The 56,461-nt window shown below is 42.9% G+C and carries 59 protein-coding genes (2 of these 59 only partly in view); 16 read left to right on the top strand and 43 right to left on the bottom strand.

Annotated elements, in window-relative coordinates:
- From essB to hisS, 6 genes are all read right to left on the bottom strand, one after another.
- A protein-coding gene (gene essB / locus K1I94_RS10765) for a type VII secretion protein EssB (protein WP_009659186.1) crosses the window boundary here: on the bottom strand, positions 1–572 show its 5' portion. 688 nt of this gene lie to the left of the window's left edge; 572 of the gene's 1,260 nt are visible here — the first part of the coding sequence; it begins with the start codon at positions 570–572; the stop codon falls past the left edge of the window.
- Between the two features lies 1 nt (position 573).
- A complete protein-coding gene (locus tag K1I94_RS10760) occupies positions 574–813 on the bottom strand; it encodes an EsaB/YukD family protein (protein ID WP_002894139.1) in 240 nt (79 codons plus the stop codon).
- Between the two features lies 1 nt (position 814).
- Entirely contained in the window at positions 815–1,273 is a 459-nt protein-coding gene (essA, locus tag K1I94_RS10755) for a type VII secretion protein EssA (RefSeq protein ID WP_009659201.1), read from the bottom strand.
- 6 nt (positions 1,274–1,279) lie between these two features.
- Positions 1,280–4,216: a type VII secretion protein EsaA gene (gene esaA, locus K1I94_RS10750; RefSeq protein ID WP_223315303.1), complete on the bottom strand. Its 2,937-nt coding sequence runs from the start codon at positions 4,214–4,216 to the stop codon at positions 1,280–1,282.
- A 235-nt stretch (positions 4,217–4,451) separates the two neighbouring features.
- Positions 4,452–4,739, bottom strand: coding sequence for a WXG100 family type VII secretion target (locus K1I94_RS10745; RefSeq protein WP_009659211.1), 288 nt, complete (start codon positions 4,737–4,739; stop codon positions 4,452–4,454).
- A gap of 167 nt (positions 4,740–4,906) precedes the next feature.
- Positions 4,907–6,187: a histidine--tRNA ligase gene (gene hisS / locus K1I94_RS10740; RefSeq protein ID WP_223315302.1), complete on the bottom strand. Its 1,281-nt coding sequence runs from the start codon at positions 6,185–6,187 to the stop codon at positions 4,907–4,909.
- A gap of 180 nt (positions 6,188–6,367) precedes the next feature.
- Here hisS and K1I94_RS10735 point away from each other — a divergent pair, with 180 nt between their 5' ends.
- Positions 6,368–6,709 carry a metal-sulfur cluster assembly factor gene (locus K1I94_RS10735; RefSeq protein WP_002899327.1) on the top strand — a complete coding sequence of 114 codons (342 nt, stop codon included), beginning with the start codon at positions 6,368–6,370 and terminating at the stop codon, positions 6,707–6,709.
- A gap of 82 nt (positions 6,710–6,791) precedes the next feature.
- On the opposite strand, the gene ilvD is transcribed toward K1I94_RS10735, so the two are convergent.
- Entirely contained in the window at positions 6,792–8,495 is a 1,704-nt protein-coding gene (ilvD, locus tag K1I94_RS10730) for a dihydroxy-acid dehydratase (RefSeq protein WP_023917059.1), read from the bottom strand.
- A gap of 255 nt (positions 8,496–8,750) precedes the next feature.
- Here ilvD and rpmF point away from each other — a divergent pair, with 255 nt between their 5' ends.
- Together rpmF and rpmG are read left to right on the top strand one after the other, a co-directional pair.
- A complete protein-coding gene (gene rpmF / locus K1I94_RS10725) occupies positions 8,751–8,933 on the top strand; it encodes a 50S ribosomal protein L32 (protein ID WP_002907528.1) in 183 nt (60 codons plus the stop codon).
- A gap of 15 nt (positions 8,934–8,948) precedes the next feature.
- Positions 8,949–9,098: a 50S ribosomal protein L33 gene (rpmG, locus tag K1I94_RS10720; RefSeq protein ID WP_001265622.1), complete on the top strand. Its 150-nt coding sequence runs from the start codon at positions 8,949–8,951 to the stop codon at positions 9,096–9,098.
- A gap of 90 nt (positions 9,099–9,188) precedes the next feature.
- On the opposite strand, the gene K1I94_RS10715 is transcribed toward rpmG, so the two are convergent.
- Positions 9,189–9,362, bottom strand: a complete 174-nt coding sequence (locus K1I94_RS10715) for a hypothetical protein (RefSeq protein ID WP_002907529.1) — start codon at positions 9,360–9,362, stop codon at positions 9,189–9,191.
- Positions 9,363–9,390: 28 nt separating this feature from the next.
- Here K1I94_RS10715 and K1I94_RS10710 point away from each other — a divergent pair, with 28 nt between their 5' ends.
- Positions 9,391–9,999 (top strand): CadD family cadmium resistance transporter, encoded by a 609-nt coding sequence (locus K1I94_RS10710; RefSeq protein WP_002907530.1) that lies wholly within the window; start codon positions 9,391–9,393, stop codon positions 9,997–9,999.
- A gap of 17 nt (positions 10,000–10,016) precedes the next feature.
- Positions 10,017–10,355 (top strand): Cd(II)/Zn(II)-sensing metalloregulatory transcriptional regulator CadX, encoded by a 339-nt coding sequence (gene cadX / locus K1I94_RS10705; protein WP_032916123.1) that lies wholly within the window; start codon positions 10,017–10,019, stop codon positions 10,353–10,355.
- Positions 10,356–10,666: 311 nt separating this feature from the next.
- Here the strand turns inward: cadX and K1I94_RS10700 are convergent, their stop codons facing one another.
- The 24 genes from K1I94_RS10700 to K1I94_RS10585 form a co-directional block, all read right to left on the bottom strand.
- Positions 10,667–11,218 (bottom strand): ATP-binding protein, encoded by a 552-nt coding sequence (locus K1I94_RS10700; RefSeq protein ID WP_002894152.1) that lies wholly within the window; start codon positions 11,216–11,218, stop codon positions 10,667–10,669.
- A gap of 116 nt (positions 11,219–11,334) precedes the next feature.
- Complete coding sequence (locus tag K1I94_RS10695; protein ID WP_002894155.1) at positions 11,335–11,559, bottom strand: helix-turn-helix transcriptional regulator; 225 nt, start codon at positions 11,557–11,559, stop codon at positions 11,335–11,337.
- A 2-nt stretch (positions 11,560–11,561) separates the two neighbouring features.
- Positions 11,562–12,158, bottom strand: coding sequence for a hypothetical protein (locus K1I94_RS10690; protein WP_002907532.1), 597 nt, complete (start codon positions 12,156–12,158; stop codon positions 11,562–11,564).
- A gap of 197 nt (positions 12,159–12,355) precedes the next feature.
- A complete protein-coding gene (locus tag K1I94_RS10685) occupies positions 12,356–13,390 on the bottom strand; it encodes a SepM family pheromone-processing serine protease (protein ID WP_002907534.1) in 1,035 nt (344 codons plus the stop codon).
- Between the two features lie 52 nt (positions 13,391–13,442).
- Complete coding sequence (locus K1I94_RS10680) at positions 13,443–14,333, bottom strand: hypothetical protein (protein WP_223315301.1); 891 nt, start codon at positions 14,331–14,333, stop codon at positions 13,443–13,445.
- A gap of 49 nt (positions 14,334–14,382) precedes the next feature.
- On the bottom strand, positions 14,383–15,297 hold the full coding sequence (locus K1I94_RS10675) for a hypothetical protein (protein ID WP_223315300.1): 915 nt from the start codon (positions 15,295–15,297) through the stop codon (positions 14,383–14,385).
- Positions 15,298–15,457: 160 nt separating this feature from the next.
- Positions 15,458–16,057: a glucosaminidase domain-containing protein gene (locus K1I94_RS10670; protein WP_002899346.1), complete on the bottom strand. Its 600-nt coding sequence runs from the start codon at positions 16,055–16,057 to the stop codon at positions 15,458–15,460.
- Between the two features lie 35 nt (positions 16,058–16,092).
- Positions 16,093–16,905: a prepilin peptidase gene (locus tag K1I94_RS10665; protein WP_223315299.1), complete on the bottom strand. Its 813-nt coding sequence runs from the start codon at positions 16,903–16,905 to the stop codon at positions 16,093–16,095.
- On the bottom strand, positions 16,902–17,966 hold the full coding sequence (locus K1I94_RS10660; protein ID WP_223315298.1) for a VanW family protein: 1,065 nt from the start codon (positions 17,964–17,966) through the stop codon (positions 16,902–16,904). The genes K1I94_RS10665 and K1I94_RS10660 overlap by 4 nt, the downstream gene beginning before the upstream one ends.
- Before the next feature lie 7 nt (positions 17,967–17,973).
- Positions 17,974–19,062, bottom strand: a complete 1,089-nt coding sequence (locus tag K1I94_RS10655) for a PRC-barrel domain-containing protein (RefSeq protein WP_004190350.1) — start codon at positions 19,060–19,062, stop codon at positions 17,974–17,976.
- Positions 19,063–19,117: 55 nt separating this feature from the next.
- Complete coding sequence (locus K1I94_RS10650) at positions 19,118–20,827, bottom strand: SSA_2305 family type IV pilus system protein (RefSeq protein ID WP_263281180.1); 1,710 nt, start codon at positions 20,825–20,827, stop codon at positions 19,118–19,120.
- A 287-nt stretch (positions 20,828–21,114) separates the two neighbouring features.
- Positions 21,115–22,701, bottom strand: a complete 1,587-nt coding sequence (locus K1I94_RS10645; RefSeq protein ID WP_223315296.1) for a hypothetical protein — start codon at positions 22,699–22,701, stop codon at positions 21,115–21,117.
- Complete coding sequence (locus tag K1I94_RS10640) at positions 22,685–23,266, bottom strand: PilN domain-containing protein (protein ID WP_002899352.1); 582 nt, start codon at positions 23,264–23,266, stop codon at positions 22,685–22,687. Before K1I94_RS10640 ends, K1I94_RS10645 begins: the two co-directional genes overlap by 17 nt.
- Positions 23,266–24,678 (bottom strand): pilus assembly protein PilM, encoded by a 1,413-nt coding sequence (pilM, locus tag K1I94_RS10635; protein ID WP_002899353.1) that lies wholly within the window; start codon positions 24,676–24,678, stop codon positions 23,266–23,268. Before pilM ends, K1I94_RS10640 begins: the two co-directional genes overlap by 1 nt.
- Before the next feature lie 44 nt (positions 24,679–24,722).
- Positions 24,723–26,210, bottom strand: coding sequence for a type II secretion system protein (locus tag K1I94_RS10630; RefSeq protein WP_223315295.1), 1,488 nt, complete (start codon positions 26,208–26,210; stop codon positions 24,723–24,725).
- Between the two features lie 12 nt (positions 26,211–26,222).
- Entirely contained in the window at positions 26,223–27,527 is a 1,305-nt protein-coding gene (locus K1I94_RS10625; RefSeq protein WP_223315294.1) for a VWA domain-containing protein, read from the bottom strand.
- A gap of 28 nt (positions 27,528–27,555) precedes the next feature.
- A complete protein-coding gene (locus tag K1I94_RS10620) occupies positions 27,556–28,044 on the bottom strand; it encodes a hypothetical protein (protein ID WP_223315293.1) in 489 nt (162 codons plus the stop codon).
- A gap of 123 nt (positions 28,045–28,167) precedes the next feature.
- Entirely contained in the window at positions 28,168–28,611 is a 444-nt protein-coding gene (locus K1I94_RS10615) for a prepilin-type N-terminal cleavage/methylation domain-containing protein (protein ID WP_223315292.1), read from the bottom strand.
- Between the two features lie 41 nt (positions 28,612–28,652).
- Positions 28,653–29,096 carry a prepilin-type N-terminal cleavage/methylation domain-containing protein gene (locus K1I94_RS10610; RefSeq protein ID WP_223315291.1) on the bottom strand — a complete coding sequence of 148 codons (444 nt, stop codon included), beginning with the start codon at positions 29,094–29,096 and terminating at the stop codon, positions 28,653–28,655.
- Between the two features lie 109 nt (positions 29,097–29,205).
- The gene (locus K1I94_RS10605; RefSeq protein ID WP_223315290.1) at positions 29,206–29,649 is read right to left on the bottom strand and encodes a prepilin-type N-terminal cleavage/methylation domain-containing protein; all 444 of its coding nucleotides are present in this window, start codon (positions 29,647–29,649) and stop codon (positions 29,206–29,208) included.
- Positions 29,650–29,822: 173 nt separating this feature from the next.
- The gene (locus K1I94_RS10600) at positions 29,823–31,049 is read right to left on the bottom strand and encodes a type II secretion system F family protein (protein WP_049547760.1); all 1,227 of its coding nucleotides are present in this window, start codon (positions 31,047–31,049) and stop codon (positions 29,823–29,825) included.
- A gap of 3 nt (positions 31,050–31,052) precedes the next feature.
- Entirely contained in the window at positions 31,053–32,117 is a 1,065-nt protein-coding gene (locus K1I94_RS10595) for a type IV pilus twitching motility protein PilT (RefSeq protein ID WP_002899359.1), read from the bottom strand.
- Position 32,118: 1 nt separating this feature from the next.
- Positions 32,119–33,801, bottom strand: coding sequence for a GspE/PulE family protein (locus K1I94_RS10590; RefSeq protein ID WP_002901897.1), 1,683 nt, complete (start codon positions 33,799–33,801; stop codon positions 32,119–32,121).
- A gap of 1,123 nt (positions 33,802–34,924) precedes the next feature.
- Positions 34,925–35,812: a cation diffusion facilitator family transporter gene (locus K1I94_RS10585; RefSeq protein ID WP_223315289.1), complete on the bottom strand. Its 888-nt coding sequence runs from the start codon at positions 35,810–35,812 to the stop codon at positions 34,925–34,927.
- A gap of 169 nt (positions 35,813–35,981) precedes the next feature.
- Here K1I94_RS10585 and K1I94_RS10580 point away from each other — a divergent pair, with 169 nt between their 5' ends.
- Positions 35,982–36,503 carry a TetR/AcrR family transcriptional regulator gene (locus tag K1I94_RS10580; RefSeq protein ID WP_002894195.1) on the top strand — a complete coding sequence of 174 codons (522 nt, stop codon included), beginning with the start codon at positions 35,982–35,984 and terminating at the stop codon, positions 36,501–36,503.
- Between the two features lie 38 nt (positions 36,504–36,541).
- Positions 36,542–37,708, top strand: coding sequence for a CynX/NimT family MFS transporter (locus tag K1I94_RS10575; RefSeq protein ID WP_223315288.1), 1,167 nt, complete (start codon positions 36,542–36,544; stop codon positions 37,706–37,708).
- Positions 37,709–37,734: 26 nt separating this feature from the next.
- Here the strand turns inward: K1I94_RS10575 and K1I94_RS10570 are convergent, their stop codons facing one another.
- Together K1I94_RS10570 and K1I94_RS10565 are read right to left on the bottom strand one after the other, a co-directional pair.
- Positions 37,735–38,997 (bottom strand): S41 family peptidase, encoded by a 1,263-nt coding sequence (locus K1I94_RS10570; RefSeq protein ID WP_223315287.1) that lies wholly within the window; start codon positions 38,995–38,997, stop codon positions 37,735–37,737.
- A gap of 3 nt (positions 38,998–39,000) precedes the next feature.
- Positions 39,001–39,582 carry a DNA-3-methyladenine glycosylase gene (locus K1I94_RS10565; protein WP_223315286.1) on the bottom strand — a complete coding sequence of 194 codons (582 nt, stop codon included), beginning with the start codon at positions 39,580–39,582 and terminating at the stop codon, positions 39,001–39,003.
- A 280-nt stretch (positions 39,583–39,862) separates the two neighbouring features.
- Between K1I94_RS10565 and K1I94_RS10560 the strand changes: the two genes are divergently transcribed.
- The 3 genes from K1I94_RS10560 (at position 39,863) to K1I94_RS10550 (ending at position 42,027) form a co-directional block, all read left to right on the top strand.
- Positions 39,863–40,258 (top strand): hypothetical protein, encoded by a 396-nt coding sequence (locus K1I94_RS10560; RefSeq protein WP_002917987.1) that lies wholly within the window; start codon positions 39,863–39,865, stop codon positions 40,256–40,258.
- Positions 40,259–40,420: 162 nt separating this feature from the next.
- Complete coding sequence (locus K1I94_RS10555; RefSeq protein WP_223315285.1) at positions 40,421–41,167, top strand: DeoR/GlpR family DNA-binding transcription regulator; 747 nt, start codon at positions 40,421–40,423, stop codon at positions 41,165–41,167.
- A 32-nt stretch (positions 41,168–41,199) separates the two neighbouring features.
- The gene (locus K1I94_RS10550; protein WP_223315284.1) at positions 41,200–42,027 is read left to right on the top strand and encodes a Cof-type HAD-IIB family hydrolase; all 828 of its coding nucleotides are present in this window, start codon (positions 41,200–41,202) and stop codon (positions 42,025–42,027) included.
- Positions 42,028–42,057: 30 nt separating this feature from the next.
- On the opposite strand, the gene K1I94_RS10545 is transcribed toward K1I94_RS10550, so the two are convergent.
- Genes K1I94_RS10545 through K1I94_RS10520 form a run of 6 tightly spaced genes read right to left on the bottom strand, consistent with a single transcriptional unit; the run spans position 42,058 to position 47,045 of the window.
- On the bottom strand, positions 42,058–42,543 hold the full coding sequence (locus tag K1I94_RS10545) for an N-acetyltransferase (RefSeq protein ID WP_223315283.1): 486 nt from the start codon (positions 42,541–42,543) through the stop codon (positions 42,058–42,060).
- Positions 42,544–42,582: 39 nt separating this feature from the next.
- Complete coding sequence (dltD, locus tag K1I94_RS10540; protein ID WP_223315282.1) at positions 42,583–43,851, bottom strand: D-alanyl-lipoteichoic acid biosynthesis protein DltD; 1,269 nt, start codon at positions 43,849–43,851, stop codon at positions 42,583–42,585.
- Entirely contained in the window at positions 43,844–44,083 is a 240-nt protein-coding gene (dltC, locus tag K1I94_RS10535; RefSeq protein WP_002894204.1) for a D-alanine--poly(phosphoribitol) ligase subunit DltC, read from the bottom strand. Before dltC ends, dltD begins: the two co-directional genes overlap by 8 nt.
- Before the next feature lie 19 nt (positions 44,084–44,102).
- On the bottom strand, positions 44,103–45,347 hold the full coding sequence (dltB, locus tag K1I94_RS10530; RefSeq protein WP_223315281.1) for a D-alanyl-lipoteichoic acid biosynthesis protein DltB: 1,245 nt from the start codon (positions 45,345–45,347) through the stop codon (positions 44,103–44,105).
- On the bottom strand, positions 45,344–46,894 hold the full coding sequence (dltA, locus tag K1I94_RS10525; protein WP_223315280.1) for a D-alanine--poly(phosphoribitol) ligase subunit DltA: 1,551 nt from the start codon (positions 46,892–46,894) through the stop codon (positions 45,344–45,346). Before dltA ends, dltB begins: the two co-directional genes overlap by 4 nt.
- Positions 46,895–46,913: 19 nt before the next feature.
- Positions 46,914–47,045 carry a teichoic acid D-Ala incorporation-associated protein DltX gene (locus tag K1I94_RS10520; RefSeq protein ID WP_002894209.1) on the bottom strand — a complete coding sequence of 44 codons (132 nt, stop codon included), beginning with the start codon at positions 47,043–47,045 and terminating at the stop codon, positions 46,914–46,916.
- Positions 47,046–47,303: 258 nt separating this feature from the next.
- On the opposite strand from K1I94_RS10520, the gene K1I94_RS10515 reads away from it, so the two are divergent.
- From K1I94_RS10515 to K1I94_RS10495, 5 genes are all read left to right on the top strand, one after another.
- Positions 47,304–47,642, top strand: a complete 339-nt coding sequence (locus K1I94_RS10515; RefSeq protein ID WP_002913906.1) for a PadR family transcriptional regulator — start codon at positions 47,304–47,306, stop codon at positions 47,640–47,642.
- A complete protein-coding gene (locus K1I94_RS10510) occupies positions 47,617–48,216 on the top strand; it encodes a DUF1700 domain-containing protein (protein ID WP_125348562.1) in 600 nt (199 codons plus the stop codon). Before K1I94_RS10515 ends, K1I94_RS10510 begins: the two co-directional genes overlap by 26 nt.
- Positions 48,209–49,276 (top strand): DUF4097 family beta strand repeat-containing protein, encoded by a 1,068-nt coding sequence (locus K1I94_RS10505; RefSeq protein WP_223315279.1) that lies wholly within the window; start codon positions 48,209–48,211, stop codon positions 49,274–49,276. The genes K1I94_RS10510 and K1I94_RS10505 overlap by 8 nt, the downstream gene beginning before the upstream one ends.
- A 145-nt stretch (positions 49,277–49,421) precedes the next feature.
- On the top strand, positions 49,422–50,375 hold the full coding sequence (locus K1I94_RS10500; protein ID WP_223315278.1) for a S66 family peptidase: 954 nt from the start codon (positions 49,422–49,424) through the stop codon (positions 50,373–50,375).
- Positions 50,368–51,021: an HAD family hydrolase gene (locus K1I94_RS10495; protein ID WP_223315277.1), complete on the top strand. Its 654-nt coding sequence runs from the start codon at positions 50,368–50,370 to the stop codon at positions 51,019–51,021. The genes K1I94_RS10500 and K1I94_RS10495 overlap by 8 nt, the downstream gene beginning before the upstream one ends.
- Before the next feature lie 83 nt (positions 51,022–51,104).
- Here the strand turns inward: K1I94_RS10495 and K1I94_RS10490 are convergent, their stop codons facing one another.
- The 3 genes from K1I94_RS10490 to K1I94_RS10480 all read right to left on the bottom strand — a co-directional run bounded on the left by K1I94_RS10490 (position 51,105) and on the right by K1I94_RS10480 (position 55,710).
- On the bottom strand, positions 51,105–52,364 hold the full coding sequence (locus K1I94_RS10490) for a carbohydrate-binding domain-containing protein (protein WP_223315276.1): 1,260 nt from the start codon (positions 52,362–52,364) through the stop codon (positions 51,105–51,107).
- A gap of 19 nt (positions 52,365–52,383) precedes the next feature.
- Positions 52,384–53,097, bottom strand: a complete 714-nt coding sequence (locus tag K1I94_RS10485) for a polyphosphate polymerase domain-containing protein (protein WP_223315275.1) — start codon at positions 53,095–53,097, stop codon at positions 52,384–52,386.
- 189 nt (positions 53,098–53,286) lie between these two features.
- Positions 53,287–55,710, bottom strand: coding sequence for a YhgE/Pip domain-containing protein (locus K1I94_RS10480; RefSeq protein WP_223315274.1), 2,424 nt, complete (start codon positions 55,708–55,710; stop codon positions 53,287–53,289).
- Between the two features lie 723 nt (positions 55,711–56,433).
- On the opposite strand from K1I94_RS10480, the gene K1I94_RS10475 reads away from it, so the two are divergent.
- Positions 56,434–56,461, top strand: partial view of a TetR/AcrR family transcriptional regulator gene (locus K1I94_RS10475; protein ID WP_002899570.1) — the 5' end (the start) only. 503 nt of this gene lie beyond the right edge of the window; only the first 28 of its 531 coding nucleotides appear in the window; it begins with the start codon at positions 56,434–56,436; the stop codon falls past the right edge of the window.

Genomic DNA, 56,461 nt, shown 5'->3' with positions numbered 1-56,461 from the left:
AAAACAGCAACCGCATCTTCCAGAGTCTCAGCCTCACGCAGTTCCACTAAGAAATCTGGCAGAGTTTCTAGCTCTAGCGAGCCCTTGTAAAGCTCCATAAAGTCCAGATCTGCAAAGAGCGTCACCGCAAAGCACTTAGCCTGACGCAAAAAGTCCTCCCGAGAAATAGCCTGAGGTGTCATGATGCCCGGAACTCCGCGGTAGGCAATCTTCGCCTGAGCATCCTTGGTAATAAATAGATTGCTAGGATGCAGCAAAAAAGTAACCGGCAATTCCAATGCCGCTTCCAAAGCAAACACATTGAGAGCCAGACGAATCCGCTCAGAAATCGTGCGCTTTTCAATATCTTCTTTAGAAAGCCCTAAAGGCTCAATCTGATAGATGAAGTAGACACTATCGTGATCAGCCTTAGTCTCCTGCTCCAAGAAAAGCGGATGATGCAGGTCCAAAAGCAAGAGCTCCCGCAAATCCTGCGTTGCCACATCCGAGCGCTTCAGCGTTAGGCTCCAATTCTTATCATTTTTTTCATAGATAAACTCTTGTTCAGCAAATACAAATTTTTCCTCAGTCACCTTAAATCTCCTCAATCTCTACTAAATCTCCTGTTGTGACTGGATAATCAGCCAAAACCTTGCCCTCATCCAGTATCAACCCCTTGTTAATAATCCGCAGCTGATACTTATGACGCTTTCCTTCGATATTGAAAATCTGATCAATCTCCCGAATGAAACGACGAACCTCAATCCGCTTAGGAATACGAATATCCACGTCCTTATCCCGCAAACGGAGGGTGATATTGATATGTCCTTCCATGTTATACTTCTCCCTTACTGATACGATAGCTGACAAAGACAGTCATACTGACCAAGAGTACGGCTGCTACAAAGTAGACTACTCCTGGCAGAAAATCATCCCAGCTGCTTTCATCATCACTTTTCAAACTCGTCTGCAACTTGGACAATTTTTCCGTTCCCGGCTGAAAAAGCTCCTTGGAATGGTAAATATCCGTCGGCCCCTGTATAGCAGAAAACAGTTGTCCCGCTTCTGTGGCCAACTGTTTGTTTTGATACTTCTTCATCTCCTGAATTTTTTCCTGATTTTCAGCAACGAAAAGAGACTTGGTGCCTTCCGATTGTGCACCAAAGTTCAGTTCTTGCTCTTTTTCAATCCGCGAATTATCTATCTGCAGACGATTATCCTTAAGCTCATCTGCGGCAACAGCCGTCACCGCAAACGAACTTAGGAGTAGGAATAAAAACAGAATTCTTTTCATACTCTTTTAAACTTCCTCAGTTTTTAATGTTCTAGTCTTGATAAAGATATTAGCTGCAACCAGCAGAGCCAGCAAGACAATCAGACCAAAGATGGCAAAGAAACCAGCTGTCTTGCCGTCAAAGTAACCTGACAGCATACCTTCTAGCACAGACAAGGCATTCAAGCTCTTGATAAAGGCTGGGAAGCCAGTCAAGCTAGCTGTCGTACCAATGGCACTAGACAGGTAGACAAAGCTGATAATCATGAAGAAAGCTAAGCCCATACCTATCACGCGCAAATGCTTGAGGAACAAATACTGCCCCTGAATCAAGACAAAGCTAGCAACCACAATCAACAAGACCCAAGATGGTACATATTCCTTTCCAATATGAAGCTGCATGCTGGAGACAATCCCAATGACCAGACCAATCGTCAGAGACAGAAAGCCTAGAATGCCCACAGTCGTAATATCTGTATCTTGTAGTTTATTAAGCTTAAAGCGGTCTTTAACCTTGCGCACAATATTTTGCGTTGCAAAGAGATAGGCCGTAAAGAGACTGACAATCTCCAACAAGAGAATCCAAGTAAACGGACGGTAAACATTGACAGTCGCTTTGACAGATGAAGAAGACTGAGCAACTGGATTAGATAGGAAGTCCAACAATACTTCATTAGGAACACCGTTCTCATAGGCATTGTTAAGAACCTTGACAAAGGACTCCACAAAGTTGCCATTATCTTCCAATTCCTTATTGAATTGTCCCATCAAGCTTTCAGCATTCGCAGACAATTTCTCTGTCGTTCCTTGTGCATTTTCCAGCTCACGATTGAAGCTGCTGAAGATCTGGTTGACACTATCAGCTGCTTGCACATTGGTCTGTGAAGAAGACTTAACGCCAGAAGTTGAAGACAGCAAGGATGAGAATTCTGAATTCAGAGATGACAAATCGGTGTCTGTCTTTTTCAGTGCATCAGTAGAAGTTTCCCGAGAAGTTGAGATGCCTTTCAATTTCTCTCGTACATCTTTGTAAAGATTGAGCTGTTTATCAATCTCAGTTGCGAGTTCTGAATTGATCCCTTTGACGTCTTCTATCTTGTTTTTCAAGTTATTAATCGTTTCATCCAAGGTTTCTTTAACCCCTTGACTCTTACCATCGTTACTTTTAGACAAGCTATTTTGATAGCTATCTAGATTCGAATTAATAGCATTTATCAAAAGGGTAGATAAAGATTCAGACATATCTTTATTTTTTAACTCATCAAAAGAATTATAAGCTTGGATTAAAGACATAACGTGTTGATAGGCAGAAGAAATCTCTTGTACTTTAGCTCCATATGCCGCTGCCGCTTTTTGTGCATCCTCTACATTCACCGGCGCACTTGCAACCTTAATACCATTCAGAGAAATATCAATTGAGCTGTCAACTGAAGTGGCTGCAGCATCATTAGCTACACTGAACTGCACATTAAAATTAGCCCCCTCAGCTAAATTAATTTCTTGCCCATTTGCTACTGTTTCGCCATTGTATGTAATAGTTTTAATTGTTACACCTGTTGGTGGAGTGACTGACAAAGTAGCCTTTCCAACCTGGCTATTAACTGGGCTGGCTGTAGAGCTAGCCGCTTTCTCTGCAGCTGCTGCCAGATTGTCTAACTCAGCACTTCCATTTCCTTGTGGTGTTCCAAATTGCGAAATGGTTGAATAGTCAAGAGCAGGAACAGACAATCCGAATTTCACCTCTGTTGGTTGAGAAGCTGGCAAAGCTTTTACTGCTTCAGCTATTTGTGCCTTCAAAGAAGCATCGTAGCTTGTTATAGCATCTCCTAACACTGCGCTAAGAGCAATAGGCTTACCTTCTTCAACACCATAGTAGACCCTTAGTTTATTATCAACAAAGCCCTGAATCTGCTTTTTATGAACATCTAGTTGCCCACGCTCTGTCTCCAAGGCAGTTTCCAACTGTTTTAGTTGCGTGCTGACATTATCAGATTGATTTTGATCTGGCTGATTACTATCATCGTCTGAAGTATCATCTGATTGTTTTTTCGTTTGTCCAAGCAGCGCGGTCAATTTTTTTTGCGATTCATTCAAACTCGTATAAAGATTTTCCGTTTCTTCTTTTAAAAGCTGGCTATCCATAGCAATCAACTCGTCCATGAAAGCTTCATAACTAGTTTGGTCGCTGACCCGCTGTTTGAGAAGACTATCAAAATTCTTCCCATAAGTCGCCTGAGAGTTATCCAAGTCATCGAAAGCCTTAGCATAAGTTTCCAGAGTCGTCTTCAGAGAGTTATTGGCTTCGACAGATGAGGCAGACATACTAACCAATGTTGGGAAGATATTCTTAGAGCCAATAGCTGAGTCCAGCAAGTTAGTTCTGTAATTGCCAATATTAGTGATTTGGACCTCTGAACTAGCCTGCACATTCTGCTGAGCTGTATATAGATTGCTCAAGATGCTTGCCATATACATATCAACCAATTGGCTATTCAGATCCGCGATAATATCCTTAGCTAGATTATTAGCTTCATTTTCAATCTGCTGATTTCCCGCAGCATTGACCTTATAAGTAACGATTGTCCGATCTGCGCTGATAGCATTAACATCTAGCACCTTCTCTGAAAAGTCACTTGGAATCGTCACGACCAGTTGATATTTACCATTTTCCAGACCAGTATCCGCAGCTCCACGCGTCACGATATACCAGTTTTGAGAGTCATCTCGTTCCAGATTCTTGACATAGCTAGCACCAAGATTGTACTCTTTCTTGTCAACCTTGACAGCCCGATCCTCATTGACAACCGCAACATTTAGTTTAGTCTTTTGGTCAGTGCGAATCTTGCTGTCCCTAGCAGTGCTTGTATTCTTTTGCACTGCGACATTCAGCGTCACTACAGCAGCCAGCAAGGCAATAACCAAAACAACGTTTCCTATATACTTAAGTAATTTTTTATTTCCCATGGATGTAAATTTCTTTTTCTTTTTAAATTTTTTTAGTTTATTGTTACATAAAAAAGCACACAGAAAGACACAAACAGCTCTAACAGTCTAATTCAGATATTGATTCAGATTGTCAGAGCTTGCCTTTACATTGCAGCGATTTTCTTATCAAACATGAAAGAAACTGCCATTTTTTCATTTTTAATCTTTACAAAAATAGGAAGGCTCTTGCCTTCCTAAAGCCGTTATAACAAAATTAGTGAATTTGTGCAGCGATATCTTGGTCAGTTTGCTCAACGATGTCAGCAACTTTAATCAACTGAGCATTGATATCTTGGAGCAATTGTGCAAATTCTTTGATTTTTGGAGACAATTCGTTGAATTGTGCTTCAAAGCTATCAAATGCAGAACCATCCCAGTTATCAGCAATAATTGCTTGTTCATTAGTCAATGTAGTCAAAACTTGAGTTACATTTTCAGAACCTTCAGTGTATCTGTTTGCAGATTGACGAAGTTCTTCTGGAGTCAATTTAATTTGTGCCATAGTTGTTTCTCCTTTAGCAAATTTATATAACGAGTACATTGTATCAATAATCACTTTATGTTTCAAGTTTTTAAAGATATTTTTTTAGAAAATATATTGACATTGTGTCAACTAAACCCGTTCAAATATCTGATACTATAGCGTTTCTGACTGTTAGGTTAAAACCTTTAAAACCCCAATTTTTCAAAAATAAGCTGATAGTTTTCTTGGATTTGGTCTAGGCTAACAGTAATCTCTTCACGATTATGGTTGTTCTTAACAGTTACCTGACCATTTTCCACTTCGCTTTCGCCCAAGGTGATAAGAGTTTTGGATTTAAAGATATCAGCCGACTTAAACTGAGCCTTGAGCTTGCGGTCGAGATAATCCCTCTCTGCCGCAAATCCTTGTGCGCGGAGAGCCTGCACTAACTCCAAAGCTCTGCTATTGGCACCAGCTCCTAAAACAGCTACATAAACATCCAGAGCGGTTTCAATCGGCAGATCTACTCCTTGCTTGTCAAGAACGAGAAGTAGGCGTTCTAAGCCCATACCAAAGCCAACACCTGGGGTTTCAGGGCCACCAAAGTAAGCAACCAGACCATCATAACGGCCGCCAGCACAAATGGTCAGTTGACTGCCAGCCACCTCTGTTGTAAATTCGAAAATCGTATGATTATAATAATCCAAGCCACGGACCATGTTGGTATTGATGACATAAGGAATCTGTAAGGTCTCTAGCATGGAGCGAACAGCCGCAAAGTAGATACTGCTCTCCTCATCCAGATAGTCCAGAACAGACGGAGCGCCTTCTACAGCCGCCTTGTCCTCGGGCTCTTTAGAATCCAGCACGCGCAGCGGATTCTCCTCCAAGCGACGTTGGCTATCTGCTGAAAGGCTAGCCTTCAGTGGAGTCAGATAATCAATCAAGGCCTGACGGTAAGCAGCTCTGCTCTCAGGATTACCCAGCGAGTTGAGCTCCAAGCTGACATTGGTAATCCCAATATCCTTGAAAAATTGAGCTGCCATAGTAATCATTTCTACATCTGTAGCAGGATTACTAGAGCCAAAACACTCTGCTCCAATCTGGTGAAACTCCCGCAAACGGCCGGCCTGAGGCCGCTCATAGCGGAACATAGAGCCCATATAGTAGACTTTGACAGGCTTTTGAACTTCAGGAGCAAAAAGCTTATTCTCTACATAAGAACGTACCACGGGCGCTGTCCCCTCTGGACGTAGCGTGATATGGCGGTCGCCCTTGTCATAGAAGTCATACATTTCCTTAGTTACGATGTCTGTCGTATCCCCGACCGAGCGGCTAATGACTTCATAGTGCTCAAAAATCGGTGTGCGGATTTCGCCGTAATTGTATTTTCTAAATGTCTTGCGGGCAAAGTCTTCTACATACTGCCACTTGGCTGATTCTTGAGGAAGAATGTCCTGAGTTCCTTTAGGTTTTTGTAATTTCATCTTCTGACCTCCGCCTTCTTTAGTACTTATATTCTATCATAAGTCCGCCATTTTGAGGAGTCTGAAAGGGATTTTTCATTTGGAAGAACTAAATACGTTTTCATGTTCCAAAATAACTTGAAAATAAGTCTGAATTGTGAGAAAATAAAAACAATTCAACTCAGATAGAAGGGGATAGCCATGAGAGACGATATCAAAATCAATGACCGAGCAGCTGCAATTCAGGATAAATTGGTGGAGAAGCTCGAGCGCATTTACGATCCGGACGTAGAGCTAGACGTCTATAACTTAGGGTTGATTTATGAAATTAACTTAGACGAGAATGGCCACTGCAAGGTTGTCATGACCTTTACCGATACAGCCTGTGATTGTGCTGAGAGTCTGCCCATCGCCATCATGGACTCTCTTAAAAAAATCGATGAGATTGAAAGTGCCTCTGTTGAGGTTACTTGGTCTCCTGCTTGGAAAATCACCCGTATCAGCCGTTTCGGCCGCATTGCTCTGGGAATCAGTCCTAGATAAGAAGATGACTAGTTCATCTACATTTAAAGTAAAAATATCAAACCCGCTAGAAAAACTAGCGGGTTCTTTTATCATATATAAGCTATTTTTTACCAGTTTCTTCTGGTTTCCAGAAGTCTGTAACAGCACCTTTAGCGGCAGAGGATACCATGTGAGCATATTTACCAAGTACCCCGCGACTATAAAGCGGTGGGATGGTCGTTTCTGCCTTGCGTTTCGCCAACTCTTCGTCAGATACTGCCATGGAAATTTCCTTGGTATCTTGGTCAACCGTGACCATATCGCCTGTACGAAGATAGGCAATCGGGCCACCATCCTGAGCTTCCGGAGCAATGTGTCCGACAACCAGGCCGTAAGTACCACCTGAGAAGCGACCATCTGTTAGAAGAGCCACCTTGTCTCCTTGCCCCTTCCCTACGATAATAGACGAAAGTGACAGCATCTCTGGCATACCAGGGCCACCCTTTGGTCCAACGTAGCGAACTACAACCACATCGCCATCGACCACTTCATCGGCCAGTACCGCATCAATAGCGGCTTCTTCTGAGTCAAAGACCTTGGCCGGTCCGACGTGACGGCGTACTTTAACACCAGAAACCTTAGCAACAGCGCCGTCTGGAGCTAGATTACCATGCAAGATGATAAGCGGACCGTCTGCACGTTTTGGATTTTCAAGCGGCATAATGACCTTTTGACCTGGTGTCAGATCAGCAAATTCTGCTAGATTCTCTGCCACCGTCTTACCTGTACAAGTGATGCGATCACCATGCAGGAAGCCGTTCGCCAAGAGATATTTCATCACAGCCGGTACTCCACCAACCTCGTAAAGGTCTTGGAAGACATACTGACCGGATGGTTTCAAGTCAGCCAAATGTGGCACCTTCTCTTGAATGACATTAAAGTCATCTAGCGTCAGCTCAACATTGGCCGCATGAGCCATGGCTAGCAAGTGCAGAGTAGCATTTGTAGAACCACCCAGAGCCATAGTCACTGTGATTGCATCTTCAAAGGCTTCACGTGTCAAAATATCAGACGGCTTCAGCCCCATCTTCAGCATTTTCACGACGGCACGGCCAGCTGCTTCGATATCCTCTTGCTTATCTTTGGACTCAGCAGGGTGAGAAGAGGAACCTGGCAAACTCATGCCTAGAACTTCAATTGCCGTCGCCATAGTATTGGCTGTATACATACCACCACAGCCACCAGGGCCAGGGCAGGCATTACACTCAATGCGTCGTACTTCCTCAGCCGTCAAGTCACCATGGTTCCATTTCCCGATTCCTTCAAAGACAGAAACCAAGTCAATGTCCTTGCCGTCCAGATTCCCCGGTGCAATCGTTCCGCCGTAGGCAAAGACAGCAGGAATATCCATGTTAGCAATGGCAATCATGGAGCCTGGCATATTTTTATCACAGCCCCCGATAGCTACAAAAGCATCCACATTATGCCCGCCCATGGCAGCCTCGATGGAGTCTGCGATAATGTCGCGTGAGGTCAGAGAGAAGCGCATGCCCGGCGTCCCCATGGCAATCCCGTCCGCAACCGTAATAGTCCCGTACTGAACAGGCCAAGCGCCCTCTGCTTTGATGCCTTCCTTGGCCAGCTTGCCCAAGTCATGCAAATGGATGTTACAAGGTGTATTTTCCGCCCAAGTGGAAATCACCCCAACAATAGGCGTTTCAAAATCTTTATCAGTCATCCCCGTCGCGCGAAGCATGGCACGGTTAGGAGATTTAACCATACTGTCATAAATCTTACTTCTGTGACGAATGTCCTTATCTGTCATATCTTTCCCTTTCATTACAGTAATCTTTGTGCTTTATTATACCACACTTAGGCTGTATTTTACAGAAGAAAATTTTTAAATTTTCAGAAGATTGGGAAAATATAGAGGCGGATTTGAAACTTTTTCCTATCAAGCAAAAAGAAGAAAAAAATCTGTCAAGTAACTTTACTTTACAAAAAAGTTTTGTTATACTGTTAAAGTTGATGAAAATCATCAAATTGAATCGAATTCACAATCTAAAAGGAGAAACAAACAATGGCAGTACCTGCACGTCGCACTTCCAAAGCGAAGAAAAACAAACGCCGCACTCACTACAAAGTGACAGCTCCAACTGTAACTTTTGACGAAACTACTGGTGATTACTCACGCTCTCACCGTGTATCCCTTAAAGGATACTACAAGGGCCGTAAGATTGCCAAAGCTGCTGCAGAAGAATAATAGAAGGGAGCTACCATGCGCGTAAATATCACACTTGAACACAAAGAATCTGGTGAACGCTTGTACCTTACTTCTAAAAACAAACGCAACACACCAGACCGTCTTCAATTGAAGAAATACTCACCAAAACTTCGCAAGCACGTTGTGTTTACAGAAGTGAAGTAAGCATTCAATACGAATCAATACAGAAGAAAAACGCTGATTTCAAGCGTTTTTTCTTTTTGCCAAATGCGATATATTGCACTGTATTTCAATTCAAACTCTACCTTTTTCTCTACCTTTTTTAGATAAATATATCATCTGGATATTGAAGTTAAGCCCTGCTATAATTTCGATGGCAGGGCTTTTTAATATTTGGTACACTACCTTCTTATCTATATTTTGATGGAGCTGAAGTTGACATCTACAAAGGTTAATGTTAAAATACATTCAAAAATATATTTGAATGAGGTGCTTTATGGTTCAAAATGTTGTTACTTCAATAATCCTGTATTCTGGGACAGCCGTAGACTTACTTATTATCCTAATGTTATTTTTTGCCAAAAGAAAAAGCAGAAAAGACATCATTAACATCTATTTAGGACAATTTCTAGGCTCTGTTAGTCTAATATTGCTAAGTTTACTTTTTGCATTTGTCTTAAATTATATTCCTAGTAAAGAGATTTTAGGTTTGCTCGGTTTGATTCCAATTTTCCTAGGACTCAAAGTTTTGCTTTTAGGAGATTCTGATGGAGAAGCTATTGCAAAAGATGGTTTGCGCAAAGATAATAAAAACTTGATTTTTCTAGTCGCTATGATTACTTTTGCAAGTTGTGGCGCTGACAATATTGGTGTTTTTGTCCCATATTTTATTACCTTAAATTTAGCGAATTTGATAGTGGCTTTACTTACCTTTCTAGTCATGATTTATCTCTTGGTTTTTTCTGCCCAAAAATTGGCACAAGTCCCTTCTGTTGGAGAAACTTTGGAAAAATATAGCAGATGGTTTATTGCCGTTGTCTATTTAGGATTGGGGATGTATATCCTGATTGAAAACAACAGCTTTGACATGCTATGGGCTGTGTAAGGCTAGGAGAAAAAATTATGAAAAAAGATAGTATCTGTCAAGTGGATGTTATAAATCAACAAAATGTTACAACCGCATCGAACTACCTTGAAAAGGAAAAAGTCCAAAAATCACTTCGCATTTTATCAAAATTTACCGATAATAAACAGATAAATATCATCTTTTATCTCCTTGCCGTCGAAGAACTCTGTGTCTGCGATATAGCCTGTTTATTAAATCTCAGTATGGCATCTGCCTCCCACCATCTTCGTAAACTAGCCAATCAAAACATCTTGGATACTAGAAGAGAGGGGAAAATTATATATTATTTTATAAAAGATGAGGAAATCAGAGATTTTTTTAATCAACTAGGATAACAACTATTTTTACTACTTTTCCATGATTATATATAGGACTTATCTATGAAATTTTTTGATGAAAATTACTCACAAGAAAGACCTACTCGTAGCAAATGTTTAAGAAAAAAGTATAATTTAAAGCAAACCGACTTGGACTATAAAGAAATTATTTTCTAAGATATTACCAAGTTTGTTGATGATTTGTTTTACCACTGCTTCAGCTCTATTATATTTAGAGATTTAGAAACTGTAGATAGAAGTGAAATAATTGAGATAAAGAAAAGCCTTTGAAATCAGTATTTCAAAGGCTTTTTTTCTTTTATTCGTTCTTAAACAAAAAATCGATCTTCTGTTTTTATGAGATTCACAGTTTCTCTGATATCTAACTGATCCGTATAAAGGAAATGCTCCTGAGTAATATTTTTAGCTAGAAACTCTTTTCTAGATTTGATTGATAAGTCACCCGTTCTTTCTATTTCATTTCTGGATAGGTCCCTTTCTTTAAGCTTTTCTTCTTCTGCCAGCAATACACAGTATTTTAATCTTGTTTGTCTGGCCTTTAAAAAATCTGTAATTTTTTTGATTTGTTCCTCGAATATGACATAGTCTATGATGATAGTCATGCTTCTATTAAGTAAATTGCTGGTAAGACTAATGATATTGTCCCAGAATAAATCCATGTAGTAGCCATCGTCTTCCCAAGGTGCTACTAAGCCGCTTTTAACCATTAAATAAATCATGTCGCCTTCTATCACAGCACTCTTGTCAAAAGAATAGGCTAATTCTTTACTGACACTGCTTTTTCCAACACCTGGAGGACCCGAAATGATATAAACACAATTTTCCAACCTAATACCTCTATACTCTACATACTTGCTCATATTATAGCATTTTTTGGAAAAAGATAAAAACGATGATTCATATACAAATTGAATACTCTAAGCAGCAAACTGCCTAGAGTATTCTGGTTTATGTCACTAGCAGGTCTCGAAAAGAATTATGCCTCCTCTTTCTGTCTGAGTTCAAAGAGATCTTCCACTTTAAGGTTAAAAACTTGAGCAATTTTGAGAGCCATTTCCAGCGAAGGGTTGTAGCGGTTATTTTCCAAGTGCAGAATTGTCTCGCGCCGCATGCCGATGCGGTCGGCTAGCTCCTGCTGGGTCATGCCCATGGATTCGCGAACGGATTTGAGATTAGTGATAATCTTGCTTTCCTTGGCCATGGTTATCCTCTCCGCTCCAAGATAAGATAGACAACTGCAAAGATGCAAATCAAGGCAGCTATGCTAATAAAGATCTGGCCCATGTAGAGAGTGAGAGAACCCATGTACCCAATGATAACTGCTAGGATCATCAGTGCGCCTAGTATAAAGACAAACATCAAGCTAGCTGCCTTAGCTAAATTAGCATAAAAGCGTTCGTCTGGAGTTTCCTTGACATTTTTCAAAGAGAAAAAACCAAATACAATCGCTTCAATAACGAGGCCAACTCCCAAAATCCATTCCTTAATACTGGATCCTTCGCTTGGGGTTGCAACCCAAATTCCTACTGTATAAAAAATGGTTGCTGCAAACAAAAGCATCGTGTATAGCTTAGCAGACAAGTCAAAAATAGTCTTTCCCTTACCTTTCTGACTCTTATGAGGCCATGGTTTCATATGTAGCCAGCCCCAAATAGCTACAATCTGACCTAACACTGAAATACCGAGAATAATCAACTTGGGTCCCCAACTAAGATTGGAACCAAATAAAACAGTAAAATCAATAAAGAGAGCTGCGGCAATCATCGCAATGAGACCACCCGTTTTTTGACTTTTTTTCATGACAGACTCCTTTCCTTGTGTTAGAAATATTTAACATTCTTTATGTTATAAATATATCACACTTCAATTTGGAAAGCAAGAATTTATGTGCCAAGGTGGCAATTATTTGAAAAAATTATAAAATAAAAGCCCTCGCCAGATAAATAATTAGCAAGAGCTTGTGTTTCTATTGACTATTCATAGAGTAGTAAAGTCTCTTATTCCATCTCTCTGAGGTAGTTCAAAGCTTCGTTGAAGGTTTTGACAGGGACGATTTTCATTTTACTCTTGATTTTGATAGAAGCACGAAGTGCCTCATGGTAGTTAGAGCGCAGCTTGGGATTGTACTGGGCAATATCGGCGTCAATTGTATCATCAGGAACAAAGAAAATCTCGGCGCCTGCCTTATCTGCAGCCATGACCTTCATCTCTATCCCGCCAATCCGGCCAACATTTCCCTTGTGGTCAATCGTTCCAGTACCAGCAATAGTTTTTCCTTTGGTAATGTCTTCAGACACGAGCTGATTGTAAAGCTCCAGACTGAACATGAGTCCACCAGAAGGACCTGCTACACCGTTGCTCTTAAACTCGGTCAGAGGATTCATGGCAACACTGGCTTTAGATCCCAATTCGATTCCCAAACCAGGCTTACCAGTCGTCTCATCCACAATCACAGGACCGCTAGCCAAACCGATTACACCATTACGACTGTACTCAATTGATACCACATCGCCGACTGGCCGCTGTTCCATCTGATCAACGATGTCGTATGGGCTAGTGTAAGTCTGATTGTCAATCTTTAAAATCACATCGCCTCGCTGTAACTCCTTTGATAGAGGCGTCTCGCTGCTGATACCACCTACGTAAATCTCTTTATGCCTAATCTCAACTGTACGACCAGCAGCCTGATAAGCCACCTGCAAAGCATTGAGATGGGAAGAGCCCATAGTGCTGTTCTCTCGCTCTTCCCGTCCCTTCTCCTTATCGAAATAGTTTTCAGGAACAGAGACATACTCTGTTTCCAGCCTGTAATTAGGCAGCAGAGTTAAAAAGAGACTGAACACTCGGGCCTTGGAAACACCAACAGCCATGACATAGATTTTACCTTTTCCTTTATCAGTTCCTCCTTGAACTTGGACAAAGTCTTTGGCATTCAAAGCCGGCCTCACGGTCTCTAATTCATAAGGGAGAGGAATAAAGCCTATCCCAGTTAGCACCAAAGCTGTTATTAAGATTCTTGTTACTGATTTCATACCCTTCCTCTTGTTTCTATCAAGTTACTGTCTGGTCTTGCAACTTCCTAAATTAATCACCAAAATCCACCACTTCTGTATCATTTTCCATCAGAGTATCGGCAAAAACTGTCCGAACAACCAGAACAAATACACCGTAAAAGCTACTGAAAACCAGAACAGGAATCATCTGGATCAAGCCAAGTAAATCAGCCAGTTCACCCAGCAAGGGACCAATATACTGCCTTATCAGATCCATCAGGAGATGAGTGCCCAAGCCAATCAGCCCGCCAAAAGAAGCTAGAAAAAAGCTGAGCAGAACATAACGACCCCTGCGCTCCTTCATCAGCAGGACTGACTTTCTCAAACAGCCATAAAAAGAAAGCGGCTTGGCCAGATTGTCTCTTGAGCTAGTATCCTGAATGATATAAGACAGCAAAAAGAAGTGCGAATCAACCAGATAAGTGAAGAGCAGGTAAAAAACCATGAACAAGAAAGGAAAAAGAAACTGGAAAATTACAATGGCCTCTGGACTTACTGCTCTCCGATAAAAGGCAAAGAGACTAGCCACCCCAAGATTGATGCCGATTGCCGACCAACCCATGTACAAAATCAGAACCTGGACTGCACTGACAATGAAGGAATAAAAGAGGCGAGTAAGCAAGCCATCTGAGATACTGTACCAAACTGCATAGCCAAAATAGAGCTTAACCATCTGCGGATTTCGTATCACTGTCAAGGCAAATTTATTGACGTAAGCAAAACCGAAGGCAATTATAAAAGCCAAACAGGTCAAGACTAAAATGGACCGGTAAGACCAACTCGAAACCAGCGGAAAAAGAAACCAGCCCAGCACTGCAAGCGGAATTCCGACCAGCAAAAGGCCTTTCATCCAGACAAAAGAATATTCTGTAACAAAAATCCAAGCTTCTCTGAAAACCCTTGTTACTTTTACATCATTCATCGTTCATTATCCTAAATCCTAAAACCCTTTCTAATTTTTTTCATAAATATTAATCCCCAAAATTAACTATTTCCCGATCATAAGACATCAGGATGTCAGCCATAACCGAACGGGCTGCCAAGGCATAAATCAGCAAAAAGCCATTTATCATACTAACAATCATTCCCACAATATTAGACACACCAGCACCAAAAAGCAAACTCAAAACTTCTATTAGACCCAATACTACAGGAATAAGCTTTAAGACAAGCTCTACCAGTAAGTAACGCCCCCTCTGACCATTCATACGAGAAAAGGACTTGCCCAAGCTGCCAAAGGCTGACAGAGGACGCAAGAGGTTATCAGAGGAGTTGGTATCCTGAATAATATAGGGCAACAAGAAGAAGTGAGAAACGATAAAATAACTGTAAAACAAATGGAATACCAAGTTAAACATTGGTGCTATCAAAAAAAGCAGGAAGAGCATACTAGCCATCTTCTCTTGATTATTTGCAACCCAAATCATCCAAGTTCCCATATTCTCTTGAAAATTTGCATCTGTCATCAAGAGATTATAGAAGTATACAATAAGAAGTAATATAGCCAAGAAAGATATAAAGACGTAAATAGACATAGAAAGCAAACGTCCAAAAAAGCCATCAGAAATACTGTAGCCAACTGCCCTCCAGAAGTTTCTTCGCACCATCTGCGGATTACGAACCATGGTCAAGGAAAACTTATGGATATAAGCAATTACAAAAGAACTTAGAAATCCCAGCAGAATTATTCTTGGAAGAAATGTAGAAGTCAATGGAGAAAAAAATAGAATTAACAGCCCCAGAATAAAAAATGGCAGTTGAATGATAGCAAGCCCTGCTATCCATACAAAAAAGTAATCAACAGTCAGTCCCCAGGCTTCCTTTAAAACATCGCTTACATCAAACTTTCTTTTCATAAATCCCCTAATTAAGTCATTTTTCGCCATAAAAGACGATGTCGCAGAAGCAAGTTTTTATTTTTTAGTCCTGAGAGGATGATTAGGAATTTTTAGAGCCCCATAGAACAAGAAAAACCCCGTCAATCACCTCACCAAAAGAAATTCTTTCTATAATAAAGCAAGCTGAGACACGATTGTCCCAGCCTCCTTAACCTTTTTTCAAAAAATTTCGAATACGAATCATAATCTTGCTTGACCAAGTTTTGTCAGATGCGTATCTTACATTGATAGCAGCCATGCTCTTACCATTGTAGAACTGACCGCCAGGCTTGAGATAGTGCTCGCTGAGATAGCGGGCAACGGTATCTATACCATCGTCAAATGTTGCGAAATTTCCTGCACTGGAAAAAGGACTGGAGTCATAAGCCATGAAACCAAACAGGTTGTGCTTGGCCTGAGCAATCTGACTGCGGCCGTAATCCGATTCGTGAATAGCCAGCCCTACGAGAAAAATTGCATTAACTCCATGATCTTTCTCTGCTTTTTTGAAAGCTTTTCCCAATCCAGCCATCGGCGTGCCAGCCAGACGACTATCAATGAAATCGGCTGACACTGTGCTTGGCACTGTTACATCTTCTGAAAAGACGACTGCTCCTGTTTTCTTGGCCTGAAACTGATCTGATACCTGCACTAAAGAAGGATCCAGACTGGCCTTTTCATTTGCCGCTGGGCGGCTGACAGGCAACACACTGCCTGAAAGGACAGTAGCTGTCGCTAATGCTATGATAACTTTTTTCTTCCTAAACATTTTTTCTATCCATTTCTATTGTCGCTTTTGGTTTCCTAAATTCCTCCCCAGAAATATAGGATGACCGCCATGATACTCATAGCAGGACCAAAAGGGACTTCTTCTTTCAACTTAAATTTGAATTTCTTAAAGATGGTTGCGATTAAGAGAATCGCTCCAGCCACAAAGAAAGAACCATATCCCAAAATCAGCGTATTCAAGGGGCTAAACCAACTGCTCAGGGCAGCCAAGTAAAGAATGTCTCCCATTCCGAAAGCTTCTTTCTTGTAATAAGCCTTGGCTCCAAAATAAATGAGAGAGTAGAGACCAGCGCCGACTAGCAGCGAAAGGAGTAGTTCCCAATTGAATTCATTGATAAAAAACGTAACAGCCATGCGGCCCAGCCAGAAAACCAGCAGAACCGAGTCCGAGATGTACTGAGTATCAAAATCGATATAACCGATAATGAGACAAAGCGATACCAAAAGACAGGCTGAAACAACCATCCATGGCCCCTGATCTTGAAAGATCAGATAAGAGGCCAACCAGAGCAGACCCGTCAGGAGCTCCACAATGAGATAGCGCGGTGAAATCGGCTCCTTGCAGTGCTTGCATTTAAAGCCCTGCATGATAATCGACACAACCGGAATCAGTTCCACCGAAGTCAAGACATGACCGCAGGACGGGCACATGGACCGACCTTTGGCAATGCTCTTTTCCAGTGGCACACGGTAGATGACGACATTGAAAAAGCTCCCAAATACGACACCTAATATAAATACTAAACTTGCAATCATAATTTTTCCCTTTTTATACTCTTTGAAAGCCTCAGGTGACGGTGTCAAACTTAGACTTCCCTTGAGTATCACTTAGATGCCAGAATGATGGATACTTGCCCCTCCTCCAAACTTAATGAAAACACCATATCTGTTTCTGTATTGTTTTGAATGGTCAATTCGGTCAAACCTTCAGCCGGCGTTCCGACGTTGAAATACTGTCCTCGATAGGAAATAACATTGGTCCGTGAAAAGGCGAGCTGCTGAATGGCATCTACAATCTGCTCAGCACCCTGACCGTAAACTTCTTTATTATCCTTGCCCTTGACTGGCAGATAGCCAGACTCTGCATTCAAAGCGCCTAGCAACTCTGAGATAGACTTGGTCTCACCAGGAGCCAAGTAAACATTCTGCAGCTTGTAAAAGGCTGTCTTCATGTTTTGAGCTTGGGCAGCGTTAGTCGGCATTGGTACTTCCTTACGCTCTATAAAGTGCGTATATTGGCTCAGAAGCTCACTTTGATCTTCTGCTTCAACAGGCGTACTCTCAACCTTGACATCATCAAATTTACCAGTCTTGGCAATCTCCTCAGATGCTTGGATAAAAGCAGCAGGATCAATCTTATAGCCATTAGACTTGTCTCCCACCTTTACATTAGACTCACCATCCATGACCAGATGATTGGTCGTTGGAAGCTGACTGAGAACATCAGGATGGGCAGCCAAGACATCGTTTAAAGGTCTAAGCCAAAAAAGACGGTTAGGATAGATGGAAATCTGTAGATTTTCCTTGGTATCAAAAAACGGTGTAAACTTATCCCAAACTGTCTTGGCTGAGATATTATCCAGCCGCTTGAGCTCTTCTTCTGTGAAATAGCTCAGTCCTAAAAAGCGCATATCTACAGAGAAGTGTTGCCCTGTAGACAGCTGAAATGTAGCCTTATAGGGCAGTTCTCTGTAAACTTCAATCTCAGCTTCGCTCCGAGAGCGAACCTTCATAGAGGGGCGGCCATTGATACTCAGGTCAATCGTTGGATTAAAGACAAAAATGACATAAAATAAACTACCCAGCAGAAAGGCAGCAAGTGTCGCTGCTGGAAGTAGTTTTTGATATTTTGATGAAACCTTTCTTTTTCTTCTTGACATGAATCTCATCCCAACCTTATACTACGCATTCAGCTAAGCGGATAAGGAATTTACGGTCGATACGGCGAAGAAAATCAATGATGTCATCTGAAACAGTATCTCCGGCATTCAGGATAACTCCTCCATCTGCATTAACAAGATCTTTTTGCAGTGTTTTGCCTACTAGAAGACGTTTTTGCCGATCGATAAAGTCGTTAACAGCTTTCTTTGCTGCTGACTCTTCTTCAGCAACTGGAGCTGTGCTGATAGTTGTTTCTACTTCCTCAGCAGGGGCCGCCAATACTTCTTCCAAAGCAGCATCCAGACTCAGCGCTGCATCTGTTTCTTCAACTTCTTCTTCAGCTGGAGCTGTTGTTTCTTGTACCAAGTCTTGAACTTCTGGTTCTTCTGCTGTCTCTACGACTGCTTCAGAAAACTCCAACTCAGGAGCAGCAGCTCCCAGACCTACAGCAGCCAAGGCCTCTGTCAAATCTGTTGCAGCTTCTTCTTTTACATCTACTTTTTCATCTACAACTGGCTCAAATACAGGCGCTTCAGCAACTACTTCCTCAATTTTTTCGGCAGGTTTTGCAGCTTCAGTCTCATGGAGCAAATCTGCTGCAGCCAGACGGCCCATCTCTACATCTGCTTCAAGATGAGGAGCTGTCTTTTTTTCATCATTGAGGATGATATACTCTTTACCAATCATCAAGATGCGTGATTTAGGAATCTGAATTTCCTCGCTGGCATCTTCAGAATTAACCACCAAGTAACCAATTTCATTCTTTTCGTCAATATGATAGTCAACAACAGTTCCCACCTTGTTTCCATCAATTGTGATGACAATTTCGTCAAAGACGCTACCCTGCTTGTCGTTCAAGACCTTCAGATCTGCCTCTTCCAGCTCTTGAAAGACTGAGCTGTTTTCTACCATGACCGCAAAGTCACCAATTCCTTGGATGTTCTTGCTAGACAGCAAGGCAAAAGGCTGTTCAGACTGCTTTGACTTAATGACAAAAGTCAGATTGACCCCCTCGTCAACAAAGACTTCATGGACTTCACCCAGTCCCATCCCTTTTTCAATCTCAATGACAACGGTCCCTGTGATTGTTTTACAACTTTTCATAATTTCCCCTAAAACCCTTCTAATTGATTACAATCAATTGTATGTTTATATAGTATTAATTTTTCACGATTTTGTCCAGCATGTTGAACGCTTCTTGACGAAGATTTTGATCTGAGCTGCCTTGGACAATTTCTTTCAGATAGCTCTCAGCTTCTTGAACTGCATTAGAAGCCAATAATTCCTGACTTTCCAGTAGGAGGAATTGGAAATAGACTTCTTTATCTCCCGCAGTTGCTGCAGCTGGTCTTGCTTCTGCCGCTTCCTCAGCCTTGAGGATGTCAGTGATTTTCTGAAGCAAATCTTCTTCTGTTTCATCTACAGCCGGAACGACCGGAGCAGCTTTGACTTGTGCTTCCTCAACTTTGAGGATGTTAGCAATTCCCTTGATCAAGTCTTCTTCTGTTTCATCTGCAACTGCTTCTTGGATAGGCTCAGCCTGTGTCCAAAGAGCGTCTTCAGAAACTGATTGAACAACTGTTGGTTCAGCAGCTGCTTCAAACTCAAACGTTTCTGCTGCAGGTGCGAAGCTGCTTTCTTCCTCCCAAGTCTCTGCCACTTCAGCAGTCAAATCTTCCTCTTCAGCCCCAAGCAAATCATGCTGAATCTGACTGAGAATATCTTGATAGCCCTGAATATCAGCACGATCACGGCTAACCATAGACTCTTCAGTAGCAGAAAATTCTGGCTCTGCAGCTGCTTGACTGAAGGCGGAATCCATCTTAGCTTGTGGCTCGACATCTGAGTCAGCAAAGAAGAGAGATTCTAAGCTATTTGCTGCTCTCGACTCTTCTGCTCTAACTGGCTTGATATCTCCCGTAGCAGCAAAAACATCTTCTAGGCTGTTGCCTCCTACCTCTTCTGCCACTGGCTGCTGAGCATGTTCTTGCTCAGTGAAGAATTCTTCCTCATCTTGAGAAATAACACCTGTCACCTCAACCGCCTGCGGTCTGAAGTTGCCATAGCTAGACTCCGTATAGGACATCGGTCTGATCTTAGACAGAACAGCAGTCTCAAAGGCTGGATCATCTATATCTGTATAGCCTTGATTGCCGGCTGCATTTGCTTCCGTAGGCTGAATCAGAGAGTTGGCCACCTTAATCTTAGTAGAACCCTTGCGATGATGAAGCAGGGACTGCAAAAATTCATCATTGGCCTTTTGTGCGCTGTGGTCCATACCCACCATACCGACCTCAGCTGCCGCTAGCTGACTGTTTGGCTCGTATTCTCCAAAGGCAGGAGCTGTAGCCAAGTTATCAACAGGGTAGAGAGGTTTTGCTTTCTCAAATCTTGTCATATCCTTTTTGATAGAACGGTCTGCCAGGGTGCGACCAGAAGCAGATACTCTCTGCCTTGCCGGACTTTCCTCAGCCTGAACCCTTTCTTTACTTTCCTTTCTCATTCTACCGGCTGAAGCATTGGAAAAGTTCAAATCTCTAGCAGATGACAAGCTTGCGTCCTTAGCTTCCTTCCGCGAGCTCTTAGCATGCTTCTGGCTTCTGCTTCGCGCTGAAGCAGTTGCTCTCTTCTTGACTGGAGCTAGCTCCTGTGAAAAGAGCAGCACCATATAGACAGCCAAGGCCAAGGCACAGAGCCCAACAAAGGCTATGCCGGGAACTTGTTGAAAGAGGAATGGAGCACCAATCGCAAATAGCATGACCCATACTACGAGAAAAAGGCGCTTTATTAATGAAATCCTAGAAACAAATAAAATGCTAATCGTATGCAGCGCTATAAGCCCTGCTCCAAAAGGTAAAAAATATGCCATTTGAATATTTTCGACACCCCCCACTTTCTAAATGATATTAAACTTTTTCAATGCAAAACCAGTCTTGATTTTGTTTTTCCATAAACTCCATTAAAACCCAAAATAGACTCGGGCGTCTATTCTGAGTTTGCTTGTATTATACTTCAAATATCTCTATGTTTTAGTTTACTATAAATGCACCGTGAATACTAGTCTAATAACTTGGTTTTTAGCATTTTTTTAGAAAAATTTACACATGCTCTTGAAATTTTAAACCATAGACTTATTTGGTATTTTTTCAAAGTATTTTAGCTAACTACCAAGTTATTCACAGATAGGTTATCCAGCTTCATAGTCGTTTCAGGGCTTTCTCCGCTCGGAGTTTCGAAGTAGTAACCCACAATAGTCATTGGATAGCTGAATCCTGGAATATTTTCAGGATCGAAGCTAACTTCGCGCCAGCCAGTCCAGCTGTTAGGACGAATAACGTGAAGGTAAATCTTCTGCCCACTGGCATTCTTGACAATCAAGCCAATCTTGCCCTGCCATTGATTAGACAGAGATAGAGAGAAGCTGATAGCATCCGGCTTATTGTTCAAGGATACATACGGTGCTGCAAATTCCATTTCATACATAGTAGATGATTTTGTTGCTGGAATCTTAACCACGTTTGAACCTGAACCCTCTAGGAAGTCCGTATTGTCAACTGTCACATCATACTGATTGCTGCCGCCTGACTGAGTCAGCTTCAGTGGTGATTCGAAGCGGTAGATAGTTGATGAATTGTAATAAGCTGACAGACCATCATTTCGACTAGACTGAGTGCTAAGCTGCTCCAAATAAGACGGAGCCAGATTAGTACTGCTGTTAGCATTCGCGCTGCTAGTTGTATTGGTTGTTGCGGCCCCCAAACTGCCCTTATTGCCAGTTGCATCAGTGCCGCCACCAGCTGTCGTTACAGATATAGAGCCTGCCTGCCAAGTCGGAATGGCAAATGGAGACTCCCAGTTTGCAAACTGAATCGGTGTCTTATCGACATTGCTTTCCAGAGTCACATAGCGCTCAACGTCTTTAACCTGATAGAAGCGCAGCTTGATTTTACCGCTGGTTAGATCAGGGTTTTTGTTTTCCTCCGTGCTAGACAGGCTTTTCTTTCCGCCCAATTCCAGCTCGCTGGAAACGATTTTTTGTTGATTGCCATCAATCAATTCCAACAATTTCAGAACCTGTGTATAAGTTCCTTCGAACTCAATGTCCGCTGTCATCTGAGTGATGTTAGTATTATTGGTCGTTCCGTTCCCTGGTGTCGCTGTGTTAGCTGCAGTTGTTGTTGCGGTATTGGCATCTGATGAAGAGCTGCTGCTAGATGAAGATGAGGACGATGTACCAGACGAGCTAGAGGTCGTACTGGATGAAGAAGACGTCTCACTCGAGCTTGAACTGCCAGTCGTACCAGAAGAGTTGGAGTTTTGCCCCTTGGACGAAGTCGCAGCCAATCCCTCCTGCTGGAGTTCCAACTCTGTGCTCTCAGTGTAGTTGACAGACTTGAATTTAATACCGCTTTCGTTGACCAACTTATCAATCAAGAAAATGAACTCCCCTTGATTGGTCGTACCATAGTATTTCTTAGCCTGATCCAGAGTCTTAGCATTCAAAGTTTGGAGCTGCTTGGTAAGAGACTTCCTCTGACTAATCTTGGCATTCTTGCCTTCCAGCTCTGTCGATATAGTTGCATGCTCTTCAGCTAACTGCGCCATCCGTGTATAAGAATTTGTTACCAGATACCCTCCACCAGCAAGGACCGCTACTCCTCCGACACAGGCCAACAACTTCTTGTCACGCTCATTTAAATTACTCAGGATTTTTTTCTTTTCTTTCTCATTTTTGCTCTTCATTGAAATCTACATCCTTCGTCAAAATTTTAATGTTAAACTTGTACACTGTATTGTTATCCTTTTCCTCGCGAGTAATGTTATCCACAAAAATATGGTTAAACTTCTCAGACTTACGAAGCTCTTCCTCAAACTTAGCGATGGAAAGATGCTCTTGAGACGAACCATTGATTTCTACATTGTCGTTATTAATCTTGATATCGTCAAAGACCAGGTTCCGTGTCACGTTTTTATTAAGGAAGTCCATAAAGGCTTTGTTTACTCGGTGCAAGCGGCGGAAGTCGCCTTCCAGGCTGGTAAAGAGAAGTTCGTCATTCTTGACCGTAACAATCTTATCTTCAGTCTCAGAGACTGCCTTCAGCTCTTGAGCCATCTCTGGACTCTTAAGTGTCTGCTCCGCTCGGTCAATCTCGCCTTGGAGGTGCATAGCGCTAAACTGGAAGAAGCCAATCAGCACAATCATAATCGCTGCAATCCCAGCAAAAGCGGAAATAGCAGCAAGTTTCAGTGGACTGGTCTTAGCCGGTGCCACATGATATTTTGAAAAGTAGTTTAAATCTCTCCGCATTAGTTTGCTCTCCTAATCAACATGGCTGTAGCTGGAATGAACTCCGCATTAAACTCAGCAGAACCTTCCCACAGTACATTCTCATAATCTACATTATCAATTGAGATGAATTCCCGATTCATGCTCTGCTTCAGAATAGCTGCCAACTGCCAGCAGATGTCCTGGTCACCAAAGACGTAGAAACTGTCAATGTTGAGACCAGTTGATCCGCTGAAGAAGTTTTCAGTATTGAGAATGTGGTTCTTCGCATCAGCCACCCACTCATCCAAGGCCCTCTTCAAGAGACCTGTATCCAGATCATCTGAAGCCACTGCTGGAAGCTTCTGCAGCAGGCTAGCGTCGTCTGCATAGCTCAGGATATCCTTGTAGCCACGGTTGAGATAGTTGCTGGTCACAAACTTGCCTTCTGAGTAGAGATAGACACCAATGAAGCTCTTGCTCAGATGTACCATGCCGACATTTTCCTTGGTCAGCTTCTTGGCACGATTGTTAACCGCCTGAACGCGTTCCAGCCATTTTTCAAAGGTATTAGACTGAAGGTCAAAGACATAAGGTGTCAGCTTCAAATTCTCAGCCAAGCCCAAGTATTGCTCTACCACACCTTTTGGCACAGCATAGACCATGAGTGAGCGAGTATCTTCATCAAGCGGAAAAGCTGAATTGGACTCTTGCTCTTGGAACTGGATAACATAAGAAGTCGGATCAATATCCAGATATTGCTGGAGCTCGTAAGATACCAAGCCCTCAATATCCTCATCATTCTGCACACTAGCTGCCACATCAACTGAACGGGCGATAATATTGGTATTGCCCAGAGCAAAGAAAGCGTACTTAGCAGTGATAGCATGCTGCTCCATCAGGTCGCTGATAATATTTTTGAGAGTAATCGGGTCGATAATCTCACTGTTCAGCACAACACCTTCTGGCAGATTGGCAGATGCCATCTTGATAATCTCCAGTTCATTGCGCTTCTGTCTAGCAACAACCAGATAGACTGATTCGTCAGTGAAGTCAATGGCCATCAGATTGCCCTTGATTGGCTTGCCAAACATAGTGTAAGGTGCATGCATTCTAGTAACCGGTTGGCTCGCTGCACCACTGCCTTTCTTAGCAAAGAGTGAACGATTTCCAGACTTAGCAGGCATGTCATCACTGCCACTATTCTTAGAAAAGAGCGGCTTGTTGAGCTTGGTTAAGAAGCTCCCTTTTGCTGTTGACTTTTCCTCATCGTCAAAGTCTTCTTGACGATCTGACTTGATCTGAACTCCTTGAATAGATAAGTGTTCTTTATGTTTCCCTTTTGATGAGAAGAGCGGTTTATTTAATTTTCCTAAAAATGAGCCTTTTTTCTCATTATCTTCTTCGTCCAGAGCTCTTCTGCGCCCCTTGGACGAAAACATATTTTTTGCCATAATCTCCTAATCTCCCTTATTTTTCCTAAAAACTATTTCCCTAATTATTTCGCTCTGTATTTGTCGCTGAAATACTCAGCAAGAATATTAATCTCGCTGTCTGTCAACTTCTTGTTATAGACAGCAAACTCATTTATAAAAGTTTCTCCGCCAAATATAATCTGACTTCTCCTAATATCATGAGTCACACCATTACGCTCCATGAAGAGTTCGTGTGTGTGAGCTAAAGCACCATTGACGAAGACTTCAAGTTTTAAAATCTTGTTTGTCACAGAGGCGCGAACCTGAATCGAATTGTCCTTTGTATAATCTAGTACAACATTTGCATATTGTCGACCACCATTATTAGCATTAGTGTTATCAACTGTCTCGATAGCAATTTTACCATTAGCTTCCAAGCTAACTGTCCAGTTCAAGGAATTATCTAACTTATAAGTTAACAGCGAGCCTGTCTGCTGACGATTGCCAATTAAAATCGAGGTCGTATAACCCTTATTGAAATCGTGATTACTAAACTGAATTTTGGAGTCGTTAAGAGCGATTAGCTGTCTGGTCTGATTGATAGCTGGTTCTTTATAGTTGATAACAGGAATAACAGCTCCATAAACTCCATTCTTTTTAGTCTCCGCATAGTTTGCCACAACAGTATTACTATGCGCTACCCCATCAGCTGGTATCGCTGAAATTGTGTTATCAGAGTTCCGCATCAAGGCTAAATCAGCATCTGTATGAAGTACTAGATTTGGTCTCATTCCTTGATTGGGAAGCCCCATAACCCAAATTCTCTGTGGACCTTCTTGGTATTTTCCTACACGTCCAAATGAGTTAATTCCTCTCGCTGCAAAGGTTAGATAACGTCCGCGCATTTCATCTGTGATAGCAATCGGTTTCTCGTTACTGCTTATTTGTCGAAAATCATCTGGTAGCTTAGGTAATACTATACCAAAAGCAGTATTTTCTATATTAGTCCCCAACGTTCCTACTGGAACAATCTTACTATTATTAAAATTAATACTGGACTCGCTGAGAAACCAAGCAGAACTGGTATGAATCTTGGCCTTTGTAGACTGTTTATTGTCTTTGAATCCTGCTTGACCTGCCGGACCAGTCTCACCAGCATAATAATAATAACGACTTGTATCCTTTAACGAAACGACCAAATCCTCAGGAATATCCAAGGGGATTTCCTTTTTATTTGCGGCAAAGAGATGGATATTCTTGACTTTATTATCCTTATAAGACAGGGTCGTACCCTTGACGCTAACGCTGTTGCTCCGGCCGTTTTTACCTATACGATAGGTGAAAGTTTCAACATCGTTGCCACTTCCACCATCTTTTTTAATTTTTGCTAACCGGGTTTCAAAATCTTCCTGAATGTCAAAGTTCAAAGCATTTTGATTACGCTGGCCCAGAATATTCTGGTAACCAGTAGAAAAGAAAGTCAATAATCCTGCTGCAATGACACCTATCAAAATGAGGGCTATCAAAACCTCAACTAGAGTAAAACCTCTGGTTCTTCGCATTTTTTCCATCGCTCTTCCTTTCTACGGACCAGACACAAACCAAAGATCCTGTTGAATTTGCTTTTTAATGTCAGCAAACGTCTGTTCCAAAGCAGCTTCATTAGTCGCAATGACAAAGGTAGACTCTACCTTTCCGACTGTTTTGATTTGATCAGCTATTTTTTGTCCGTCTTTTATTTCTTTTACATTCCCTGAAAAGCCGATGACACTAATACGCTTAACACCAGAGCCGAAGGTCTTTGCCACTTGTCCCACATATTCCGTAGTCAATGAAACAGGTTGATCAGCTTTAATTTGCTTACCATTTGTTGGGAAATTTGCTGTCAGATCATACTTCCCAATCCCGTCAGGAGAGGCTGTATAGGCATTTGGAATACCGTCAGTCAGCAAGACAACATATTTTAGCTGGGCTGGATTTCTCTGAAGACTTACCAAGCCATAGCGAAGCCCATCTCCAGGGTTAGTAATCCAACTTGTAGGGAGGGCTTTAATCTTAGTTTTAATTGTATCTGTGTCCTTATCTAGCTCTACAAAATCTTCTTGAATATAACTTGCATCACCAGAAAACCGAACCAAATTAACACTAACGTTCCCTATTTCCTTGAGGTCATCAACCAAAAGATTTGCTTTGGTCTTCAAAATATTCATCCGGGTTCTACTATCTGTTGGTTCCAATTTCTGATTCCACAGGCCATAAGCCATAGAGCCTGATGTATCAAAAACGAAGGAAACAGCAGTATTTACCTGACCTTCAATAGGATCGTTCCGATAAGCAAGGGCAATTCCTTTCTTGCCCTTGGCTACTTTCGATATAACCTGCTTGGTATTAAGAGCTGAAATTGCTGTATCGATGGAGAGTTTATTCTTAGAGTTTTTATATTGGCCTGTCAGATTGTAGTTAATCAACCGATTATCCTGATAAGATTCATCTGCCTTAAACTCTAGATCAAGTTGCATATCATAGAGGGAATTAGTCCCTAACACTGACTCGTCCCATCTTTTAGTTGACTTATTCCAAATATAATTTATAACTTTCTTCCCATCAGGGGATAAGCCGATATAATTCCAACCCTCTGTTTTTCTGACATCCTTGCCATATTTGCTCTCGTCAAGAACGAAAACAGAGGTCGCCTTACCAATGGTACGATCCACATATTGCATAGAAGTTCGCATTTCTGATTGGATACTAGCTTCCCGCTCGATTATATTGCGGCCTGAAAACATTGTATTAAATACAAGACCTATCAGAAGTCCCACCATACTTGTAAGGATGATGGCAATAATGATTTCAGTCAGTGTAAAACCTTTTTGTATTTTTTTCATCATTCTTTCCTATTTAAATTTTTTTATCCATCTATTTAGCCGAGACTAAGTGGCCCTCTTCGGAACGGATACCTTGCGTTTCCCAGTTAAAGATTACAACATGCTCATAATAATCTTTACTATTAGCCAAGGTTGACTTTGATTTAATAGTTATAACATAATTTCTAGGGCTACGGTCATCACCTTCAAAGTCTCCATTCATCTCAATCTCAGCTTTACCTCCATCTTTGAAGGTATGGGTAGAGATAATAGGATCTTTAGGGATTCTTCCTTCCTTATCTTGCGCCCGCCTGCCAAACTCTGCATAGAGAGGAGAAGACGCTCCCTCACCTAAAGCCCCCCAAGCAAGCTGAGAGCCAGATGTCGCTATATATTTGGCTTTAAGGTAGCTATACATACGCTGGGTTTGCATCTGTCCCGTATCTACTATAGAAGCCATAATACCCAGCATGGCCACCAGCAGCACAATAGCCACAATGACCATAGGCAACGTTGACCCCTGTCTTTTTTTTCCTTTCATGGATAATATCTCCTAGTTTTCTCTTTTGATATTGCCAAAATAGTTGTCATCACCTGACAACTACTTTGGTAATATCCGACTGCCGTTGCAGTCGGAATAGAGATTTTCTCTAATTTTCTATTACTAGCTAGCGCTATTCAATCTCCAGTCAAATTCCCAAGTAACTGGCTTCCCGCCACTAGCCGGTGTATAAGTCGAAATCAGCTTATGACTCGTCTTATTAACCTCATGGGCAATCTTGCCATTATCTGCTGCAAGGGTCTTAGAAAGCTCTCCTGAACCTTGAGATTCTTTGGCTATATAAGGTTTTAGCGCATCAAGATCTGGTACATCAGCTGTTTCTGGATCTACTTGAGAACCTAGATAAGACTGTATAGCCTGGATCAGCTGACGATGTTCCGACTGGATACGTGCCTTGCGGGCAGTGTCCTGGAAAGAAACAAGAGAAGGAATAGCGACTGCTGCGAGAACTGCGATGATGATAATCACCACAATCAACTCAACCAAGGTAAATCCTTTACCTTTTTTCTTCAAGTCCTGACGGAACTCTTTAAGCCTATTCAGCATTCGTTGATGTTCTCCCTATTTTTAAATCTGAGCTTTTATAATTAATTAGTACTGTTCTCGCGCCAGTTGTAAACCCATGTTTTTGCTTCTCCACCACTCTTTGGAGTATATTTAGAAGTCAGAGTATGAGCTGTTTTATCAATTACGTGTGCGGCAGTACCGTTATCTTGTGCAAGAATCTTATCAAGAGCGCCTTCTTTTTGAGAGGTTTTAGAGATATATGGCTTCAAAGCATCAAGATCTGGTACATCAGCTGTTTCTGGATCTACTTGAGAACCTAGATAAGACTGTACAGCTGAAACCAACTGACGGTGTTCTGTTTCGATACGGCTCTTACGCGCGCTGTCTTGGAACCCTGTGATAGCTGGGATAGCTACCGCTGCAAGAACAGCGATGATGATGATTACGACAATCAACTCAACCAAGGTAAAACCTTTACCTTTTTTCTTCAAGTTCTGACGGAACTTTTGCAATTTGTTTAACATTTGAATAGTTCTCCTTAAGTAATTAAATTTTTGTTTTAATAATGAATAATCAATTTTGCCAAACACCTCAAAGGCAGGGTTTTACTAGACTTTGAGATATAATACGCAATTAATTAGTACTGTTCTCGCGCCAGTTATAAACCCATGTTTTTGCATCTCCGCCACTCTTTGGAGTATATTTAGAAGTCAGAGTATGAGTTTTTGGATCAATTACGTGTGCGGCAGTACCGTTATCTTGTGCAAGAATCTTATCAAGACCACCTTCTTTTTGAGAGGTTTTAGAGATATATGGCTTCAAAGCATCAAGATTTGGTACATCAGCTGTTTCTGGATCTACTTGAGAACCTAGATAAGACTGAACAGCTGAAACCAACTGACGGTGCTCTGTTTCGATACGGCTCTTACGCGCACTGTCTTGGAACCCTGTGATAGCTGGGATAGCGACCGCTGCCAAAACAGCAATGATAATGATTACGACAATCAACTCAACCAAGGTAAAACCTTTACCTTTTTTCTTCAAGTCCTGACGGAACTTTTGCAATTTGTTTAACATTTGAATAGTTCTCCTATTTCTTTTCCATATATTTTATTATATTCGCCCACAGAGGCATTTGTTTTGTTCCTAGCTGGGAGACCCCACAAACTCCCAGCATCAGAACGGTTTTCCTAACTTTTTGTGCAGAGCAAGTACTCTGCGAATCCTAACTTTTTTCTGTAAATAATCTTTTATTGATTTGCTTCACCACCCTGTTGAACAGCATTGGCAATTTCAAACATTGGTAACATAACAGAAGCAACAATACCTCCGATGATAACCCCCATGAAGATGATCATGGCTGGTTCCAAGAGTGAGAGCAATTGCTTGATAGCTGCCTCCAGCTCTTCTTCATAAAAATCTGATGTTTTATTGAGCATGGACTCCAGAGACCCAGACTCCTCACCGATCTTGACCATCGAGAGCATCATTGGAGGGAAGAGACCTGTCGAGGTCAGCATACCCGTTAGACGTTCCCCTTTTTGCAGACCTTCATTGGCGATTCTCAGCTTGTCAATAACAACAGCGTTATTGGTCGTTGCAGCAGCTGAATCAATAGCCTCTACCAGAGGGATACCCGCACTGGTAAGAGTAGCCAGGGTGCTGGCAAAACGAGCAGTAACAATCTTCTGCATTGGTCCTTTGACGACTGGCATCTTGAGCTTTAGCTGGTCCAGCTGGTAGCGTCCTGCCTCAGTACTGCGATAACGCAGGAATAGGAAGACTAGAAGCCCAACCCCTCCAAAGAGGATATACCAGTAAGACTGGACAAAATTACTAGCTGCCAAGACGATACGTGTCGGCAAAGGTAAAGCAACGCCACTCTGCTCAAAGATTCCCGAGAAGTTAGGGATAACGACATAGAGCAAGACCAAGGTGGCAGCTACTGCCAGAAAGGCAAGGACCGCTGGATAGATCATAGCTCCGCGAATCTGGCGACTGGTCTTGAGCTCCTTATTATAGTGCTCAGACATTCTTTCCAGTACCTCGTCTAGCTTACCAGTCTTTTCGCCGGCCTGTACCATACGGATTAAGAGGTCAGGAAAGAGACCATTTTGCTCGATTAGAGCCTTGGACAGCTGATTCCCTTCCTTCAGACCTTTGCTGATAACCTTCAGACTTGCCTTCAAGTTTTTGGCATCTGTCTGCTGCTCTAAGATATCCACTGCATTGTTGAGCGGGATACCCGAGTTTAGCATAACCGACATCTGCTTACAGAAAAGCGATATGTCCTTGAGCTTAATCTTCTTGCTTTGGAAAAGAACAATCTCCTTAGAACCCATGACCTTTTCTTCGACACTAATTGGTTTACCTTTGAGACGGATCCGATTGACGGCGTCTGTCCGGTTTGGAGCGTCCACCTCTAGTGTAACGACCCCTTGCCGAGTGTCTAAGTATTTACAAACATATACTGTCATGCTCTAGTACCCCACTATTCCTAGGGATTTTTCAACTTGAGCGCGGTCTACTGAGTAAGACAGCAGCGTTCTTTGGTCGATGACATTGCGACGGTAGAGTCCCATGAGCGAAGTGTCCATGGTAATCATGCCTAGCTGAGCCCCTGTTTGGATTGGGGTTAGCAGTTGGTGAGTCTTCCCTTCGCGAATGAGATTGCGAATAGCGGGTGTTCCCAGCATGATTTCAAAGGCAGCTACACGACCCTTACCGGTCGCTGTACGCATAAGCTGCTGCGATACAACTCCTTCCATAACGGCTGAAAGCTGTACGCGGATCTGCTCCTGCTGCTCGGCTGGAAATACGTCGATAATCCGGTCCATGGTGTTTACGGCACCGACCGTGTGGAGAGTTGACAGGACTAAGTGACCTGTTTCCGCCGCACGCAGGGCGATTTCAATCGTTTCCTTATCCCGCATCTCACCGACTAGGATGACATCCGGGTCCTGACGAAGGGCACCGCGGAGGGCATTGCCGAAGCTCTGCGTATCCGCTCCCAGCTCACGCTGGTTGACCAAGCACTTATTATGCGTGTGCATGTACTCGATCGGATCTTCAATCGTGATGATGTGCTCGTCCCGCAAGCTGTTCATGTAGTTGATCATGGTTGCCAGGGTCGTTGACTTTCCGCTTCCTGTTGGTCCGGTAACCAATATCAGACCCCGGCGTTTCTCAGCTAGCTTTTTGATAACTGGTGGCAATCCCAGAGATTCCATAGATGGAATATCCTTGGGAATAACCCGCAAGGCAATCCCGCAGTTGTTTTTCTGCTTAAAGATATTGACCCGCAAGCGATAGCCATTATCGACCTCGTAGGCACAGTCCACTTCACCGACTTCTAAAAGATGAGCAATCTGCTTCTCATTTAAAATATGCTTGGTGAAGCGAACCGTGTCTTCGTTGGTCAAAATTGTATTGTTGAGTTGTGTTAACCTCCCGTGCAGACGCATGGTTGGCTCAGCGCCAACCGTGAAGTGGATATCTGATGCACCCGCTTCAATCGCCTGCTTAATTAACTCATCCAAATTCATCCTAAACTTCCCCTTCTAGACTAAAGGCAATCTTCATTGCTTCTTCAATCGTTGTAGTCCCCTGTTTTGCGATATCAATGGCCTCCTCCGCCAAGTCTCGCATACCATTTTTCTTAGCTTCTGCTCGAAGCTGCGCCGTTGTTCCACCATCATTAATTAGTGACTTAATCTCCCGTGTCACCGCCATGATTTCGTGGATGGCAATACGTCCATAGTATCCCGTACCGCTGCAGTAGTTGCAGCCGCGTCCGCGATACAAGGTGTCTCCCTTGTGAATACCGATACCTGCATGTTCATTTGTTTCTACAGTATACTCAGTCTTACACTTAGGACAGATGCGCTTAATCAAGCGCTGTGCGATAATACCGACAGTCGCCGTTGAGACCAGATAAGGCTTAATGCCCATATCGACCAAACGGTTGACTGTACTAGCTGTGTCATTGGTGTGGATAGTCGAGAGAACGACGTGACCAGTGATAGCGGCACGAACCGCGATACTAGCTGTCTCTTCGTCCCGAATTTCCCCCAAGAGAACGATGTCCGGGTCCTGACGCAGGATACTTCTCAAACCACTCGCGAAGGTCAGTCCAGCTTTATTATTTACCTGAACTTGGTTGACCCCTTCCAATCGGTACTCAACCGGATCTTCAACGGTGATGATATTTTTTCCTACATCATTGAGCTCACGGAGCGCTGTGTAGAGAGTGGTTGTCTTTCCGCTTCCTGTAGGACCAGTCAGCAAGATAATGCCTTCTGGCGCCTTAAGAATATCTTCAAAGAGCTTCTGATTGGTTGGCGAGAATCCCAGCTCCTCTTTACTGAGGAGAGTTGCATTCCGGCTCAAAATCCGAATAACGATTTTTTCACCGAATACAGTAGGCAAGACTGAAACCCGCATGTCGACTTCTTTGCCGTCGATGGTTGTCTCAATCCGTCCATCCTGAGGAATCCGTCGCTCGGCGATGTCCAGACCACTCATGATCTTAATCCGTGTCGCAATGGCTGAGTGAGCATTGGCTTTCAACTGCATGTTTTCCACCAAAGTCCCGTCAACCCGGAAACGAACACGAACAACTTTTTCAAAGGGCTCAATATGGATATCGCTGGTCCGCGTCTTGATTGCCTGACTGATAATCGAGTCAATCAAACGTACAACCGGAGCGTTTTTGATTTCGAGATCCTCTTCGATGATCTCTTCATCCACATTAAAACCTTCGATTTCGGTCGCTGCCTGTTGGGCTTCTTCTCCTTTGGAATAGTATTGATCGATATACTTTTCAATATCATCCCGAAAAGTTACATAAGGTTCTACCGCCATCTTAGAGACGATTTTAACATCGTCTAGGGCGATATAGTTGCTTGGGTCTGCCATCGCAACTACTAACTTGGGTTCTTCTCCCTCTTCCCCATCTGTGAAAGAGATCGGAATCAATCCATGACGTTTAGCAACTTTCTCTGAAACCTTCTCGACAGCTTCCTTTTCTATCACAAACTGTGATAGATTGACATGAGGTACACGGTAATAGTAACTCATGACTTTCAGCATATCTTCTTCTGTCACATAGCCCTTGCTGATTAGATATCTCTCTAACTGCATGTTTGATTGTGGCATATCTTGAAGAATTTCTTCTTTTTGAGCTGCCGTTATCAGATTGAATTGAACCAATATAGCGATTAGTGCCATTTGTTTCTCCTGTCTGTGATTTTTTTGTAAAAATCCTTCAATTCTTTCTATGCGTTAATAGATAACAGCTTTCTTAAAAAAATCTCCCTCGCTTAAAGCTTCCTTTAAGGTTTCTTTAAGCTTTTTAAGTTAGGCTAGTACATGGAAAATTTACCAATAGAACCAAACTTAATGTTTTAAGTTAGATGCTTTGAGCAGTATCTCCATTTGATAAACCTAGTAAACAGTCCTTAAACCAATCCTAAGATTGATAAGGGACGTTTTAGATTTGTCAAAAGGGGCGCAAAAAAGCAGATGCCAAAAACATTTGTTCTTGCGTTCTTAAATACTATACAAAGCAAGTTCTCTTGCAAAATTTCTCATGCTTTTAGATGCAGGTTAAACCGTGTGTGTGTGAAGTTGGTTTAACCCGAATCATCAAGCAGCCAGTGCCATAAGATAAGAATTCTTATCTTATGGTTTTTCTTTTTACCGATATGCATATTTTGGTAGGAAATGCTAGGAACAAAAGCTTTATTTGCTTTAAAAAACATTTACCTATCACAGTATATGACATAATTGACATCTTGTCAACAGGTTTGCCTCGAAAAAAATGATTGCATTTAAAAAAATGTTTAATTTTGATAAAAGCTTGTTATATCAACGTTTCTAACGTTTTTTAAATAGCTTTTTTTCTTTCAAAGTTTAAAAACAGCAAAATTTTTTGAGGGAATTTCTCCCCTTTACTGCTTCTTTTTCAACCTTCAGATGGACAGTGTGACAGCATCTGTCTTCTTCTAATCGGTATTCGATATGCTTAGGAAAGGCGCTTCAGGACAAGGCTTAGCAAGCTTTGCCTGTTTCTTCCTACTCAATAGTATATGCTAAAGAAAATGCATTGTCAATACATTTGCATTTTCTAAGAGGTATAACCACCCTAAAAATGCACAGAGTGTTTAGCTTGTCTATTTTTTATAGAAAAACCACAAAATCAAAAAGCTAGAATTTTCAGACAGGGAAAAAAACATAATAAATAAGAGGAAAATCGTAAAAACAAAACCAGTTAAGTGATGGAAATTAGACTGTAAAACGAAAAAACAGCCCGAATATCGGACTGCAGAGATATAATTTACCGTAGTAATATTTAAATATGAGGTTTTAAATCGCCTTCTCCACCTATACACCACTCTTCATGCTCTTCCAAGCTACTATCTGTCTGGATAGTGATTTTGGTAATACCGTAAGCTTGCAGTTCTTGACGAAGAGTGGTCTGGGTATCGACCAGCAGGTCTGGATTTTCAAGACAAATATGGATCATAGCAAATTTTTCCATACCGTCTGTGGTCCAGACATTGAGCTGGGTAATAGTCTGAACGTTTTCAACTGCCAGAATTTCCTGATAAAGCTGACTCAAATCAATATCGCTAGGGATATGATCCAGAAAAATCTTGATGTTTTCCCAGAACTTAGGCAGGGCCTTGCTGAGGATGAAGCCCGCGATAAGCAGGGAGAGCAGCGGATCTAGAAAATACCAATCGGTAAAGCGCAAAACAATAGAGACCAGAATAACAGCCACCCAGCCCAAAATGTCCTCTAAGAAATGCAGACTGAGAATAGACTCATTATGACTGTGTCCATGACCATGGCCGACTACCTTGCTGGCTGCTAGATTGACTATAATGGCGAAAATACCCAGCACCAGCATGCCGTCATAATTGACCTTTTCAGGCGCAAAGACCTTGGGTACGTTTTCGATAATCACCAAGGTCGAGCCGACCAGCAAGATGACCGAGGTCAGCAAGGCTCCCAAAAGGCTGTAGCGCTTGTAGCCCAGAGTGTATTTCTTGTCTTCTTTTTTATTAGAAATTTTTTCAAAAAGGGTAGAAAGTCCGATGGCCATCGCATCTCCCGTGTCATGTACGGCATCAGCTAGTACAGCGCTGGAATTGAACATAAAGCCAAAGATAAACTCAAGAATGGCAAAGGAAAAGTTTAACAGAAAGGCAATGGTCATATTTTTACTAGATTTCACGGCAGCCTCCTTTCAGTTTAGCAAAATTTATAGTATAATGTAATCAAAACGGAACACCTTGTTCAGTTTTCTTCATCTTTATTATCCCTTATTCTCAGAAAGGAAACAAGAAGCAATTGAGGGGCTTTGTCCGTTACTGAACAATCCTGCTCTTTTGTTCCGAAACGCTATGGACAGACGAGTCAAGAAATCACGCGCAGCTATTTACCAAGCTTTTATCAGCCTGCTGCATCAAAAAAGCTATGAAAGCATCACCGTGCAAGAAATCATCGACCTGGCAGACGTTGGCCGGTCGACTTTTTATGCCCATTTCGATACCAAGGAAGCCTTGCTAGAGGAGGTTTGCCAAGACCTCTTTCAGCATACCTTTCTTGAACGCGACGACGGCAAGGATCTCTTTGAAGCAACCGCCCATATTTTCAAGCATTTCCAAAAGAATCAGGACAAGATTGCAACCTTGCTGCTTTCGAAAAATATCTATTTCACCAATCGCTTAAAGATTGAGCTGGAAAACTATCTCTTTCCGATGATTCAGGAACAGCTCCTGCGAAAAAAATCTCAGCTACCCGAGCCCTTTCTAAGAAATTATGTGACTTCTACCTTTGTGGAGACGGTCAGTTGGTGGCTCCAGCAGAAGAAAACATTGCCAGAAACAGTTATCAGCCAGTATTTTCTGGATTTGATGGACTGATTTTATTTTGATATTTATATAGGAGGAAACTCAACTTTATGAAAAAGCAACATTCGAAATTTTTGCTCCCAGGTATTCTGATGGTGGGGGTTATCCTACGGGCGCCTTTTGCAGTGCTACCTGTTGTTTTGGGCGATATTGCTAAGGGGCTGCAAGTTCCCGTCAACTCTCTGGGGCTGCTGACTAGCCTGCCCTTGATCATGTTTGCCCTCTGCTCAGCCTTTTCCCCACGCCTAGCTCAAAAGGTCGGCCTGGAAAAGCTCTTTACCATAGCCATAATTGTGCTGACTCTGGGCTCTTTTATTCGTATTTTTAACCTGCCTCTACTCTATGCAGGTACAATCATGCTAGGGGCTGCCATCGCCGTCTTAAATGTGCTCTTGCCCAATGTCATTCAGGCTAATCAGCCAGAGAAAATTGGATTTCTAACCACACTCTATATCACTTCTATGGGACTGGCCATCTCAATCATGTCTCCCTTGGCTGCACCTATTGTCCGCTTAGCCGGCTGGAAAGGACTGATTCTCGTCCTGACCCTCATCTGCTTACTGGCTTGCTTGGTGTGGATTCCCAACAGCCGCCACAATCACAAACTGACTAGTAAAAATCGCGAGCAGCAAATGGGCTCCCTGCTAAAAAATCCTAGAGTATGGGCTCTGATTGTTTTCGGCGGCCTGCAGTCCTTACTCTTTTATACGGCTATCACTTGGCTGCCGACTCTTGGTCAGTTGGCAGGACTTTCCAATGATGCTACTGGTTTCTTGGCCTCTGTCTTTTCCTTTATCAGTCTTCCTCTGGCTATGACGATTCCTAGTCTGACAACGCGTCTATCCGCTAAAAAACGCTTAGGAATGATTGCTCTCTTTTCTGTAACTGGTATGGTTGGTCTAGGTATGCTGCTGGTCAAGACAGATTCCTTTGTCTACTGGTTCATCCTCAATCTGCTAATCGGTATATCCGTCAGCGCCCTCTTCCCCTACCTCATGGTCACTTTTTCGCTGAAAACCAGTACTCCTGAGCAAACCGCTCAGCTATCTGGCTTAGCCCAGACTGGCGGTTATATTCTGGCCGCCTTTGGACCTAGCCTCTTTGGATATAGCTTTGATTTATTCCATTCCTGGACCCCAGCTATCCTCATTCTCATTGGCTTGGCTGCCATTGTGACGCTAACACTCTTTTACATTGAGAAGTTTGACAAGATATAGTAAAGACGAAAAAACGCTTAGAAATCCTAAGCGTTTTTGCAATAGTTGAGGCACTCTTCCAGGTCGACATCCCGCTCTAAATGCTCTGGTGTCCAAGGAATCAGGATATCTGGTTCAACTCCCTTATCATTCATGCCCTTTCCTTGATCAATTCTAGTGTCACGTGAAGTGGGAAACAGGAGCTCATAGTCACCAAAATCCTTCACGCAGCAATTGGAATAATCTAAAATTCCCATAGTCGGACGCCCTAGGACCGTAACCTTGGGCATCTTTTTCATAGTATCAACAAAATTATCACCTGAAGACCCACAGGTAACATCTGCTAGTACAAAGACTTTTTCAGGTCGAGCTAGGCCTAGGACGTCTGGCAGAAAGTTTTGATTGCTATCCTCATCGCCATAAAGGACATAACCTTTCCCCCGATTTTCTTCTAGCTCTTTTAGAAATTCTTTGATGATTTGGTGAGTTTCTGCTGACAAGTTTGGATCTTCTAGGATATTTTGCATCAGTTGCTGGCGCAAATCAACATTTCTATCTGTATAGAGAATCTCCATCCCATCATCGCTTGGCAAATCTAAATCACTAAAGGCCTTCCCCTGAGGGAGAGTATATTTGAAAAGTGGATAATAAAGCGAGTCCGTCCCGCCATAATTGACCCGAACATCAATGATTAAATACTTGGCCTGCTCAATAGCTGCTTGACTGTCAGCATAAAGCTGAGTGATGGCTGCCTCATCCGTAAAATCTTCTAACTTAAGATAGACGATGTCCTCAGAAAGATTGCGCCATTCAAACTGCGGTGGCTTCTTTGGGTGGGCAGTTGGCTGAACATGCAGTTGCTCTTCCTTGCCATTGCGTACCACCGTAACTTTTTCGGCATACTCCACAAAGTAAGCCCACTCCTTATGCTGTCGCTCTGGTGTGGAACTGACAAAATAATTCTTGTGCTCTTGATAGACCTGGGGCAAAGGTTTTCCATCCAAGGCTAGAATCTGGTCTCCACGTTTCAGCCCCGTATCGCTATTTGCCTGCAGGACGTAGAGGCAGTCTTGGTAGTATCTCAGTTTAAAGCCGGGCGGTTGCGTTTCCTTCAGCCCAAACCAAACATGAGACAAAATCCCAAAACTGGCTATATAACAATGCATCTGATAGAGAAAGTCCTCTTGGCTCATCTGGTCTGTGATGCGCGCTCGATATTCTTCGGGATTTGCACCCATGATGTCTTTCTTTGTTGAGGAATCCTCTCGCATAATTTCTACGACTTGCTCAAAAATCTCTGTTTTCTTCATCTTTTACTCCTTCTTCCAAGTGTCCTCATCATCCAGCAGGCCTCGCTTGGGCACTTTTGAGACATGACGATTGCCAGCCACATAAAAGCCTAAGGGCTCCTCCCGCCAGGCATCTGTGCAGGTCACGCCAATCCGCGAACGGCTGGCAATCTGATTGGGAGTCAGGTCATGGGCTAATTGCAGACTGGAAGTCGCTAAACTCTGTCCATCAAAGCGCTTATCAATCCCAGCATACTTGGTTAGCTTGCCAGGGCCATTAGCTAAAAGTCGGCCATCCGGAAGCTCCAAGGCTCGAATCAGTACGGCTTCGGCAACATTTTCAGCCTTGGTAACCATATTCAGCATCTGATGACCATAAATCTGATAAACATACCAGTGACCTGCTGGCAGATACATGGATTCATTCTTAGGGGAGCGGCGCCCTCCAGCCGAATGGCAGGCACTGTCTTGACTTCCCAGGTAGGCTTCTGTTTCGACAATTCGGCCTAACTTCTGGCCATTTAGAATCAGCTGCATACCTAACAAAGCTCGCGCTGCTGCAACTGTGTCTGTCTCGATTAGTTTATAAAAATCTCTTGATAACATAGGTTGATTATAGCATGATTTCTCCATTTACAGAGGAAAAGAAATGTTGCAAAAATGTTAATTTTCTCCTTCTCCTGGACAAGAATTATGTTACAAAAAAATTACATACTAAATAAGCAGAAAATCGTGGAAAAGCTTATAAAATCTATGTATTATCTAATTATCGTACATATAATTTGTAACACTTTTATTAATACAGTATGTTATTTGTGTATCAATCCAGTTTTTCATTGCTTCAAATGAAATATTTGTTTAATATTATACTAGAAGGAGGGGTAAGATGAAAAAATTATCTAAAATTTCTTTATTTTTATTACCACTAATTGCACTTTTCTTTTTAGCAGCTTGCGGAAATTCTGCGGATAAGAAGACTGAAGAAAGCTCAAGTTCCAGCTCAAGCGTATCTTCTTCATCTAAAGCTAAGACAAGCTCTAGTAGCACATCTGAAGAAAGCGGTAGTGCCAAAGTCAACGTAAACGGCGGAGATGCTAGCGTTAATGTAAATGGCGGAGACGAAAGCGGAGATGCTTCTGTTGAAACTAACGGAGACGGTAGTGCTAATGTACAAACTGACAACGCTGGTGTTAGCGTAAATGAAGATGGCGTTCATGTTCAAGGCGGCGGTGTTGATGTTAAGGTCGGCAGCGATGGATCTGTCAATATACAAACACCTTAATTGAAAAACATATTTCGATTATTATAATTCATAAAAACCGAGTTCCGCTCGGTTTTTTGATTTTCTCCTGTGCATTTCAAAAGACTTGCAAAACATTAAAAAGACTTGTAAAAACTTATCCGTCGTGTTATACTCTATTCAGAAAAGCAAGGAGGGCCAAGTATGTACCAAGAACAACGCTTAGCTGAAATCTTAGAGCTCTTAGCTGAGAAAAAACAGCTGTCAGCTAAGGATATGATTGAGCATTTTCAGGTTTCTAAAGATACCATCCGGCGAGATTTTTCAATTTTAAGCGAGCGTAGGCTTGTGCAACGCACCCACGGAGGTATTATCTCGCTGGATACTAGCCGGCAAATCCCCTCCTTTAACGACCGCATCAACCAACTAAATCAAGAAAAAAAGGCTATTGCACAGAAGGCCCATGACTTTCTCAAGCCGGGGCAGATTGCTTTCTTTGATGTCTCAACCATCGTTCTCCATCTGGCCCAGCGCATCAAGGATCCTATGACAATCTATTCCCATTCTCTGGATAATGCAATCATGCTGAGCACTCAGGACAAAGTGGACTTTCACCTCTTAGGCGGAAAATTTTATCCCAAAAATCGATTCTACTACGCGCTCAATGAAGCAGAGCTGTTGCAGCAAATTTCCTTTGACATTGCCTTTATCGGAGCAGCTAGTGTCTCTGATGGTCTAGTCAGCTTTGAAGACGAGGCCGATGCTCACCTGAAAAAACTAGCTTTGAAACACGCTAAGGTTAAGATTCTGCTGGCCGAGCAAGACAAATGGCAGAAAGAATCTAAGTACATCCTGGGGCCTGTCAGCGACTTTGACTACTGGATTACGGACCAAGAGCCCAGTCCTGAAGTCCAAGAAAAGCTAGGAGACAAGGTTAAAATAATTTATTAAATCGATCCATTAGATACAAAGGAGGAAGAGCTATGACAAAACAAACGATTCGCCTGATTATCAGCGACATTGACGGTACCATTTTGGATGACCAGCATCAAGTAGATTCTAAACTCAAGGACATGATTCCCCTGCTAAGCCGAGAAAAAATCCCTTTCGTTCTCGCTTCTGCCCGATCTCCTCTAGGCATGGAGCCCATTGCCCGTGAGCTGGGACTGGGAGATAATCCGCTGGCTTGCTACAATGGCGCTCTGGTCATCAAGGGCGACCCGCAAGCTTATGAAACTATTATCGAGCATCCTCTCGACAAGAAAGAAATCCGCACTTTTATAGAGCTGGTCAAGGCTGAATTTCCTAGTGTGTCAATCAATCTCTATTCCGGTAAGGATTGGATCGCTGATCATCTAGATAAATGGGTGCAGATAGAGGCTGAGATTACAGGTGAGCAGCCGATAATTCAGAATGTACTAATGCCGGTGCTGGACGTGCTAATGCCTGCTCACAAGTTACTCCTCATTGATGAAGTGCCTGTCATCCAGAAACTTTACGGCTACCTACAGACCTTAGAATTTCCCAAGACAGCCTTCTACCTTTCTAAGGACAACTACATGGAAGTCACGGCCAAGCATGTCTCCAAGGAGCAAGCCTTGTACGAAATTGCCCAGCACTACCAAGTGCCTCTAGAGCAGGTCATGACAATCGGAGACAATTTCAATGACCTTCCTATGCTGCGCTTGACTGGACTTGGAGTCGCTATGGGCAATGCCCCCGAAGCAGTCAAAACCGAAGCAAAAGCCGTCACCAAAAGCAACAATGAGCACGGAGTTGCAGAAGCTGTAGAAAAGTATGTTTTGATATAACGCAAAAAATCTGCTCAAGGGCAGATTTTTTTATTGATGATAATCATAAGCCAGGCGAGGACTGCCGTCAGCTACATAAATAATGCCACACTCCCTAAAGCCGTAGTTCAGCACAGCTGCCTGCATAGGCTGATTGTCCGCATGGGTATCGATTCGCAAGTAGGGAAGCTGCTGGCAACAAAAATCAAAGACCTGACGGGACAGGCCTCTGACTTGGCCATTTGAAGCGATGCGGTGAATGGTGCCGTAAGGCTCCGCAAAATGCCAGCTACCCTTTTCGATGACCTGATAGGTCGGATCTTCTCCGATGATAAAGGCAAAGGTGCCGACCAGTCGCCCTTCTACCTCTATAACAAAAGAGTGGCCAGCCGCAATGTCATCCTCAATCAAGCTCGCGCTGGGATAGCCTCCATCCCACTGAGTCGGATTGCCCTGGTCTTTCATGAACTGACGGGCCACATCATAAATCGCCATAATGGCTGGGATATCTTCTGTTTGGGACAAACGAATCTTCATCTTTCCTCCTTATAAAAATAAGGCTGGAAAGTCCCAACCCTATTTGAATTCTTCTGGTTTGCCAGTATACTGAGACCATTCCTTGCTGAAGAAGCGGTCATTCATCTGGTAGTTTGGCGCCGGCTGTGGATTGGCTACAAAAGGATCAACAGCCTTGTCAAAGGCCAGCCAGCCATTCCAGCCCATGTGAATAGTGTCCTGCATGAAGTAAGGCTTGTCGCCGTCCTTAGAAAAGTCAGCAATGTTGGTAAAGCCCTGACTTTCCAGCTGGTAGCGAATCTTAGCTACCGTCCGCTGGTACATTTCTGGACTGAGTCCTGTATACTCCATCCACTTAGAATTGACCGGTGGAATGATGAAGATGACATTAGTCTTTGACTTGGCAAACTGGTCCAGAACCAGCTGCAAGTCGTTGTACTCAGGAGATTTTTCATAAGATTGCTTGGTTTGAAAACCTCTGAGCTTGGCAACCTTGCCGGCCAGACGGGTCTTGTAAAATTGATTGTCTATGCCGAATTGGTTGTTATTGGTCTTCTTCTTGGCTTCTGCTGTAGCAATCTCTTCCAAAGCCTGATAGGAGAAGGTATCAGGCAAATCAGCCATATAAGGTAAAATTCGCTGGTCATAATTTCCATTATTAAGGGCAGCAAAGTTGCTAAAAAAAGCATCTTGGCGCTCATTAAGATGGGCCATCATCTCAATATGACGCTCTTCAAAGCTGCTCAGCTTTTTACCTTCCGACAGCTTCTGCACGCTCTCTGCCATAGCGACATCTGGATAAAGCTGAAGGAGGCGCTGGGCTGCATATTGCGCCGCCGCATCTCCTTGCTGTTGAGACAGATAAGCCGTCAGCTGATCACTGTTGAAGTACTGCTGAAAGGCCGAAGCATCATAGCCAGTCTTGGTAAACCACTGGGGCGACACTACATAGACCGCCGTTTGCCCCTCCAACTCAGAGGACATCTGCTGCATACCAAAGTACTGATTAAATGATGCTGCCCCGCGCTGGCCTAGAAAATAAGGCCGATAGGAGCGGCCGTATTTCTCAGCCAGCACTGCCGGATGCATACTATCAAAGCGCAGCCATTCGCTAGAGCCAAAGAAGGGAACAAAGCGCATCTTCTTATCGGTCAAGGCTGTCACCTTCTTGCTACGGCTCTTGAAGTTTTCTGCTGTCAGGGTCACTGCCGAGCGCTTCTCTGCTTCTATATCATGCTTTTTATCAAGCGGATAGAAGAAAAAGAGCAGGGCAACCATGGCCATAGCGCAGAAAACCGGCCCCAGAATCAGCCAGAGTCGTTTAAGCATTGCGAAGCTCCGTTACGCCTTCAACGATTTTATTGGCTGTGTTCCAGTCATCGCGGCCAAACTCTGACACTGGCACGCGGATATCAAAACGGTTTTCCAGCTCAACAATCAGCTCGACCGTTCCCATACTGTCTAGGACACCAGCGTCAAACAAATCCTCGTCCATCATGTCTGACACATCTTCCATAAATAGTTCTTCAATAATTTCAATTACTTCTGCTTTTATATCCATTTTTCTTCCTCATTCATTTTTATTTTTTAAACCAAAGCTCATTTAAAAATCCCGAAAAGATCAAAAATGAGAACATGACTGCGTGAAAGGTCACCACAATCCCCAAAGCTTGGGTCCATTTATTGTCTGGCAGAGGCGGAAGCCCCTTAGCCTTGCGCTCTTTGTTTAAAGTTTTCTTCTTGCGCAGCCAGGCATCATTGACGACCAGACCAGCTCCATGAAAGAGACCGTAGGCGATATAGTACCAGGTCACACCATGCCAGAAGCCCATTATCAGCATGTTAATCAGATAGGCCACACTAGAGGTCGTATTGCGGTTTTTAAAGACCTTATTGCGCATCAGGACCATGACCAGCCGCATAAAGACAAAGTCACGGAACCAAAAGGACAGACTCATGTGCCAGCGATTCCAAAATTCTTTCAAATCTCGTGAGAGAAAAGGCTTATCAAAGTTGATAGGGCTCTTGATTCCCATGAGATTGGAAATAGCTAGCGCAAACATCGAATAACCGGCAAAGTCAAAGAAGAGATCCAGACCAAAGACATACATAACGCCCAGAGTTCCTAGATTAAAGAAACCGCCGGTATAGAGAGCGTAGGTCTTGACATGCCCCAGCAAGAGATGCCCAAAGATATGTGCCAGGATAAACTTATAAAGGAAGCCTAGCATGATATACTTAACAGACTGCTCCAGCATATCCAGCAGCTCATCGCGCTCAGGAATGTTCAAATAGTCTTCATTGAAACGTTTGAAACGATCAATGGGACCACTCGAAAAGGTCGGCATGAAGAGCAGGAAACGTAGGAACTCCCAGAGTGTGAATTCTGTCAGAACCCCATCCCGCATCTCAATCATCATTCCTACCGAACGAAAGGTCAGATAGGAAATTCCCAAAAAGCCAAAGAGAGACTGATGACCGCTGATTGCGGGCTCTACCTTGACAAGCACAAGCGGCAGAACCGCCAGCAAGGTATGCAGATAAAATATCCACTTGCTGTCCCGCGACTGGCGATAGAGCTTGTATGAATAAACCCAGACTATCTGCCAAATGACATAGCCTAACAAAGCACAAAGCTGCGCCAGACTGGGACCTGTCAACATCAGGACGATAAAGACCAAGCTGACCAAGGCTTCATAAAGGGGAAGGCGTTTCTTAAAGAAAAGTCCGACAAAGATTGGCAGAACTGCCAGAACGATATAGACAAAGTAAATTGGATTGCCGTAGGGTTCCAAGTGAGGCAGCTGTTTCAAGAAATCCATCATCGCTTATTGACCTCGCTAATCAGCCCCTTAATGTCAATCTTGCCATTCGGGGTCAAAGGCAGGGTTTCTCGATAGAGGAACTTGGACGGCATCATGTAGGACATCATAATATCCTGCAGATCTTCCTTGATTGCCTTGGTAATATCGATTTCCCGCTCAAACTGCTCAGCCACACCGTCTTTGAGAATGACATAGGCCAGCAGATTTTGGACCTTGTGGTCCTTATTGTAGCGGGGCACAGCCACTGCAGACTCAACGTATTTCGATTTGTTCAGGTTCTGAGATACATCCTCCAGCTCAATACGGAAACCATTAAACTTGATCTGGAAATCCATCCGGCCGCCGTAAAGCAGCAGGCCTTCATCTGTCATTGAGCCGACATCTCCTGTATGATAGGCTGGCAGACCTTCAAATTCAAAGAAGGCCTCCGCTGTCTTCTCAGGATTATTCAGATAGCCCTTGGATACGGCTGGACCGCAGACGATGATTTCTCCTTGCTGGCCATTCGGTACTTTCTGTCCTTCTTCGTCAATGACAAAGGTCGGAGAGTCCGCCTTGGTATAGCCAATCGGCAGGCGCTTGCAATTTTGCAGCATCTCGTCTGTCACTGCTACCGCAGACAGGGCCACTGTTGCCTCAGTCGGACCGTAAGCATTGATAATGCGAGCTTGAGGGAAGCGATCGCGAAGCTTCTGAGCTGTCTTGACCGTCAACTCCTCGCCGTCAAAGTAGAAATGCGTCAGCTGAGGCAGCTTCTGGCTGTTAAAGTCATCCGACAGCAAGGCCATATCCGCGAAGGAAGGCGTCGAAGTCCAGATAGCAATAGGCAGACTAAGAATCGTCTCAAACAGCTGCTTGAAATCCTGAGTCACAGCCGAAGGCAGGGCAAAAAGAGTCCCTCCCAAGGCCAAAGTCGGCGCCCAATACATGACTGACAAGTCAAAAGAATATGGAGGCTGAGCCAACATTTGAGGACGCTTCGGAGTCGCAAACTCCTTATCCGTAATCATCCAATTCGTAAAGCTGAGCAAATTATTGTGGGAAATCTGCACTCCCTTAGGTTTGCCAGTCGTTCCCGATGTGAAAATGATGTAATAGTTGTCATCTCCCTGCACCGGATGGCTAAGCTCATAGGACGCTCCCTCTCTGAAGGCTGTCTGAACTTGCTCCGCACTGAAAATAGGAGCAGCTACATCTGCCAGCGGAAAATCATTGATGGCAATAATCAAGCTTGGCTCAGCAACTTCCACAATCGCTGCCACGCGCTCCAAGGCTGAATGACTGTCGATAGGGATGTAGGCATGACCAGACTTGGTCAAGGCCACAAAAGTAGCCAGCATTTCGTATTCCTGACCGCCAAAGACCACAACCGGAGACTTGTCAGGAAGTCCCAGACGGTCAATCTGAGCCGCCAGTGAATCGGAATCCTTCTTTAAATCACCATAAGTATGAACTTGACCTAAAATATCATAGACCGGAAAATCCGGCTGCACCTGAGCAAAATGCTCAATCGCTTCAATCATATCATGTATCACTTTATTTGACATTGTTTCCTACTCTCTCACATTAAAATTCATTATAGATAAAGCCACCCTGACCCTGACCTAGATAGCTAAAGAAATAAAGCAAGGCCAGAAAGATAACAAAATATAGTAGGGTTTGGCCCAAAAATTTATATAGGGTTTGATGTTTTTTCATTGATCTCTCTTATATTTTTAGTTAGACTTACACCATTTTACCATTTTATGGAAGATGTTTTCAACACAAAAGCTAAGGAAGATGTAAAGTTCTTGTAAGGAAGAAAGGTACTTTGATGTGCCTTATAAACAGCCATTAAAAGACTTTTTCAAAAAATATATAAAAATTTTATATATTTTGCTTGACTTTTTTCCTAAGAGGTTGTAGACTATATATAGAAAGATTATATATAAATATTTTACACAAGGAGGTGGTCCTATGTCTTTCCCCACATCATCGGCTTTGATTGAGTTTCTCATCTTAGCCATCCTTGAAAAAGACGATTCCTACGGTTATGAAATCAGCCAGACGATCAAGCTGATTGCCAATATCAAAGAATCAACACTTTACCCTATTCTGAAGAAGCTGGAGCAAAATGACTGCCTCACGACTTATTCGCAGGAGTACCAAGGACGAAAACGAAAATACTATTCACTCACTGCCTACGGGCATGAACATCTACTCACTCTAAAAGAAGAGTGGCAAACCTATACCACGACCATCAGCGGTATTATAGAAGGGAGCATCCGTCATGACAAGAACCGAGTATCTAGCTGAGCTAGAAAAATATCTGAAAAAACTGCCACGCAAGGACTATGAAGAAACTATGGATTACTTCACTGAGTACTTCGACGAGGTAGGTCCAGAGGGGGAGGCAGCTGCTATTGCTGATTTAGGCAGCCCTAAGGAAGCGGCCCACGAGATTATGTTGAATCTTTTGGACAAAAAAGTCGAGGAAGATAATCAAGACAGCAGTTCATCAAAAAACACTAAGAACATCGTCCAGATTGCTATCCTATCCATTTTGGCAGCACCCTTGGCTATTCCGCTCTTTATAGTAGCAGCTCTTTTGACTTTCGTTTTCTTCCTCTTCGTCTTTATCTTTGCTCTAGTCATGGCTATAGGTGCCTTTGCCTTCTTTATTTTTGGCATCAGCCTGATCTGGGACACTTTGACAGTGGGACTGACAACATCGATCCCGGCCTTCCTGTTCACTCTGGGGCTCAGTGTTCTAGTTCTGGGACTGTCCGGCATCTTCTACGCAGGCATTTCTCCTGTTACTCAGTTTGGCAAGGCTGGCTTTGTCAAACTAGCTCAACTTTTCGCAAAGAAAGGAACACGTCATGGCTAACATCAAATTGAAAAAACCTCTTTTATCTGCAGCTATTTTAGCCTGCCTCTTTGGTGGAGCCCTGACAACTATCGGCTCCATTACAGGCGGTGTCAATGACTTGGTCAATTCTACCAAAAGCAAGGTAAAACTAACGAAAAAAGAAGAAAGTTTCTCTGATCTTTCTTCCCTAAATATCAACTTAGCAGCTAGAAACCTCGTCATCAGCGAATCTCCTGATGACAAGGCTCACTTGACCTATTACCAAAGAGACGGCAACTATCAGATTGGCGGCAGCATGCTTGGAAAAATAACAACAAGTTCTGAAAACGGAAACTTAAACATCAAGGAAGATGGTGCAGACTCCTTCCACATAAGCACTGACATCCGCTCCTTCCACATAAGCACTGGCATCCGCTCCTTACTCAGCTTATTTGACCAAGAATCTCAGGAGAAGCGTACTGTGGAGCTTTCCCTGCCCAAGGGGACCAAGCTTGAGACATTCAGCGGCAGTTCGTCATTAGGAGATGTTACGCTGTCCAATCTATCAGCCAAAAATGCTGACTTCTCTCTATCCAATGGCTCGTTGACTGTAAATGATAGCCAATTCGCATCTGGTAAATTTAAGAACTCTCAGGGAGACATTACCCTTAATAACAGTCAGATTAGCTCTGGAAAAATCATTGATTCTTCGGGTACCATCACTCTGAGCAACAGCCAGTTCGCATCGGGCGAAATAGCAAACTCTCTAGGAGATGTCAACCTAAACTCAAGCAAAATCTCCGACAGCACTCTGAAAATCTCAAGCGGCTCACTGAACTCTGAACAGTTGGAATTAGCTGATACAATCTCTATCACTGGCCAATTGGGCGATATTAATCTGCATCTGGTTTCTGGCAGTTTGTCGCAGCTATCCTTTGATCTGAAAACGAATCTAGGTGAAATTGACATCCCTAGTGGTATGAATGTAGAGCACACCAAAGGCGATGATGTTGGCGACTCTGCCATCCGTAAAGTCGAAAATCCGACAACTACACTTACTGCCAGCGCCCAAAGCGGTAGCATTAAGCTCAGCGAATAAATCATAGAAAAGAATATATACAATCAGGGAGTCTTCAGCGGCTCCCTTTTTTTGATAAAAATTCCCGCACTGACCTAAGTTTGCTTTACAGGTCTTGGCCTTTGTGCTATGATATTCTATAAAAATTTATCACAAGGAGGTCCCTATGAAAAAACTCACACCTGGTATGCACATTCGGGTCGTCAGCCCCTCGGCGTCCATCGAACACATCGGTGGCTTTGAGGCCAATCTAGCCGCCAAGGAGCGCTTGGAAAAGCTGGGTTTTATCGTGTCTTTTTCGGAGCATTATCTGGAAAATGATATGTTAGGCTCTGCCTCCATCGAAAGCCGGGTGGCAGACATCCATGCTGCCTTTTCGGATGATTCCGTTGATGCTATTCTGGCCACCATCGGAGGTTTTAACTGCAATGAGCTCCTGCCCTATCTGGACTTTGAGTTGATTGCTAGAAATCCTAAGATTTTCTGCGGCTACTCAGACACAACAGCCTTGCTCAACGCGATCTATAGTAAGACCGGCATGAAAACCTACATGGGACCGTCCTACTCCAGCTTTAAAATGGATGCCCTGCAGGACTATCAGACCGAGAGCTGGCTCAAGGCCGTCAGCCAGACTTCTTACGAGCTGACTCCTAGTGAAAAATGGGGCGACAATGCTTGGTATCTGCCTCATGCCCCACTGACCTTTCATAAGACGGAGTGGAAAGTTTATCACCACGGGCAAGCCCAAGCCACTGCTATCGGCGGCAATCTCTCCACCTTCTCACTCCTGCGTGGAACACCCTATGCCCCAACAGATGAAAACTATGTTCTCTTTGTTGAAGAGGCGGAGGAAGATGAATATGTGGAGTTTGAACGCAATCTAGCTGCCCTCCTTCAGGCCTATCCTAACCCACAGGCCCTTCTCATCGGCCGCTTTCCAAAAGAATGTCAGATGACAGAGGAGCTGCTCCTTTATATCTTGGATAAACATCCTATTCTAAAGACAATTCCTGTCCTCTATGACTTGGACTTTGCTCATACTCAGCCACTCTTTACCATTACCATCGGTGCTCAAGTGACGGTGGATACGGAGACGATGTTGATTAAGATAGATGAGTAAGACATATCATAATTATTGTGGAGGTAGTGAAATGTCAGCTCATAAATGGTTGTTTTTTGACATTGGCTCTACTTTGATTGATGAAAAAGAAGCCTATCAAGATAGAATTAGGAGAGCAATTACAGGGACAAATATTAACTACGATATTTTTTATGCTCGTATGGTTGAACTGTTTAAAGAAGGCAAAAAGGGAGACTTGGAGACAATAAAAGAATTTAACTTAGAACGTCCCATTTGGAACTCTAATTTGGAGAAATTATACCCAGATGCCCAAGTGGTCTTAAAAGAATTGCACAACCGATATAAAATCGGAATCATCGCCAACCAACTACCTGGCCTAAAAGAACGTTTGAAAAAAATGGGACTATATCAATGGATTGATTTAGTTGTCTCTTCTGCAGAGCTCGGACTTGCCAAGCCTTCCCCTGCCATTTTCACTTTAGCTTTAGAGAAAGCTCATTGCCCTGCTAAACAAGCTATTATGATTGGTGATCGAATAGACAATGATATCATACCTGCTAAAGCACTAGGAATGACAACTATCTGGTTAAAACAAGGTTTTAGTGCTTATTACCAACCCCAACGACTAGAAGAAAAACCTGATTTCACTATAGAAAATTTATCGTCTCTCTTAAGTCTTCTATAAAAGATTACTTTGCAGAAACATAGCTGCATCCCCGTCTTTTTCATAAATTAATAAGGCAGTTCAAATTGAACTGCCTTATTTTCTTATCGTCCACCAAAACCGCCTTGGCCGCCTGGGGCACCGCCACCACCAGGTCCACCAGCGCCAGGTCCGTCTGCTGTGATTTCTGTTCGGCTTTCACCATTGACCGTGATGGTACCGCCAGTATAGGTAGCCGTTCCGTCAAAGTCAAAGGCAGATACCGTAGAAGTAATGTCTAAGTTTCCTCCTGACATAATGACATCGCCGTTGGAGTCGATAGCGTCTGTATCACCTTCACCGACCTCGACCTTGATATCGCCACCGGTAATCTTTATAAAGATATCAGCGCCAGTTACGTCACTAGCTGCATTGATCCCATCATCCGTCGCATAAAGATCCAGTTTGCCTCCGTTAATGGTAACATTGGTTCCTTCCAGAGCTTCTACACTCTTGGAAACCGTAATCGTTCCACCATCAATCAAAGCAATATTGCTAGCGTGTAGACCATCATCACCTGCATTAATCGTGATAGTGCCGGACTGAATATAGAGATTTCCCAGAGAAGTATCTTCATCATTGTCCGCGTGGATAGCATCTTCTGTCGCTGTGATATCGATAGTAGCGTCCTTGATATTAATGGCTGAAGCTGCAGACAGACCATTCTTAGCTGCCTTGAGCGTATAAGTGCCACCTGTCACCCGCAAGGTCTGCTCAGACTTAATCGCTGTTTCATACTTGCCGTCAACTGTCAGACTTCCAGAGCCATTGAGAGTCAGGTCATAGTTACTATAGATAGCTGCATCTGCATCCGTATCACTGTGATTTGATGAGTCTGAGATTGTGTTTTGGCTGCCGTCAGCCAGAGTCAGGCTTGTTTTACCCGCATTTTCTACTAGAATAGCTGCGTCTGTCCCGCTCATGGTTACGCCATTTAGGACGATTTGAACCTTGTCGCTATTACCTGCTTTGACGACAATCTGCACATTTTCGCTCGTTCCAGAAACGACATAGGTCCCAGCTTCTGAGATTGTCACAGTAGAGCCGGAGACGCTAGCGCCATCACCAGAGGTCTTAGCACTGGAGCCACTTAGGCTGATGGTCGTCGCCTTAGACTCATCATAAGAAGCGTCTGAGTCCTCTGAGGAAAAATAATCAGAAGTATTGGTCTTGGTCTGACTGGTGCTTGTAGCATTAGCAGCCTGGGTCCTGCTTGAAGTTGTAGAACTGCTGGCGTTTGAGCTGCATGCTCCTAGCACTGCTGTCATCAAGACCAGTGGAATCATCAATTTAATTTTTTTAAGGGTTGATTTTGATTGTTTCATTTTTCTTTTCCTATCTATCTTATTTACTGCTGATACAGTTTGCCTTTTTATAGGCAAAGCCATATTTGGAAAAAGAGCTTGGAGACAGCTGGTAGCGATCCATAATCTCGCTCAGCCATAGCGGACAAGCTTCTGGAATCTTAACTTCCATAATGACATGATTGGCTGGCAGGAGATAATCTCCATGGCGACCGTCTAAGAGACTCAGATCATAAGGACGGTAGGTCAGGTCGTGATCAAAGGTAATCCGAATTCGCTCGTCCTCAATCCCCTTCATCGAATAACGATTGTAGCCGATATACATCATGGGCTGAATATGGCCAAAATGCTGGGTCAACCAGGCCATTTCCTTATCTATCTGAAGGTCAGTCAGCTGACTGTAATCACCGTCCAGATAGGCTTCTGCTGTCAGCAAATCTGCTGCAAGCCGGCGTTTGGTGACCAGATTCTCCGTCTTTTTCTTGATTTCCAAAAAGACTTGACTATCCTCGGTCGGATGCTCTTGATAGGTTCGCAAGCGAACTTTCTCGTCAAAGCAAGGATTTTCCAAGGACTCACGAATGAGCTGATAAGACGGCGTATCGTAGTAGAGATTGTTAATGGTCGAATAAGCTCGATCATCCTCCACCAGATAGCCTTCAAACTCTAGCAATAGATCCAGCAAGGTTTCCTTGGAAATGATGTATTTGGTTTCAAAGCGCTGAAAATGATGTTGAAAAATTTTTTCTGCCATGGGCTTCTCACCTCTCTATCTTTCTTGAATGTAATGCAATTTTAAAGATGAAAACTTAAAAGAAAGATAAAGAAAACTTAAAGAAAACAAAACATCTCCCTTTTCAGGAGATGTTGATGAGAGAAAAAGTAAACGAATTACAGATAGACTTTTCATCTAAGTTTTTACAGATTCATAAAAGTACGAGCCCTAAGCTAGCTGTTTTTTATCTGTTCGATAGACCAGAGTACCAAGCACCATGAAAAGAACTAAAACAAAAGTAAGGAAGAGCACCTGACTACCAATTTGACCGTTCATAGAAATCGTTTGGCGTAAGCCCGATACAGAATAGCTCATTGGCAGCCAAGGGTTGATAACTTGGAAAATCTTACTAGTCAGCTCCAATGGATAAGTTCCTGCACTAGAAGCCAGTTGTAAAAGCAAAAGAATCAGAGAAGCAAAGGCGCCGAGCTTACTATTCCAAGTAACCAAAGCTGTCACAAGAGCCATAAAGGTCATGCTGGCTAGGACAATCAAACCAAGGGTTGCCCACTCATGGTTAGCAGATAGGCCTATCAAGTGCACAGCACCATAGACCAAAACACCCGCCACGACAGAAATGACTCCATTTACCTCTATACGGGCCTTCAGCCAATCTCGTTTCGTCTTAGGTTCTTCCCCTGATGGAAGTGTGCTAAAGATGATATTGGTTGAAATAGCCGCCACAAATAAAGCTACTGAAATCATATATGGCGCCATCCCAATTCCGTTTTTTTCTACCCTATTCTCATCTGTCTTGCTCAGCGTCAGAGGATCTGCTAGAGTTTTTGCATTGTCTTCCTTGGTTGAAACAGCCGACAATTTATCGCCTGCATCCGTGAGGCCATTAGACAAATCGCTCGTTGCCACAGTAAGTTTGGAGAGATTATCTGTTAAAGCACTGCTGCCATCAGCCAGCTTTTCTGTACCGTTCGCTAATTGATTGGTTCCATCTGCTAATTTCCCGAAACTAGAGGTCAATTCTGGCGATTTATCTGTTAATTGTGCTGCCCCGTTTGCTAATTTTGTTGTATTTACTAGCAAATCAGGATTCTTACTTGCCAAAGCTGATGTCCCCTCAGATAGCTGACCGACTGCATTGGTATAGCTTGTCACCCCTTGTTCCAATTGTGTTGCGCCAGTCGTTAATTTTTCATTTAAGGTATCTACACCTGCGACTAGTTGATTGACTCCTCCACTTGCTGAACCGAGGCTAGTACTCACTGTTGATAAGCCATTATAAAGGCCATTAATCATGTTAGCTGCCTGTGGCAGAACTTGATTTGATGCACCTTCTAACTGACTAAGTTTTGTTTGACTAGCGCCTTTTATCGTTTCAAGAGAGGTCCTCATTGTATCAACTTCTGATAAAATCGCCTGAGCAGATTGGTCACTTCCCGCTTGACTAGCACCGACTGCTGCATCAATCTCAGCCTTAGCCTCACTAGAAAGGCCTTGATAAGCGCTGGTCCCTTGGACACTTGCCAAAGCTGCGGCCTTGGCGTCTTGATTATTATTGATAATGGCCTGAGCGGATGCCGCTATGCTAGTCAGTGAAGCTTCAATGCTGTCTATTGATACTGCTGAGTCACTTGCTGCAGCTTGAATACTAGCATTCAACTGTGTCAAACCAGTTGCCAAATCATTCACATTTTGCTGATTGTTAGCTAAGGTTGTATCTACCGATGACTTTAATGTAGCCAAGCCCGTATTCAGATTCGTCACACCTGTTGATAAGGCCTGAACTCCATCTCCTGACTGGGTGAGCTGTTGGACTCCTCCCAATAAGTCTGCGGATCGACCCGACAGCTGATTTGCACCTGCGGCCACAGTACTTACACCATTAGCATAAGTGTTTATCCCATTTGACAAACTACCCAGTCCAGACGATACTTGTGCAACACTCCCAGTATAAGTCTGTAGTCCTGTGTTAAATTGAGCTGCACCGGACGATAATTTGCTCGTAGCTTGATTCAGAGTTCTTAAATTATCTGTAATTGTCTGACTGCCTGAACCTAGTTGTTGACTGCCGGATGCTAATTGCTGAGCACCATCAGATGCCTTCACCAAGCCAGTCTTTAGGTCTCCCATATTCTTAAATAAGGCGCTTGTATAAGTATCCGTCACATTTTGCGCCACCATCTGCTTCAAAGAAGCCATGGCTGAATCACTCATCTTACCAGCAATAAAACTATGACCGCTAGACGTTTGATAGTTTATCTTCATTTGCTGAGGATTATCGGTCAAAATACTGGCTGCACGTTCAGATAAATCACTTGGAAGCGTCACAACCATGTAGTAATCACCCTTTTCCAGACCATCCTGAGCGTCTTCTTTACTGACAAAGTGAAAATCCAGATTTTTATTTTCCTTGAGGCTGGAAACAACATCATCGCCTATAGACAAGGTCTTACCACTAGCAGTTACAGCTTTATCCTGATTGACGACCGCCACTGGCAAGTCCGATACCTTTCCATATGGATCCCACATGGAGCTTAAGAAAATAACGTTATACAAGGCTGGAATCATAGAGACTCCCAACATCACAATGATAAAAGCCGGCTTTTTTAAAATAGCTTTCCATTCTTTTAACATGTCTACCTCCTAAAATTATACACAGTGTCCAAATTTCGATAAAATTGATTATACACCAATCGAAAATTAATACAAGTTTATTCTTTAAAAATTGTACACCGTGTCTAATTTTGTTTAAAAAGATTGCAAGGAAGCGGAATAAGTTGGTTCTACTGTATTCAAGCTTTCAATCATGTAGATAAAAAATTTTTTCCACTGGTAAGTACACAGAAAATCAGCATTATATTAGAATGATAAGCGAGGTAAATGGAGTCAAGTATCGAGCTTTTAACTTGATGATAGGGTTCCATGTGAAACACTGCTGTCAGCCGATGGTTCAGGAGCAAAAATAAGCAACGAACAGGCGCGTGCTTTCTTAGCAGGTGCAGTTGATATTGCTCAAGCATCAAGGTTGTAAAATACCTATACAATTTACTCTTATAAAAATGAACAGATTTCTATTATCTTCTCACAGGAAGGCGAGCTACTTTACGTCACTCCTGATCCCGACTATCTCTACTTCAAATAATGTTCATAACAAAAGCCTCGGCTTTATTATTTTACCAGTCAACCAAGCATAATTAAGATAAAATTTTGACTATCTATGCTTAATTCCGGAATTTAACTCTTTTCCACTGGAAAAACATTTGATATAATGGTATGTGGAGAAAAAGAAAAAGTAGTTTGCTATGATAGTTATTAGCTTGAAGAGCAGACTGAGGCTTAGCCTCAAAGGGAGATTTTATGTTAGAAAGCAATAAGCGCCGAAAAA

Origin of the sequence: Streptococcus sanguinis (assembly GCF_019929145.1) — a bacterium.
Lineage (GTDB): Bacteria > Bacillota > Bacilli > Lactobacillales > Streptococcaceae > Streptococcus > Streptococcus sanguinis_U.
The sequence above is the reverse complement of the archived record's forward strand: the minus strand, read 5'-3'. Positions and strand labels throughout refer to the sequence as shown.

What these genes read in the sequence shown, in the direction of transcription:
- essA (WP_009659201.1), bottom strand. Translation starts at nt 1,273, where the DNA reads ATGAAAAGAATTCTGTTTTTATTCCTACTCCTAAGTTCGTTTGCGGTG.
- K1I94_RS10595 (WP_002899359.1), bottom strand. Translation starts at nt 32,117, where the DNA reads ATGAATTTGGATGAGTTAATTAAGCAGGCGATTGAAGCGGGTGCATCA.
- K1I94_RS10670 (WP_002899346.1), bottom strand. Translation starts at nt 16,057, where the DNA reads ATGTTTAGGAAGAAAAAAGTTATCATAGCATTAGCGACAGCTACTGTC.
- rpmF (WP_002907528.1), top strand. Translation starts at nt 8,751, where the DNA reads ATGGCAGTACCTGCACGTCGCACTTCCAAAGCGAAGAAAAACAAACGC.
- K1I94_RS10560 (WP_002917987.1), top strand. Translation starts at nt 39,863, where the DNA reads ATGAAAAAATTATCTAAAATTTCTTTATTTTTATTACCACTAATTGCA.
- K1I94_RS10690 (WP_002907532.1), bottom strand. Translation starts at nt 12,158, where the DNA reads ATGAAAAAAAGTCAAAAAACGGGTGGTCTCATTGCGATGATTGCCGCA.
- K1I94_RS10640 (WP_002899352.1), bottom strand. Translation starts at nt 23,266, where the DNA reads ATGCGGAGAGATTTAAACTACTTTTCAAAATATCATGTGGCACCGGCT.
- cadX (WP_032916123.1), top strand. Translation starts at nt 10,017, where the DNA reads ATGAAAAAAGATAGTATCTGTCAAGTGGATGTTATAAATCAACAAAAT.
- K1I94_RS10660 (WP_223315298.1), bottom strand. Translation starts at nt 17,966, where the DNA reads ATGAGATTCATGTCAAGAAGAAAAAGAAAGGTTTCATCAAAATATCAA.
- K1I94_RS10565 (WP_223315286.1), bottom strand. Translation starts at nt 39,582, where the DNA reads ATGTTATCAAGAGATTTTTATAAACTAATCGAGACAGACACAGTTGCA.
- K1I94_RS10615 (WP_223315292.1), bottom strand. Translation starts at nt 28,611, where the DNA reads ATGCTGAATAGGCTTAAAGAGTTCCGTCAGGACTTGAAGAAAAAAGGT.
- K1I94_RS10675 (WP_223315300.1), bottom strand. Translation starts at nt 15,297, where the DNA reads ATGGCGAAAAATGACTTAATTAGGGGATTTATGAAAAGAAAGTTTGAT.
- dltB (WP_223315281.1), bottom strand. Translation starts at nt 45,347, where the DNA reads ATGATGGATTTCTTGAAACAGCTGCCTCACTTGGAACCCTACGGCAAT.
- K1I94_RS10555 (WP_223315285.1), top strand. Translation starts at nt 40,421, where the DNA reads ATGTACCAAGAACAACGCTTAGCTGAAATCTTAGAGCTCTTAGCTGAG.
- K1I94_RS10570 (WP_223315287.1), bottom strand. Translation starts at nt 38,997, where the DNA reads ATGAAGAAAACAGAGATTTTTGAGCAAGTCGTAGAAATTATGCGAGAG.
- K1I94_RS10620 (WP_223315293.1), bottom strand. Translation starts at nt 28,044, where the DNA reads ATGAAAGGAAAAAAAAGACAGGGGTCAACGTTGCCTATGGTCATTGTG.
- K1I94_RS10515 (WP_002913906.1), top strand. Translation starts at nt 47,304, where the DNA reads ATGTCTTTCCCCACATCATCGGCTTTGATTGAGTTTCTCATCTTAGCC.
- K1I94_RS10715 (WP_002907529.1), bottom strand. Translation starts at nt 9,362, where the DNA reads ATGTATTTTAACATTAACCTTTGTAGATGTCAACTTCAGCTCCATCAA.
- K1I94_RS10695 (WP_002894155.1), bottom strand. Translation starts at nt 11,559, where the DNA reads ATGGCCAAGGAAAGCAAGATTATCACTAATCTCAAATCCGTTCGCGAA.
- K1I94_RS10490 (WP_223315276.1), bottom strand. Translation starts at nt 52,364, where the DNA reads ATGAAACAATCAAAATCAACCCTTAAAAAAATTAAATTGATGATTCCA.
- K1I94_RS10485 (WP_223315275.1), bottom strand. Translation starts at nt 53,097, where the DNA reads ATGGCAGAAAAAATTTTTCAACATCATTTTCAGCGCTTTGAAACCAAA.
- K1I94_RS10500 (WP_223315278.1), top strand. Translation starts at nt 49,422, where the DNA reads ATGAAAAAACTCACACCTGGTATGCACATTCGGGTCGTCAGCCCCTCG.
- K1I94_RS10480 (WP_223315274.1), bottom strand. Translation starts at nt 55,710, where the DNA reads ATGTTAAAAGAATGGAAAGCTATTTTAAAAAAGCCGGCTTTTATCATT.
- K1I94_RS10710 (WP_002907530.1), top strand. Translation starts at nt 9,391, where the DNA reads ATGGTTCAAAATGTTGTTACTTCAATAATCCTGTATTCTGGGACAGCC.
- K1I94_RS10745 (WP_009659211.1), bottom strand. Translation starts at nt 4,739, where the DNA reads ATGGCACAAATTAAATTGACTCCAGAAGAACTTCGTCAATCTGCAAAC.
- K1I94_RS10655 (WP_004190350.1), bottom strand. Translation starts at nt 19,062, where the DNA reads ATGAAAAGTTGTAAAACAATCACAGGGACCGTTGTCATTGAGATTGAA.
- K1I94_RS10575 (WP_223315288.1), top strand. Translation starts at nt 36,542, where the DNA reads ATGAAAAAGCAACATTCGAAATTTTTGCTCCCAGGTATTCTGATGGTG.
- K1I94_RS10700 (WP_002894152.1), bottom strand. Translation starts at nt 11,218, where the DNA reads ATGAGCAAGTATGTAGAGTATAGAGGTATTAGGTTGGAAAATTGTGTT.
- K1I94_RS10580 (WP_002894195.1), top strand. Translation starts at nt 35,982, where the DNA reads ATGGACAGACGAGTCAAGAAATCACGCGCAGCTATTTACCAAGCTTTT.
- K1I94_RS10760 (WP_002894139.1), bottom strand. Translation starts at nt 813, where the DNA reads ATGGAAGGACATATCAATATCACCCTCCGTTTGCGGGATAAGGACGTG.
- K1I94_RS10630 (WP_223315295.1), bottom strand. Translation starts at nt 26,210, where the DNA reads ATGGAAAAAATGCGAAGAACCAGAGGTTTTACTCTAGTTGAGGTTTTG.
- pilM (WP_002899353.1), bottom strand. Translation starts at nt 24,678, where the DNA reads ATGGCAAAAAATATGTTTTCGTCCAAGGGGCGCAGAAGAGCTCTGGAC.
- dltD (WP_223315282.1), bottom strand. Translation starts at nt 43,851, where the DNA reads ATGCTTAAACGACTCTGGCTGATTCTGGGGCCGGTTTTCTGCGCTATG.
- dltA (WP_223315280.1), bottom strand. Translation starts at nt 46,894, where the DNA reads ATGTCAAATAAAGTGATACATGATATGATTGAAGCGATTGAGCATTTT.
- dltC (WP_002894204.1), bottom strand. Translation starts at nt 44,083, where the DNA reads ATGGATATAAAAGCAGAAGTAATTGAAATTATTGAAGAACTATTTATG.
- K1I94_RS10680 (WP_223315301.1), bottom strand. Translation starts at nt 14,333, where the DNA reads ATGAATGATGTAAAAGTAACAAGGGTTTTCAGAGAAGCTTGGATTTTT.
- K1I94_RS10610 (WP_223315291.1), bottom strand. Translation starts at nt 29,096, where the DNA reads ATGTTAAACAAATTGCAAAAGTTCCGTCAGAACTTGAAGAAAAAAGGT.
- K1I94_RS10520 (WP_002894209.1), bottom strand. Translation starts at nt 47,045, where the DNA reads ATGAAAAAACATCAAACCCTATATAAATTTTTGGGCCAAACCCTACTA.
- esaA (WP_223315303.1), bottom strand. Translation starts at nt 4,216, where the DNA reads ATGGGAAATAAAAAATTACTTAAGTATATAGGAAACGTTGTTTTGGTT.
- K1I94_RS10545 (WP_223315283.1), bottom strand. Translation starts at nt 42,543, where the DNA reads ATGAAGATTCGTTTGTCCCAAACAGAAGATATCCCAGCCATTATGGCG.
- K1I94_RS10510 (WP_125348562.1), top strand. Translation starts at nt 47,617, where the DNA reads ATGACAAGAACCGAGTATCTAGCTGAGCTAGAAAAATATCTGAAAAAA.
- K1I94_RS10605 (WP_223315290.1), bottom strand. Translation starts at nt 29,649, where the DNA reads ATGTTAAACAAATTGCAAAAGTTCCGTCAGGACTTGAAGAAAAAAGGT.
- K1I94_RS10625 (WP_223315294.1), bottom strand. Translation starts at nt 27,527, where the DNA reads ATGATGAAAAAAATACAAAAAGGTTTTACACTGACTGAAATCATTATT.
- hisS (WP_223315302.1), bottom strand. Translation starts at nt 6,187, where the DNA reads ATGAAATTACAAAAACCTAAAGGAACTCAGGACATTCTTCCTCAAGAA.
- K1I94_RS10645 (WP_223315296.1), bottom strand. Translation starts at nt 22,701, where the DNA reads ATGAAGAGCAAAAATGAGAAAGAAAAGAAAAAAATCCTGAGTAATTTA.
- K1I94_RS10550 (WP_223315284.1), top strand. Translation starts at nt 41,200, where the DNA reads ATGACAAAACAAACGATTCGCCTGATTATCAGCGACATTGACGGTACC.
- K1I94_RS10600 (WP_049547760.1), bottom strand. Translation starts at nt 31,049, where the DNA reads ATGACAGTATATGTTTGTAAATACTTAGACACTCGGCAAGGGGTCGTT.
- ilvD (WP_023917059.1), bottom strand. Translation starts at nt 8,495, where the DNA reads ATGACAGATAAGGACATTCGTCACAGAAGTAAGATTTATGACAGTATG.
- K1I94_RS10505 (WP_223315279.1), top strand. Translation starts at nt 48,209, where the DNA reads ATGGCTAACATCAAATTGAAAAAACCTCTTTTATCTGCAGCTATTTTA.
- K1I94_RS10590 (WP_002901897.1), bottom strand. Translation starts at nt 33,801, where the DNA reads ATGGCACTAATCGCTATATTGGTTCAATTCAATCTGATAACGGCAGCT.
- K1I94_RS10685 (WP_002907534.1), bottom strand. Translation starts at nt 13,390, where the DNA reads ATGAAATCAGTAACAAGAATCTTAATAACAGCTTTGGTGCTAACTGGG.
- K1I94_RS10735 (WP_002899327.1), top strand. Translation starts at nt 6,368, where the DNA reads ATGAGAGACGATATCAAAATCAATGACCGAGCAGCTGCAATTCAGGAT.
- K1I94_RS10495 (WP_223315277.1), top strand. Translation starts at nt 50,368, where the DNA reads ATGAGTAAGACATATCATAATTATTGTGGAGGTAGTGAAATGTCAGCT.
- K1I94_RS10650 (WP_263281180.1), bottom strand. Translation starts at nt 20,827, where the DNA reads ATGGCATATTTTTTACCTTTTGGAGCAGGGCTTATAGCGCTGCATACG.
- rpmG (WP_001265622.1), top strand. Translation starts at nt 8,949, where the DNA reads ATGCGCGTAAATATCACACTTGAACACAAAGAATCTGGTGAACGCTTG.